Source organism: Pseudomonas sp. S31 (genome assembly GCF_016648105.1).
Lineage (GTDB): Bacteria > Pseudomonadota > Gammaproteobacteria > Pseudomonadales > Pseudomonadaceae > Aquipseudomonas.
In genome coordinates, this window is the sequence record NZ_JACVVE010000034.1 from 1 (window position 1) to 55,807 (window position 55,807).

General features: G+C 65.1%; 53 protein-coding genes (1 of these 53 cut by a window edge). 37 read left to right on the forward strand and 16 right to left on the reverse strand.

Annotated elements, in window-relative coordinates; all coding sequences use genetic code 11:
- Positions 1-45 precede the first annotated feature (45 nt).
- From IAE37_RS21710 to IAE37_RS21745, 8 genes are all read left to right on the forward strand, one after another.
- Positions 46-990 (forward strand): PDR/VanB family oxidoreductase, encoded by a 945-nt coding sequence (locus IAE37_RS21710; RefSeq protein ID WP_201176845.1) that lies wholly within the window; start codon positions 46-48, stop codon positions 988-990.
- Positions 991-1,007: 17 nt separating this feature from the next.
- On the forward strand, positions 1,008-2,351 hold the full coding sequence (locus IAE37_RS21715) for an aromatic ring-hydroxylating dioxygenase subunit alpha (protein WP_328822765.1): 1,344 nt from the start codon (positions 1,008-1,010) through the stop codon (positions 2,349-2,351).
- Positions 2,341-2,874: an aromatic-ring-hydroxylating dioxygenase subunit beta gene (locus IAE37_RS21720; protein ID WP_201176847.1), complete on the forward strand. Its 534-nt coding sequence runs from the start codon at positions 2,341-2,343 to the stop codon at positions 2,872-2,874. The genes IAE37_RS21715 and IAE37_RS21720 overlap by 11 nt, the downstream gene beginning before the upstream one ends.
- Positions 2,874-3,473 carry a cysteine hydrolase family protein gene (locus IAE37_RS21725; RefSeq protein ID WP_201176850.1) on the forward strand — a complete coding sequence of 200 codons (600 nt, stop codon included), beginning with the start codon at positions 2,874-2,876 and terminating at the stop codon, positions 3,471-3,473. Before IAE37_RS21720 ends, IAE37_RS21725 begins: the two co-directional genes overlap by 1 nt.
- A complete protein-coding gene (locus tag IAE37_RS21730) occupies positions 3,470-4,264 on the forward strand; it encodes an SDR family oxidoreductase (RefSeq protein ID WP_201176852.1) in 795 nt (264 codons plus the stop codon). The genes IAE37_RS21725 and IAE37_RS21730 overlap by 4 nt, the downstream gene beginning before the upstream one ends.
- 26 nt (positions 4,265-4,290) lie before the next feature.
- Positions 4,291-5,523, forward strand: a complete 1,233-nt coding sequence (locus IAE37_RS21735; RefSeq protein WP_201176854.1) for a dienelactone hydrolase family protein — start codon at positions 4,291-4,293, stop codon at positions 5,521-5,523.
- Positions 5,524-5,888: 365 nt separating this feature from the next.
- Positions 5,889-6,755, forward strand: a complete 867-nt coding sequence (gene dapA / locus IAE37_RS21740; protein ID WP_201176856.1) for a 4-hydroxy-tetrahydrodipicolinate synthase — start codon at positions 5,889-5,891, stop codon at positions 6,753-6,755.
- 99 nt (positions 6,756-6,854) lie between these two features.
- On the forward strand, positions 6,855-7,400 hold the full coding sequence (locus IAE37_RS21745) for a hypothetical protein (RefSeq protein ID WP_201176859.1): 546 nt from the start codon (positions 6,855-6,857) through the stop codon (positions 7,398-7,400).
- A 33-nt stretch (positions 7,401-7,433) separates the two neighbouring features.
- Here IAE37_RS21745 and IAE37_RS21750 read toward each other — a convergent pair whose 3' ends face one another.
- Positions 7,434-8,069: a hypothetical protein gene (locus tag IAE37_RS21750; RefSeq protein WP_201176861.1), complete on the reverse strand. Its 636-nt coding sequence runs from the start codon at positions 8,067-8,069 to the stop codon at positions 7,434-7,436.
- Positions 8,070-8,309: 240 nt separating this feature from the next.
- Between IAE37_RS21750 and IAE37_RS21755 the strand changes: the two genes are divergently transcribed.
- A complete protein-coding gene (locus tag IAE37_RS21755) occupies positions 8,310-8,489 on the forward strand; it encodes a hypothetical protein (RefSeq protein WP_201176863.1) in 180 nt (59 codons plus the stop codon).
- Here the strand turns inward: IAE37_RS21755 and IAE37_RS21760 are convergent.
- Complete coding sequence (locus tag IAE37_RS21760) at positions 8,486-10,531, reverse strand: hybrid sensor histidine kinase/response regulator (protein WP_201176872.1); 2,046 nt, start codon at positions 10,529-10,531, stop codon at positions 8,486-8,488. The two genes, IAE37_RS21755 and IAE37_RS21760, sit on opposite strands and share 4 nt — an antisense overlap.
- A gap of 48 nt (positions 10,532-10,579) precedes the next feature.
- Positions 10,580-12,460, reverse strand: coding sequence for a sigma 54-interacting transcriptional regulator (locus IAE37_RS21765; RefSeq protein WP_201176881.1), 1,881 nt, complete (start codon positions 12,458-12,460; stop codon positions 10,580-10,582).
- Positions 12,461-12,664: 204 nt separating this feature from the next.
- Here IAE37_RS21765 and cynS point away from each other — a divergent pair, with 204 nt between their 5' ends.
- From cynS to IAE37_RS21805, 8 genes are all read left to right on the forward strand, one after another.
- Positions 12,665-13,105, forward strand: coding sequence for a cyanase (cynS, locus tag IAE37_RS21770; RefSeq protein ID WP_201176884.1), 441 nt, complete (start codon positions 12,665-12,667; stop codon positions 13,103-13,105).
- A gap of 66 nt (positions 13,106-13,171) precedes the next feature.
- Positions 13,172-13,990 carry a formate/nitrite transporter family protein gene (locus IAE37_RS21775; RefSeq protein ID WP_201176886.1) on the forward strand — a complete coding sequence of 273 codons (819 nt, stop codon included), beginning with the start codon at positions 13,172-13,174 and terminating at the stop codon, positions 13,988-13,990.
- 251 nt (positions 13,991-14,241) lie between these two features.
- Positions 14,242-15,465, forward strand: coding sequence for an SfnB family sulfur acquisition oxidoreductase (locus IAE37_RS21780; protein WP_201176888.1), 1,224 nt, complete (start codon positions 14,242-14,244; stop codon positions 15,463-15,465).
- Positions 15,466-15,474: 9 nt separating this feature from the next.
- Positions 15,475-16,848, forward strand: coding sequence for an LLM class flavin-dependent oxidoreductase (locus IAE37_RS21785; RefSeq protein ID WP_201176890.1), 1,374 nt, complete (start codon positions 15,475-15,477; stop codon positions 16,846-16,848).
- Positions 16,845-17,510, forward strand: coding sequence for a methionine ABC transporter permease (locus IAE37_RS21790; protein WP_201176892.1), 666 nt, complete (start codon positions 16,845-16,847; stop codon positions 17,508-17,510). Before IAE37_RS21785 ends, IAE37_RS21790 begins: the two co-directional genes overlap by 4 nt.
- A 23-nt stretch (positions 17,511-17,533) precedes the next feature.
- The gene (locus tag IAE37_RS21795) at positions 17,534-18,313 is read left to right on the forward strand and encodes a MetQ/NlpA family ABC transporter substrate-binding protein (protein WP_201176894.1); all 780 of its coding nucleotides are present in this window, start codon (positions 17,534-17,536) and stop codon (positions 18,311-18,313) included.
- Between the two features lie 2 nt (positions 18,314-18,315).
- Positions 18,316-19,338 (forward strand): methionine ABC transporter ATP-binding protein, encoded by a 1,023-nt coding sequence (locus tag IAE37_RS21800; RefSeq protein WP_201176896.1) that lies wholly within the window; start codon positions 18,316-18,318, stop codon positions 19,336-19,338.
- Between the two features lie 93 nt (positions 19,339-19,431).
- Complete coding sequence (locus IAE37_RS21805) at positions 19,432-21,285, forward strand: ABC transporter ATP-binding protein (RefSeq protein WP_201176897.1); 1,854 nt, start codon at positions 19,432-19,434, stop codon at positions 21,283-21,285.
- A 107-nt stretch (positions 21,286-21,392) separates the two neighbouring features.
- On the opposite strand, the gene IAE37_RS21810 is transcribed toward IAE37_RS21805, so the two are convergent.
- Both IAE37_RS21810 and IAE37_RS21815 read right to left on the reverse strand, forming a co-directional pair.
- Positions 21,393-22,694 carry a cation:dicarboxylate symporter family transporter gene (locus IAE37_RS21810; protein WP_201176898.1) on the reverse strand — a complete coding sequence of 434 codons (1,302 nt, stop codon included), beginning with the start codon at positions 22,692-22,694 and terminating at the stop codon, positions 21,393-21,395.
- 69 nt (positions 22,695-22,763) lie between these two features.
- Entirely contained in the window at positions 22,764-24,119 is a 1,356-nt protein-coding gene (locus IAE37_RS21815; protein ID WP_201176899.1) for a class-II fumarase/aspartase family protein, read from the reverse strand.
- Between the two features lie 118 nt (positions 24,120-24,237).
- Here IAE37_RS21815 and IAE37_RS21820 point away from each other — a divergent pair, with 118 nt between their 5' ends.
- On the forward strand, positions 24,238-24,978 hold the full coding sequence (locus IAE37_RS21820) for a GntR family transcriptional regulator (RefSeq protein WP_201176900.1): 741 nt from the start codon (positions 24,238-24,240) through the stop codon (positions 24,976-24,978).
- Positions 24,979-24,998: 20 nt separating this feature from the next.
- Here IAE37_RS21820 and IAE37_RS21825 read toward each other — a convergent pair whose 3' ends face one another.
- A complete protein-coding gene (locus IAE37_RS21825) occupies positions 24,999-25,877 on the reverse strand; it encodes a LysR family transcriptional regulator (protein WP_201176901.1) in 879 nt (292 codons plus the stop codon).
- 131 nt (positions 25,878-26,008) lie between these two features.
- On the opposite strand from IAE37_RS21825, the gene IAE37_RS21830 reads away from it, so the two are divergent.
- Positions 26,009-26,746 carry an AzlC family ABC transporter permease gene (locus IAE37_RS21830; RefSeq protein WP_201176902.1) on the forward strand — a complete coding sequence of 246 codons (738 nt, stop codon included), beginning with the start codon at positions 26,009-26,011 and terminating at the stop codon, positions 26,744-26,746.
- A complete protein-coding gene (locus IAE37_RS21835) occupies positions 26,743-27,069 on the forward strand; it encodes an AzlD domain-containing protein (protein ID WP_201176903.1) in 327 nt (108 codons plus the stop codon). The genes IAE37_RS21830 and IAE37_RS21835 overlap by 4 nt, the downstream gene beginning before the upstream one ends.
- A gap of 36 nt (positions 27,070-27,105) precedes the next feature.
- Here the strand turns inward: IAE37_RS21835 and IAE37_RS21840 are convergent, their stop codons facing one another.
- Together IAE37_RS21840 and IAE37_RS21845 are read right to left on the reverse strand one after the other, a co-directional pair.
- A complete protein-coding gene (locus IAE37_RS21840) occupies positions 27,106-27,483 on the reverse strand; it encodes a VOC family protein (protein ID WP_201176905.1) in 378 nt (125 codons plus the stop codon).
- The gene (locus IAE37_RS21845; protein WP_201176907.1) at positions 27,480-28,454 is read right to left on the reverse strand and encodes a DNA-binding protein; all 975 of its coding nucleotides are present in this window, start codon (positions 28,452-28,454) and stop codon (positions 27,480-27,482) included. The genes IAE37_RS21840 and IAE37_RS21845 overlap by 4 nt, the downstream gene beginning before the upstream one ends.
- Before the next feature lie 180 nt (positions 28,455-28,634).
- On the opposite strand from IAE37_RS21845, the gene IAE37_RS21850 reads away from it, so the two are divergent.
- The 13 genes from IAE37_RS21850 to gspD all read left to right on the forward strand — a co-directional run bounded on the left by IAE37_RS21850 (position 28,635) and on the right by gspD (position 41,172).
- Positions 28,635-29,576 (forward strand): site-specific integrase, encoded by a 942-nt coding sequence (locus IAE37_RS21850; RefSeq protein ID WP_201176910.1) that lies wholly within the window; start codon positions 28,635-28,637, stop codon positions 29,574-29,576.
- A 178-nt stretch (positions 29,577-29,754) separates the two neighbouring features.
- Positions 29,755-30,942, forward strand: a complete 1,188-nt coding sequence (locus IAE37_RS21855) for an MFS transporter (RefSeq protein WP_201176912.1) — start codon at positions 29,755-29,757, stop codon at positions 30,940-30,942.
- Positions 30,943-31,398: 456 nt separating this feature from the next.
- Entirely contained in the window at positions 31,399-33,087 is a 1,689-nt protein-coding gene (gene gspE / locus IAE37_RS21860; RefSeq protein ID WP_236410089.1) for a type II secretion system ATPase GspE, read from the forward strand.
- A 1-nt stretch (position 33,088) separates the two neighbouring features.
- The gene (locus IAE37_RS21865; protein WP_201176914.1) at positions 33,089-34,288 is read left to right on the forward strand and encodes a type II secretion system F family protein; all 1,200 of its coding nucleotides are present in this window, start codon (positions 33,089-33,091) and stop codon (positions 34,286-34,288) included.
- A gap of 11 nt (positions 34,289-34,299) precedes the next feature.
- Entirely contained in the window at positions 34,300-34,722 is a 423-nt protein-coding gene (gene gspG, locus IAE37_RS21870; RefSeq protein ID WP_201176916.1) for a type II secretion system major pseudopilin GspG, read from the forward strand.
- A 2-nt stretch (positions 34,723-34,724) separates the two neighbouring features.
- Positions 34,725-35,159: a GspH/FimT family pseudopilin gene (locus IAE37_RS21875; RefSeq protein WP_201176918.1), complete on the forward strand. Its 435-nt coding sequence runs from the start codon at positions 34,725-34,727 to the stop codon at positions 35,157-35,159.
- The gene (locus tag IAE37_RS21880; RefSeq protein WP_201176920.1) at positions 35,156-35,518 is read left to right on the forward strand and encodes a prepilin-type N-terminal cleavage/methylation domain-containing protein; all 363 of its coding nucleotides are present in this window, start codon (positions 35,156-35,158) and stop codon (positions 35,516-35,518) included. Before IAE37_RS21875 ends, IAE37_RS21880 begins: the two co-directional genes overlap by 4 nt.
- Positions 35,515-36,120 (forward strand): prepilin-type N-terminal cleavage/methylation domain-containing protein, encoded by a 606-nt coding sequence (locus tag IAE37_RS21885; protein WP_201176922.1) that lies wholly within the window; start codon positions 35,515-35,517, stop codon positions 36,118-36,120. Before IAE37_RS21880 ends, IAE37_RS21885 begins: the two co-directional genes overlap by 4 nt.
- Complete coding sequence (locus IAE37_RS21890) at positions 36,117-36,833, forward strand: type II secretion system protein GspK (RefSeq protein WP_201176923.1); 717 nt, start codon at positions 36,117-36,119, stop codon at positions 36,831-36,833. The genes IAE37_RS21885 and IAE37_RS21890 overlap by 4 nt, the downstream gene beginning before the upstream one ends.
- Positions 36,830-37,870, forward strand: a complete 1,041-nt coding sequence (locus IAE37_RS21895; protein WP_201176924.1) for a PilN domain-containing protein — start codon at positions 36,830-36,832, stop codon at positions 37,868-37,870. Before IAE37_RS21890 ends, IAE37_RS21895 begins: the two co-directional genes overlap by 4 nt.
- Entirely contained in the window at positions 37,851-38,456 is a 606-nt protein-coding gene (gene gspM, locus IAE37_RS21900; RefSeq protein ID WP_201176925.1) for a type II secretion system protein GspM, read from the forward strand. The genes IAE37_RS21895 and gspM overlap by 20 nt, the downstream gene beginning before the upstream one ends.
- Complete coding sequence (locus IAE37_RS21905; RefSeq protein ID WP_201176926.1) at positions 38,453-38,965, forward strand: general secretion pathway protein GspN; 513 nt, start codon at positions 38,453-38,455, stop codon at positions 38,963-38,965. Before gspM ends, IAE37_RS21905 begins: the two co-directional genes overlap by 4 nt.
- Positions 38,962-41,172 (forward strand): type II secretion system secretin GspD, encoded by a 2,211-nt coding sequence (gspD, locus tag IAE37_RS21910; RefSeq protein WP_201176927.1) that lies wholly within the window; start codon positions 38,962-38,964, stop codon positions 41,170-41,172. Before IAE37_RS21905 ends, gspD begins: the two co-directional genes overlap by 4 nt.
- A 61-nt stretch (positions 41,173-41,233) precedes the next feature.
- Here gspD and IAE37_RS21915 read toward each other — a convergent pair whose 3' ends face one another.
- Entirely contained in the window at positions 41,234-41,962 is a 729-nt protein-coding gene (locus IAE37_RS21915) for an SDR family oxidoreductase (protein WP_201176929.1), read from the reverse strand.
- Positions 41,963-42,103: 141 nt separating this feature from the next.
- Positions 42,104-43,102 (reverse strand): LacI family DNA-binding transcriptional regulator, encoded by a 999-nt coding sequence (locus IAE37_RS21920; RefSeq protein WP_201176931.1) that lies wholly within the window; start codon positions 43,100-43,102, stop codon positions 42,104-42,106.
- A 271-nt stretch (positions 43,103-43,373) separates the two neighbouring features.
- On the opposite strand from IAE37_RS21920, the gene IAE37_RS21925 reads away from it, so the two are divergent.
- From IAE37_RS21925 to IAE37_RS21935, 3 genes are all read left to right on the forward strand, one after another.
- Positions 43,374-44,972: an FGGY-family carbohydrate kinase gene (locus IAE37_RS21925; RefSeq protein WP_201176933.1), complete on the forward strand. Its 1,599-nt coding sequence runs from the start codon at positions 43,374-43,376 to the stop codon at positions 44,970-44,972.
- A 67-nt stretch (positions 44,973-45,039) separates the two neighbouring features.
- Positions 45,040-45,891: a LysR family transcriptional regulator gene (locus IAE37_RS21930; RefSeq protein WP_201176935.1), complete on the forward strand. Its 852-nt coding sequence runs from the start codon at positions 45,040-45,042 to the stop codon at positions 45,889-45,891.
- A gap of 100 nt (positions 45,892-45,991) precedes the next feature.
- Complete coding sequence (locus tag IAE37_RS21935; RefSeq protein WP_201176937.1) at positions 45,992-46,987, forward strand: aldo/keto reductase; 996 nt, start codon at positions 45,992-45,994, stop codon at positions 46,985-46,987.
- A 24-nt stretch (positions 46,988-47,011) separates the two neighbouring features.
- Here the strand turns inward: IAE37_RS21935 and IAE37_RS21940 are convergent, their stop codons facing one another.
- The 4 genes from IAE37_RS21940 to IAE37_RS21955 form a co-directional block, all read right to left on the reverse strand.
- Positions 47,012-48,355, reverse strand: coding sequence for an MFS transporter (locus tag IAE37_RS21940; protein ID WP_201176939.1), 1,344 nt, complete (start codon positions 48,353-48,355; stop codon positions 47,012-47,014).
- A 135-nt stretch (positions 48,356-48,490) separates the two neighbouring features.
- Complete coding sequence (locus IAE37_RS21945; RefSeq protein ID WP_201176941.1) at positions 48,491-48,820, reverse strand: NIPSNAP family protein; 330 nt, start codon at positions 48,818-48,820, stop codon at positions 48,491-48,493.
- Positions 48,820-50,538, reverse strand: coding sequence for an FAD-dependent oxidoreductase (locus IAE37_RS21950; protein ID WP_201176942.1), 1,719 nt, complete (start codon positions 50,536-50,538; stop codon positions 48,820-48,822). Before IAE37_RS21950 ends, IAE37_RS21945 begins: the two co-directional genes overlap by 1 nt.
- Positions 50,535-51,362 carry an SDR family NAD(P)-dependent oxidoreductase gene (locus tag IAE37_RS21955; RefSeq protein WP_201176943.1) on the reverse strand — a complete coding sequence of 276 codons (828 nt, stop codon included), beginning with the start codon at positions 51,360-51,362 and terminating at the stop codon, positions 50,535-50,537. Before IAE37_RS21955 ends, IAE37_RS21950 begins: the two co-directional genes overlap by 4 nt.
- A gap of 177 nt (positions 51,363-51,539) precedes the next feature.
- Here IAE37_RS21955 and IAE37_RS21960 point away from each other — a divergent pair, with 177 nt between their 5' ends.
- Positions 51,540-52,418: a helix-turn-helix domain-containing protein gene (locus IAE37_RS21960; protein ID WP_201176954.1), complete on the forward strand. Its 879-nt coding sequence runs from the start codon at positions 51,540-51,542 to the stop codon at positions 52,416-52,418.
- A 24-nt stretch (positions 52,419-52,442) separates the two neighbouring features.
- Here the strand turns inward: IAE37_RS21960 and IAE37_RS21965 are convergent, their stop codons facing one another.
- Positions 52,443-53,507, reverse strand: a complete 1,065-nt coding sequence (locus tag IAE37_RS21965) for a lipocalin-like domain-containing protein (RefSeq protein ID WP_201176944.1) — start codon at positions 53,505-53,507, stop codon at positions 52,443-52,445.
- Positions 53,497-55,807, reverse strand: partial view of an FtsX-like permease family protein gene (locus IAE37_RS21970; protein ID WP_201176945.1) — the 3' portion only. 149 nt of this gene lie beyond the right edge of the window; the window shows 2,311 of its 2,460 coding nt (coding positions 150-2,460); its start codon lies beyond the right edge, outside the window — the gene reads right to left on this strand; it ends in the stop codon at positions 53,497-53,499. Before IAE37_RS21970 ends, IAE37_RS21965 begins: the two co-directional genes overlap by 11 nt.

A 55,807-nucleotide genomic window follows, 5' to 3' on the forward strand; every position in this document is an offset into this window, starting at 1 on the left:
GCCCCCCCTTCCTAAAGTGGCTACGTATCCAAACAGGAATCACGTATGCCCAGCCTCTCTCTCAAAGTGCACCAGGTCGAGACCTTGACCCCCAGGGTCCGCCGCCTGCTGCTGGTTGGCGAGCACGCTCAGCCGCTGCCGGCCTTCACCGCCGGCGCCCACCTGGAGCTCCACGTCCCCGGCGAACGCAGCCAGCGCCGCGCCTACTCCCTGGTCAACCTGCCGCACAGTGGGCACTACGAGATCGCCGTGCAACTCGAAGAAGCCGGCACCGGCGGTTCACGCTGGGTGCATTCGCTCAAGGCCGGCGATCCGGTCATCGCCGAGCCGCCGCGCAACCACTTCCCCTTGCGCGATGACGCCGACCACGTGCTGTTGATCGCCGGAGGCATCGGCATCACCCCGATGCTCGGCATGGCCCGCGCTCTGCAAGCCGAGGGCAAGCCGTTCACCCTGCACTACGCTGGCCGCGATGCCGCGCACATGGCCTACCTGGAAGAAGCCCGTCAGTGCGCTGACATGCACTGCTGGATCAGCGGTGGCGATCCCGCGCGTCGCTTCCCCTCTTCCGAGGTGCTGGCCAACCCCCGCCCCGGCTTGCACCTGTACATCTGCGGCCCGGCCTCGATGCTCAATGCCGTGCTGGCCTGTGCCCGGCAACAGGGCTGGGCCGAAGACCACCTGCACTTCGAGCTGTTCAGCGGCGCGCTGGAGGAAGCCGGCGACCAGGCCTTCGAGGTGCGCCTGCAAGCGAGCGAGCTGACCTTGCAGGTCGCCGCCGGGCAAACCGTGCTCGACGCCATGCTCGATGCCGGTCTCGACCCGATGTTCGATTGCCGCCGCGGTGACTGCGGCGTGTGCGTGGCCCAGGTGCTCGAAGGCGATGCCGACCACCGGGATATCTGCCTGTCGGCGCGTGATCGTGCCGACGGCAGCTTCTGTACCTGCGTTTCTCGCGCCAGCGGTCCGCTGCTGGTGCTCGACCTGTAAACCGCTGAGGAAAGCCCGTGATAACTAGCAAAGCGCCTACCAATGAGCAAATCGCTGCCTTGATCCGCGAGGACAGCGTGCACAAGAGCGTCTACACCGATCCGGTCCTGTTCAAGCTGGAGATGGAACGGATCTACGGCTATGCCTGGATCTACGTCGGCCATGAAAGCCAGGTCAAGAACCCTGGCGACTACCACACCACCCGCATCGGCGATCAGGACGTGGTGATGGTTCGCGGTGCCGATCGCCAGGTCAACGTGCTCTACAACCGCTGCCCGCACAAGGGCGCCAAGCTGGTCGCCGATGGCGATGGCAGCGTCGGCAAGTTCTTCCGCTGCCCGTACCATGCGTGGACCTTCAAGCTCGACGGCCAGCACCTGTCGGCGCCGCTCAAAAGCGGTTTCGAAGGCACCTGCTACGACCCCAAGCATGCCGATTTCTCGATGGTCAGCCTGGCGCGGGTGGAAACCTATCGCGGTTTCGTGTTCGCCAGCCAGGCTGCCCACGGCCCGGACCTTAAGAGCTTCCTGGGCGGTGTGATCACCTCCATCGACAACCTCTGCGACCGCTCGCCGGTGGGCGAAGTGGAAGTGGCCGGTGGCATCTTCCGGGTGCAGCAGCGCTCGAACTGGAAGGTGTTCTACGAAAACCTGCACGACACCATGCACGCCCGTGTCACCCACGAGTCGTCGGTGGACGCCGCCCGTGACGAAGCCCAGGCCATTGGCGAGATGCCATTCGAACTGCTGATCATGGACGGCAACGGCGAACCCTACGACTTCTGGGAAAAGCTCGAACTACGCGCCTATCACAACGGCCACGGCTACATGGAGGCGATCTTCGACCCTGCTGCGGCCGAACGCGATGAAGTGTCCCGCGCGCACTTCGAGTGCCTCAGCCAGGCCTACGGCGAAGGCCGAGCCCGCGAGATCCTCGGCATGAACCGCCATAACACGGTGATCTACGGCAGTGGCTCGCCGCACACGGTGTTCATGCAGTTCCGCGTGATCCGCCCAATCGCCGTCGACAAGACCCTGGTCGAGATCCAGACCTTCCGCTGCAAGGGCGCCCCTGACGCCGTGTTCGATCGCGCCCTGACCTACGCCAACGTGATCAACTCGCCGTCCTCCAACGTGATGCCCGACGACGTCGAAGTCTACGCCCGCTGCCAGGAGGGCAACATGACCCGCGGTGGCGACTGGATCAGCATGCACCGCTACGTCGGCACCGACCTCACCCTGGAAGATGGCGCCATCTCTACCAATGGCACCAGCGAACTGCCGATGCGCAACCAGTTCGCCGCCTGGAAGCACTTCATGACCGCCACCCTGATCGCCAAGGAGAGCACCCATGCTGCTTGACCGCAAAATCGACGTCGACACCCGTTCGCTCACCCCGGCCAAGGTGCCCGCCGAAACCTTGCGCGAGCTCGAGCAGTTCCTCTACCGCGAAGCGCGGCTGCTCGATGAGCGACGCTTCTGGGAGTGGGACAAGCTGTTCACCGACACCGGCATGTACTGGGTGCCGCAAAAGCACGACCAGGACAACCCGTTCGACCATATTTCGCTGTTCTGGGAAAACCGCATGCTCCGCGAGGTGCGTATCCGCCGGGTGGAGAACGCGCGCAACTGGTCGCAGCAACCCCAGACCCAGACTGCCCACCTGGTCGGCAACGTCATGGTCGAAGGCCTGGATGCCCAAGGCCTGTTGGTGGTCAGTGCAACCTTCCAGGCCAGCGAATGGCGCCTCGAGCAACGTCAGTTGGCCGGGCGCTACACCTACAAGCTGGCCGCGCAGGAGGCCGGCGGCTGGAAGATCCAGCTCAAGCGGGTCGACCTGATCAACTGCAACGACGTGTTCGCCAACCTGGAGGTGTTCGTCTGATGCCGGCGCCCGTGGTCATTGCCCTGCACTACCAGAACGATGTGCTGCACCCGGACGGCAAGATCCGCGTCGGCCTGGGCGCCGAGGACAGCGCGCGCAACGCGCTGCTGGACGCCGCAGGGCGACTGCTGGGCGGTGCCAGGGCGCGGCGTTGGCCGATCGTCCATGTGCGGGTGGCCTTTCGCTCCGACTACGCCGACCTGCTGCAGAACGCGCCGATCCTGCGCAACGTCGCGGCCATCGGTGCGGTGCAGGAAGGCAGTTGGGGCGCCGAGTTCTTCAGCGACCTGGCGCCGCTGGCGAGCAGCAACGAGTTCAGCGTCACCCACCAGCGCATCAATGCGTTCTACGGTTCGCCACTGGAACACCTGGTGCGCCAGTTCGACACCCGGCGCCTGCTGATCGCCGGTGTCGCCACCCATTCGGTGGTGGAAAGCACGGTGCGCCACGCGGTTGACTGCGGCTTCGAGGTCACCGTTGCCGCCGATGCCTGCGCCTGCGCAGATCCCGCCGCGCACAGCGCATCGCTGGCGAGCATGGCGCTGATCGCACGGGTCTGCGAGGTGAACCAGGCCCTGGAAGCGGAGGATGCAGCATGATACTCGAAGGAAAAGTCGCCATCGTCACCGGCAGTACCCAGGGCCTCGGCCTGGACATCGCGCGCCAGTTGCTGGCGGTGGGTGCCCGGGTGATGTTGGTGGGGCGCAACGCCGGCAATGGCCAGGCGCTGGCCGAGCAGTTGGGCGAGCACTGCGCCTTCAGCGCCTGCGACGTGGAGCGTGACGAGGACATCCAGCACTGCATCGAGACGACCCTGGAACGCTTCGGGCGCCTCGACATCCTGGTCAACAACGCCTGCCTGTACGCCGACCAGGGCCTGGCATCCAGCCGCGCGCAGTGGTTGCAGACGCTGAACGTGAACCTGGTGTCGGCGGCCATCTTCACCCAACAGGCGGCGCAACACTTGCCGACTGACGGCGTGGTGATCAACATCGGCAGCACCGGTGGCAAGTTTGGCGCCGCCGGGCGTGCCCTGTACCCTGCGTCCAAGGCCGGCATCCTGCAGCTCACCAAGAACCTCGCGGTGAGCCTGGCGCCACAGGGCATTCGCGTGCTCAGCGTGTCGCCGGCCTGGACCTGGTCGCCCAGCGTGGCCGAGTTCAGCGGCAACGATCGCGACCTTGCCGACCGCGTCGGCGCGCCCTTCCACCCGTTGGGCCGGGTCGGCCGTGGCGAGGAAGTCGGCAATGTGGTGGCATTCCTCTGCTCTGCGGGGGCCAGCTGGATGACCGGCATCGACGTGCCGGTGGACGGTGGTTTCTCTATCCTTGGGCCCGACCGGGGTGTCTCGCCCCGGGTGTGGTTCCAGCAATACCGCGACAGCCAATAATTCCTACAATCGATGAGGTAGCAGCAATGGGCAGGACGATTCAGATACAGGCACTGGACAGCAGCGCGACCTTCAGCGGTTACCTCGCGGTACCCGCCAGCGGCAAGGGCCCTGGCGTGGTCATCGGCCAGGAGATCTTCGGCGTCAATGCCAACATGCGTGCCGTGGCCGATTTCTATGCCGAGGAAGGCTACGTGGCGTTGGTGCCCGACCTGTTCTGGCGCCTGCAACCGGGCCTCGAACTGGGCTACACCGAGGCCGACTTCAAGGTAGCCATCGACCTGTTCCAGCGTCTGGACGTCGACCTCGCCGTGCAGGACATCGACGCCAGCTTGGCTGCCCTGCGGGCGCTGCCCGAGGTACAAGGCGAGCGCCAGGGCTACGTCGGCTTCTGCATGGGCGGCAAGCTCGCCTGGCTGACCGCCACCCGCACCCAGGCTGCCTGCTCGGTGGGCTACTACGGCATGGGTATCGAGCACCTGCTGCACGAATCGGAGAACCTCAAGGGGCGCTTCGTGCTGCACATGGCCGAGAACGACGCGTACTGCGACGCAGCGGCGCGCGCGCAACTGACCCAGCACCTGGACGGCAACGACAAGGTCGAGCTGTACCTGTACCCCGGCGCCGACCACGCTTTCGCACGCGCCGGCAGCGAGCATTTCGACAAGTCCGCGTCGCTGATGGCCCACGAGCGCAGCATCGCCGCGCTCAAGCGTGAAATCGGCCCGCACTTCAACCTGTCGGCGCTCTGGGAAGAACACATCAAGCACGAGTTCGACACCCGCGACGTGCCGGCGACCATGGCGACGATGGTCGCGCAGCCCTACGTCAACCACATCCCGACCATGACCGGTGGCGTCGGCGCCGAAGAGTTGAGCCGCTTCTACCAGCACCATTTCGTCCACGGCAACCCGCCGGACATGAAACTGATCCCGATCTCCCGCACCATTGGCGCACTGCAGATCGTCGACGAGTTCATCCTGTGCTTCACCCACACGACCGAGATCGACTGGCTGCTGCCCAACGTCGCGCCGACCGGCAAAGCCGTGGAAATTCCGATGATCGGGGTGGTCAAGTTCCGCGGCGACAAGCTTTACCACGAGCATATCTACTGGGACCAAGCCAGCGTGCTGGTGCAGATCGGCCTGCTCGACCCCGAAGGGTTGCCGGTCGCGGGTGTGGAGACGGCACGCAAGCTGCTGGATGAAGGCCTGCCTTCCAATAGCCTGATGCAACGCTGGAGCGATAGCGCCCGCTGACGGGCCAGTCGTCCTGATACCGAGTACGCTATCTCTGTGTCTGTGCCTACCTCTTCGCGGGCTTGTCCCGCGAAGAGGCAGGCACAGGTTGACGAACCGCTCGCATCCTGCGCATTATCCGGTGACAGATTTTTAACGGATCCACCATGATTCTTCTTGCCGACACCACGCTGACTGCCCCGGGCCTCCCTGCCCCGGCATGTGCATGCGTGTCCGTTGCCAAGAAATCCAAGAAACAGTCGCTCATTTGACCGGGGCGCTGTCCCGTCAGATGAGCTGACAGGACAAGATAGCGCCAGGTCTCCCCCGCTCGCTTCCCTTCTCTCCTCTGACGTCGACCAATCGGTCTGCCTGAGGAGTAATGCATGTCTGATTTTCGCGGTATCTGGGTTGCACTGGCCACGCCATTTCGTTCGGCACGCGTCGATTTCCAAGCCCTGCAGAGCCTGGTTAAAAAGCTTCTGGACGACGGTGTGAAGGGCCTTGTCGTGTGCGGCACGACAGGCGAAGCCGCTGCAATGAGCAAGGACGAGCAGCTCCAGGTTCTGGATGCCGTGTTGGCGTGGGTGCGGCCGGATCAGGTGATCATGGGCGTTGCGGGCAACAACCTGGCCGAGTTGCTGGCCTTCCAGCAGAAGGTCCAGAGCCGCGACATCGCTGGCGTGCTGGTGCCTGCACCCTACTACATCCGGCCATCGCAGGCGGGCCTGGAAGCGTTCTTCCAGGCAGTCGCCGATGCCTCGTCGGTGCCGGTGGTGCTCTACGACATCCCGTATCGCACCGGCGTGCGCATCGAGCGGGAAACCCTGCGACGTATCGTGCGCCACCCGAACATCGCTGCGGTGAAGGACTGCAGCGGCGATGTCGAGACGACCCTGGCGCTGATCAATGACGGGCAGGTCGAGGTGCTGACCGGTGAAGACATCAATATCCTCACCCACCTGGCCCTGGGCGGCGCCGGTGCGATCTCTGCCTCGGCCCATGTGCGTGCGGATCTCTACGTGCAGTTGATGAAAGCGATGGACGACGGTGATCTCGCCGCTGGGCGTGCTGCGTTCAATCGACTGCTGCCGTGGATCCAGATCGCGTTCGCCGAGCCCAATCCGGCTGTGGTGAAGGCTGCGCTTGGGGAAATGGGGCTGATGGCCGACGAGCTGCGTGAGCCGATGCAAGCGTGTACGGCGACGACGTTGGCGCGGCTGCGTGGGGTGCTGGAGGGGGTGCTGGCTTAGGCGCCAGCGCTTCGGGGCGCCTGGGCCGGCCGTTGCGCTTGATGGCGACGGCCGATCTGCCGATAATCCCGCTCCCTTTATCTCACGCAAGGATTCGCCGTGAAGAAGCTTTACCTGGCCCTGCCATTCTGCGCGCTGCTGTTGCAAGGCTGTGGCGTGACCATGGCCCGCTACGAGCCCAACTACCAGAACGTCCAGCAACTCAAGCAAAATGCGCCGCTGCAGCCTGTGCGCGACACTCAGGTAACTGCAGACCCTGGACAGGGCTCGCTGATGGTGCGCCTGAACCCGATTTCCTCACCCGAGGGCAGTGTCCCCCTGCACATCCAGGCGGCGATCAACGATGAACTGCGCCATGCCGGGTTGCTTGACCCGGGTGCCGACCGCCAGTTGCAGATCCAACTGGTGAAGAGCCAGCTCAACACTGGTGTGATCAATGGCCATGGCGAGCTGGCGGCGCGTTTCATCCTGCGCAAGGGTGACCAGGTCGTTTACGAGACCACGAAGAATGTGGAGCGTGACTGGGATAGCAGTTTCTTTGGCCCGATCGCGATTCCTGCAGCCGCCAACAACTACAACCCCATGCTGCAGGCTTTGCTGAAGAGCCTGTACAGCGACCCGCAATTCGTTCAAGCCTTGAAGTAAAAGTAGAGCCGCGAATGCGGCTCTTTTTACACGTCAGCCCCGAGGCATCAGGGCGTCGACAGCGGAGTACTTCATGCGGTTGCTGTCCACCCAGTTCTTGAGCAGCGCATTGACCTGGCGGCTGAAGGTGTCGGTGACCGCTTCCTTGGGTGTATTGCCCACCATCGGCAGGAACCAGATACCCATCCAGGTATTGATCGCGTCATGGTTGCTGGTCTTGCCCAGCGACTGTCCACGCTCGTCCAGGGTTTCCAGGCTCATGGTGTACTGGTCCGTGGCCACCGACGGGATGATGGTCAAGGTCAGGCCGCTGATGAAGGCCAGTGCCATTTGCCCGCCGCCTGGGGCATGGTTGTACACCTTCAAGCGAAGGTTGTAGTCCCCTGGTTGCTTTTCGAACTCGTCGAAGGTCACTCGACCGAACAGGCCTGACTCGTTGAACGCACGCTTGAGTTCAGGTTTGAGCATGTCGCGAGCCTGGGGGACTTCATTGGCCGAGGCATTGTCAGGGTTGCCCTGGTAGAAGTCGAAGTCCACGTAGACGTTCGGTTTATTCTGGTAGTTCGCCATCGATGGCAGGTCTACCGGCGCCACTTCATCCTTGGTGAAGCTGGCGCATCCACCGAGACTCAAGGCCAACACCAGGCCTAAAGTTTTTCCCAATTGCATATCGACTTCCTTGCTGATTCCAGAATGCGCTCGCTTGAGCGCGAGGCGCATTCTAGAGGGTTGCCGACGTGAGCAAAAGATACCGCATTGACCTGGGCGGGCCTCTTCGCGGGTGAACCCGCTCCTACAGGGATGTGCGGTGCTGGGTAGGAGCGGGTTTACCCGCGAAGAGGCCAGCCCGGACAACAACAAACCCAGGTATCATTCCACCTGTTTTGTCGACCGCGCCAGGAACCCGTAATGAACAATCTCGTATTACCCGCCGCCATTTTCATCAGCGTGATGGCCGTGGGCACCGTGCTCGAACACTTCGCGGTGCAAGGCAGCGTAAAGGTCGGCGCGCTGTGCGTGGTGGCGGCCGTTGCCCACGTTGCGGTGAATCGCTTCCAGCGCAGTCGTCGGCAAGACCCCAGGGGTTAAGCCACCCCAGACTTGCGCAACAACCCTTCGATATTCAGCGTCAACGCCTCCAGGGCAAAGGGCTTGGTCATCACCGCCGTCAGTGGATCGCTCGGGGTGTCTTCCAGCACATGCGGCTGTGCATAGCCGGACATGAACAGCACCGGCAGCCCCGGCCTGGTGCCACGGCCAGCCTCGGCCATTTGCCGCCCATCGATGCCTCCCGGCAGGCCGATGTCCGTCACCAGCAGGTCGATCCGGGTATCCGAGCGCAGCAGTTGCAGCCCTGCGAGGCTGTCCGCTGCTTCGATCACCACATAGCCGTAGCTGCCCAGCACCTCACTCACGAACAAACGCACCGACGGCTCATCGTCGACCACCAGCACTGTCTCGCCAGGTGCCGCCAAAGGCGCCTCACTGGCCGCCCGCGCCGGGTATCGCGCTTCGGCCTGGGCAGCATGGGCGGGCAATTGCAGGTAGACGCGGGTGCCTTTGCCTTCGCGCGATTCGATCCGCACCTGGCCGCCAGACTGCTTGGCGAAGCCATAGATCATCGATAGCCCCAGGCCTGTACCGGCACCCACTGGCTTGGTGGTGAAGAATGGCTCGAAGGCCTTGCCCAGGGTTTCGGCGTTCATGCCGATGCCATCGTCGGCCACGCAGATGGTCAGGTAAGTTCCGGGCAGCAGTTCCGGGTCGAGCTGCGGGCCCTCCTCCAGCCCCTGATTGTAGGTGCAGATGGCGATCGAGCCGCCGCTTGGCAGGGCGTCACGCGCATTGATGCACAGGTTCAACAGGGCATTTTCGACCTGCGCGGGGTCGACCAGGCAGGTGCTCGCAGTCGCCTCCAGTGCGACATTGAGGCTGATCGAGGGGCCCACGGTACGGCTGATCAGCTCTTCCATGTCGCGAACCAGGGTATTCACGTCGGTGGCCACCGGCTGCAGCGTCTGTCGCCTGGAGAACGCCAGCAGGCGGTGGGTCAACGATGCCGCACGTTGCGCCGCGCCATGCGCCACCGTCAGGTAGCGTTCGACGTCGACGATACGACCTTGGCCCAGTCGCAGCTTGATCAGGTCGAGGCTGCCGGTGATACCCGCCAGCAGGTTGTTGAAGTCGTGGGCAATGCCACCGGTGAGCTGGCCGACCGCTTCCATCTTCTGCGACTGGCGCAGCGCCGCCTGGGCGGCCTCGCGCTCGGCCACGGCTTCGCTGACCCGGGCTTCCAGCGTGCGATTGAGCTCCAGCAGCTGCGACTCGGCCTCGCGGCGGGCCGTCACATCGATCGACGAGCCGATCAGGCCAGTGACCTCGCCAGCGTCGTTGACCAAGGGCGCCTTGATCGACAGCCAGTAGGTGGCAGAGCCGTCTGGCATGTCGACCCGCTCCTCGACCTGCACGGTCTTGCCACCGTGCATGATGCGCTGGTCGGTCTCCATCACTTGGCGCGCCTGGGCCTTGTCTTCGAGCACCTCCAGGTCGGTCTTGCCCAGGTAGAATGTCGGCGGCTTGCCGAACACCTGGGTGGCGCCGTGGTTGGCCACCAGCAGCCGGCCTGCCAGGTCCTTGGCATAGACCACACCCGGCACGGCAGCGGTGAAGGTGCGCAGCAGGGCCGACATGCGGTCGCGCTCGGCCTCCGCGGCCCGGCGCGACTCGATGTCCATCAACACCCCCGGGAAGCGTACCGCCAGCCCGTTTGCGTCCAGCTCGGCACGCCCATTGGCCTCGACCCAGCGGTAACTGCCGTCCTGTTGGCGAACGCGATATTCGCAGCGGTAGGCACCACCCCGGGCCATGGTTTCCTGGATGTCGGCCGACACCCGCTCGCGGTCGTCGGGGTGGATCGAGGCGAAAGCCTCCTCGATCGGGATGCCGGCCAGGCACTTGTCGGCAGGCAGGTCGAAGGATCGCGAGAATCGCTCGTCGGCGGTCACGCGATTGCTGGGAATGTCCCAGACCCAGGTGCCGATGATCGCGCCGGCGTCGAGTGCCAACTGCAAGCGCTCGGCGGCGGTGGTCGGGAAAGCCTGATCCGGTATTGCGAGAGGATCGCGATCCATGGGGTGTCTGTTCCTTGCGCCAGCGGGAGATGATCGACCGGGTGAATTCTACTTCAGCTTGTACTGCCGTGGATCGATGCCCCACTTACGAAGCCGTGACGCCAGCGTGGTGGGTTTCAGGCCAAGCAACTGGGCCGCACCGCCATCGCCTGAAACCTTGCCCGCCGTGCGTTGGAGCACCCCGATGACATTACGTTTCATCTGCCGCTGCCATTCTTCGTCCGCCGTGGGCTCCACATCCGGCAGCCCCTGGACCGCCCTCACTTGTGTTGGCACCCCGGCCCCGGCCAATACCTCCTCGAAGCTGATCCGCCCTTCGCGCGCCACTATCGTCTGGCGCTCGATCACATTCTGCAGCTCGCGGATGTTGCCCGGCCAGGTGTATTGCTTGAGCAGCTCGATCTGCGCCATCGGCATGCGCACATCCGGCTTGTTGAACGCTTGGCTGGCACGTTTGAGAAAATGGCTGGCCAGCAGCGGAATGTCATCCAGCCGTTCACGTAGCGGCACCGAGCGAATCGGAAACACGTTCAAGCGGAAATACAGGTCCTCGCGGAAGGTGCCCTGCTCGACCATGGCCCGCAGGTCGCGATTGGTGGCGGCGATCACGCGCACATCCACCGCCTTGGTGCGGTTGTCGCCCACCGCTTCGAACTGCCGGTCCTGCAGCACTCGCAGCAGTTTGCTCTGCAGCTCCAGCGGGATCTCGCCCACCTCGTCGAGGAACAACGTACCGCCGTCCGCCAGTTCGAAGCGCCCCACCCGATTGCTGACGGCACCGGTGAAGGCACCCTTGAGGTGCCCGAAGAACTCGCTTTCGAACAGCTCGCGCGGCACAGCCGCACAGTTGACCCGGATCAACGGCCGGTCGGCACGGCGGCTGCTGGCATGAATGGCGCGGGCGATCAGTTCCTTGCCCGTGCCGGACTCGCCAATGACCAGCACGTTGGCATCGGTGGCCGCCACCAGCTCGATCTGCTGGATCAGGTGGTGCACCGCCGGGCTCTGGCCGACGATCTCGTGGTGGTTGGCGTGGGCGTTGATTTCCTCCTGCAGGTACTGGTTCTCCATCTCCAGCCGGCGCTGCAATTGCTCCACCTCGCTCAATGCCTCGCGCAGGCGCGCCTCGGTGCGCTGTCGCTCACGGATGTCACGAAACAGCACCACGGCGCCAACCAGACGGCCCATCTCGAAGATCGGTGTACTGGTGTATTCCACCGCAATCGGATCGCCGTTCTTGTGCCAGAACACCTCCTGGTCCACGCGGTGCACCTGGCCATCGGTGAACGAAGCATGGATCGGACACTGGTCGACCTCGAAGGCACTGCCGTCGCTATGACTATGGTGGAACAGCAAGTGTGCATCCTGGCCGATCATGTCGGCGGCGCTCCAGCCAAGGATGCGTTCTGCCGCGGGGTTGATGAAGGTGGTCTGGCCACGAGTGTCGAGGCCATAGATGCCCTCGCCGACCGCGCCAAGGATCAGCCGGTTCTGTTGCTGGATACGCTCGAACACCTGGCCGATACGTTCCCAGCCGACGTGCCCGAGGCGATGCTGGCGGCGTGCCTCGGCGCGGTTGCGGCGCTGCTCCAGCAGGTCGCGGCGCTGGATCATCATCAGGATGCGTTGGCCGCTGCTGGCGCGGGCGATGAGCTCGACGGCGTGCTGGCGGTTGTCCAAATCCACCAGAGCCAGGTCGTCCGACCAGGCCTCGCCCTGGGTCAGCACCTCGTCGGTGAAGCTGACCCACGACGAAATGGCGCCGCGCACGAAGCGGCTGAAGGTCAGGTGATCCGGCGCTGGAGACGAGCAACCGAGCAACTCAAGGGCGGCTGAATTGGCTTGCACGATACGGTCTTGCAACGGGTCGACCAGCATCAGGGCGAAGGGCGCTTCAGCGCAAACGTCTGTAGCCAAGGGGGCTGGCATGGGCGGTATCCGAGCGGCGTGAATCAACGAAAGTTCGTAACTCGAATGCTGATATTTCGTCATTAACGAAATATCGTCAAACGCTAAATCAGTGATAAAGCTAAATATCCTTTGAAAACAGTTAGTTAAAATTCGAGCCGATTTGGCACATCTCTCGCTATGGAGGATTCATACCCAATCGCAACTCCTTGAGAGACAAAGAAAATGACCAAACTCGAAATGCACCACCTGATCATGGCGGCCAAGGCGCGCAAGGGCCTGTCGTGGGACGACCTCAGCGAGGCCGTGGGCAAGGCTCCGGTGTGGCTGGCCTCGGTCTGCTACGGCATGAACAGTGCCCCGCACGATGTCGCCGCGCACTTGTGCGAAGTACTCGAACTGGACGACACCGTCGCCCAGGCCCTGACCGTCTACCCGGTCAAGGGCTGGGACCAGGCCATCCCGCAGGACCCGCTGATCTACCGCCTGTACGAAGTGGTCGGAGTATACGGCCCGACCCTCAAGGACGTGATCCAGGAGAAGTTCGGCGACGGGATCATGAGCGCGATCGATTTCTCCATGCACGTCGAGAAGATCGAAGACCCCAAGGGCGACCGCGTGCTGCTCACGCTCAATGGCAAGTTCCTGCCGTACCGCTCCTGGTAATCGCTCCCGACTCGCGGCATCTCCACAGGGACATGCCGCCCACCGCTTCGTGCCGAGGAATCCCCCATGTCCTACCTGTTACCCAGCGAATTCGTGACCAAGATGGTCGATGCCGGCGCATCGAAAATCCACATGTCAACGCGCGACACCCTGATCCGTGGCTACATGGCCGGCGCCATCCTGGCTCTGGCAGCTGCATTCGCTGTCACCATCGCCGTGCAGACGGGCTCGCCGTTGCTGGGCGCGGTGTTGTTCCCAGTGGGCTTCTCGATGCTCTACCTGATGGGCTTCGACCTACTCACTGGAGTCTTCATGCTTACCCCGCTGGCGCTGCTCGACAAGCGCCCGGGCGTGACGGTGCGCGGCATCCTGCGCAACTGGGGGCTGGTGTTCGTCGGCAATTTCGCCGGGGCGTTGACCGTTGCACTGATGATGGCCTTCGTCTTTACCTACGGCTTCAACGCTTCCCCCGGTGCGGTCGGTGAAAAGATCGCCAGCATTGGCGAGGCCCGCACACTAGGGTACGAGCAATATGGCGTCGCCGGTTGGGCGACCATATTCCTGCGCGGCGTGCTGTGCAATTGGATGGTGTCGATGGGCGTGGTCGGCGCGATGATCTCGACCTCGGTGAGCGGCAAGGTCATCGCCATGTGGATGCCGATCATGCTGTTCTTCTACATGGGCTTCGAGCATTCGGTGGTGAACATGTTCCTGTTCCCCTCGGCCATGATCATGGGCGGCGGGTTCTCGATCATGGATTATCTGGTGTGGAACGAGATTCCCACAGTGTTGGGCAACCTGCTCGGTGGACTGGCGTTCACCGGTCTGACCCTCTACGGCACCCATGTCCGGACAGTTCGGGCCAAGGGCGCCGCGCAGGCCTGAATGACTGCGCAAATCATCTGCAGGAGCGGCGGCGGACCGCCGCTCCTGCGGACGCCAACCTCACCGGCGTGGCGGCTGTGGCGAATGTTCGGATCGGTACTGTTCACCTTCCAACACCTTTCCAACAGTTGATGCTGCTTTCGAACATGGATGTGTCGAGAAATATGTCACAAGCACTTGATTTTATTGGCTTTTAGTATTGGCACGCCGTCTGCAACGGGTGGTTATCCGTTTCACACACGAGCAGCCCCATGACCCGCGAAAACCCCTCCGCCCACTACGATATCCGTCACCCCGACGCGCACATCATCCGCGACGACGCCGAGGCGATCAGCATCGCCCACTCGGTGGCCAGCCTGCTGCGCGAGGGTGCGGCCGAGCGCGACCGCCTGCGCCAGGTCCCTGTCGATATCGTCGACGCCTTCTCCAACAGTGGCCTGTGGGGCATCACCGTGCCCCGCGAATATGGCGGTGCCGAAGTGTCCTTTGCCACCCTGGCCAAGGTCATCGCCATCGTTTCGGCCGCGGACCCATCGCTTGGCCAGATCCCGCAAAACCACTACTGCCTGCTGGAGGACATCCGCCTGCAAGGCACCCCCGAGCAGAAACGCCAGTTCTTCAAGCAAGCCCTGCAAGGCCACCGCTTCGCCAATGCCCTGTCCGAAACCGGTGGCAAGACCGTGCAGGACATCCGCACTCGCCTGGTCCGCGAGGGCGACGGCTACCGTATCGATGGCCGCAAGGGCTACTGCACCGGTTCGCTCTACGCCCACTGGATCGGTGTGCTGGCCCTGGATGAGCAGGATCGGGCGCAGCTGGCGTTCGTGCCACGCGACACGCCCGGCCTGGTCATCGTCGATGACTGGAGCAGCATGGGCCAGCGCACCACCTCCAGCGGCACCGTGCTGCTCGAAGGCCTGGGTGTGCCGGCGTTCAACCTGTTCCCTTCCTACCGTTCCTACGAGCAGCCGACCCTGGCCGGCCCGTTCGCCCAGCTGACCACCGCTGCCATCGACGCAGGCATCGGCCGCGCGGCCCTGGACGACACCATCGCCTTCGTTCGCGAGCAGGCCCGCCCATGGATCGACGCCAAGGTCGAAAACGCCAGCGACGATCCGCTGACCATCATCCAGGTCGGCAACCTGGAAATTCGCCAGGAAGCCGCCGACGCCCTGCTCGAACGTGCCGGCTGGGCACTGGATGCCGCCAAGCCGGCGCCGGACGAGGACAACGTGGCAGCCGCCTCGGTCGCCGTGGCCAAGGCCAAGGTGTTCACCACCGAGGTGGCCATCGAAGCCAGCAATCGCCTGTTCGAGCTTGGCGGAACGCGCTCGTCGTTGCTCAAGCACAACTACGACCGCCACTGGCGCAATGCCCGCGTGCATACCCTGCACGATCCGGTGCGCTGGAAATATCACCTGGTCGGCAACTGGGCGCTGAACGGCATCAAGCCGACCCGTCACGACTGGAACTGAGGCCGCCCCATGACCAAGCAGATTCACCTCAACGCCTTCGCCATGAACACCGTCGGCCACCTCGCGCCCGGCCTGTGGCGTCACCCGCGCGACCAAGCCACGCACTACACCGACATCCACTACTGGATCGAGCTCGCCAGGACCCTGGAACGCGGCTGCATCGACGGCCTGTTCATCGCTGACGTGCTCGGTGTGTACGACATTTATGGCGCCAGTGCCGACGCGGCCTTGACCAGCGGCGCCCAGGTGCCGGTCAACGACCCGCTGCAACTGGTGCCGGCGATGGCGGCGGCCACCCATCACCTGGGTTTCGGCGTCACCGCCTCGGTGTCGTTCGAACATCCCTTCCCGTTTGCCCGACGCATGAGCACCCTCGATCACCTGACCCAGGGTCGGGCTGGCTGGAACGTGGTGACCTCCTACCTCGCCAGTGGCGCACGCAACCTCGGCCAACGTGACCAACTGAGCCACGACCAGCGCTATGCCCTGGCCGAGGAATACCTGCAGGTTTGCTACAAGCTGTGGGAAACCAGCTGGGAAGACGACGCCGTGCGTGCCGACCGCGCCAGCGGCGTGTATGCCGATCCGGCCAAGGTGCATGGCATTGCCCACGAAGGCACCTACTTCAAGGTCCCGGGCTTCCACCTCTGCGAGCCTTCGCCGCAGCGCACACCGGTGATCTACCAGGCCGGCGCCTCCAGCCGCGGTCGGGCCTTCGCCGCAAGCAATGCCGAATGCGTGTTCGTCGCCGCACCGAGCAAGACCGTACTGAAGAAACAGGTCGCCGAATTGCGCGCCGCCGCCGTGGCTGCGGGCCGGGCTGCGGACGACATCCTGGTCTTCGAGCAATTGACCGTAATCGTTGCCGAGACCGATGCCGACGCCCTGGCCCTGCTGCGCGAGTACCGTGAGTACGCCAGCACCACCGGCGCATTGACCCTGATGTCCGGCTGGACCGGCATCGATTTCGCCGAGTACGCGCCAGACCAGGTCCTGCGCGAAGTGCCCAGCGAAGCGATACAGTCCGCCGTCGAGGCCTTCACCCGCGCCGACCCCAGCCGCACCTGGACCACCGCCGAGATCGCCGACTACTGCGCCATCGGCGGCGATGGCCCGGTACTGGTCGGCTCCGCGCACACTGTCGCGGACCAGTTGCAGGCCTGGGTCGAGGAAACCGACGTGGATGGCTTCAACCTGGCCAGCGTGGTTGCCCCGGAAACCTTCGTCGCCGTGGTCGACCTACTGGTTCCGGAGCTTCAGTCACGCGGCCTGTTCAAGCGCGAATACACATCAGGAACATTGCGTAACAAGCTGTTTGATAAGGGAAACCATCTAGAGTCTCCACATCCGGTTGGCGCCCTGCGCCGTGAGACAGGCCGATGAACGAGCTGCTCGCCAACCTCGATTGGGTGGAGATCGCCCAGGCCTGCCTCGACACCTTGAGCATGCTCGGTGCCGCGCTGGGCTTCACCGTGCTGTTCGGCCTGCCGCTCGGCGTGCTGCTGTACCTCACCGGCCAACGTCAACTGCTCGCCAACGGCCCGCTGTACCGCAGCCTGTCAGTGGTGGTGAACGTGCTGCGTTCGCTGCCCTTCATCATCCTGCTGATCGTGCTGATCCCCCTCACCACCCTGCTCACCGGCACTTCGCTGGGCGTGCGGGGCACCATTCCACCGCTGGTGGTCGGTTGCACGCCATTCTTCGCGCGGTTGGTCGAGACCGCCCTGCGCGAGGTCGACCGCGGCCTGGTCGAAGCCAGCCAGGCCATGGGCGGCAGCATCGGCCAGATCATCTGGTACACGCTGCTGCCCGAAGCCCGTACCGGCCTGATTGCCGCAGTCACCGTCACGGCCATCGTGCTGGTCGACTACACGGCCATGGCCGGGGTGATCGGTGGCGGCGGCCTGGGCGACCTGGCCATCCGCTTTGGCTACCAACGTTTCCAGACCGACGTGATGGTGGTCACCGTGCTGTTGCTGATCCTGCTGGTGCAGGCGCTGCAAATGAGCGGCGACCGCCTGGTCAAGCATTTCACCCGACGCTGACTCCCAACTCTCAGGTATCGATCATGAAAAAGACCCTCACCGCCCTCGCCACCTTCCTCGCTCTCAACACGCTTGCCGCCCAGGCCGCGGAGCACCTGGTAGTGGGCGCCACGCCAGTGCCGCACGCGGAGATCCTCGAGTTCGTCAAGCCGGCCCTGACCAAGCAAGGCGTCGATCTCGACATCAAGGTCTTCAACGACTTCATCCAGCCCAACCTGCAACTGGCGCAGAAACACCTGGACGCCAACTACTATCAGTACCGGCCGTTCCTGGACGACTTCAACAAGACCCGCCACACCGACCTGGTGCCCGTGGTTGGCGTCCATATCGAACCTTTCGGTGCGTACTCGGTGAAGTACAAGAGCCTCGCCGAGCTGCCCGAAGGTGCCAGCGTGGCCGTCCCCAACGACCCGGTGAACACCGGTCGAGCGCTGGTATTGCTGGCCGAAGCCGGGCTAATCAAGCTCAAGGATCCGGCCAACCCGCAATCGACCCAGCGCGACATCACCGACAACCCGCACCACCTGAAGATTCGCGAACTCGAAGGCGCCATGCTGGCCCGTTCGGTGAAGCAGGTCGACCTCGCCTTCGTCTTCGCCAACTATGCCCTGGAAGCCGGCATCGACACCAACAGCGCGCTCATCGTCGAGAAGGGCAAGGACCTCTATGTCGAGTTCCTGGTCGCCCGCCCGGACAACCTGCAGGATCCCGGTATCCAGAAGCTCGCCAAGGCGCTCAACTCCCCCGAAGTGCGTGACTTCATCCTGACCCGCTACAAGGGCCAGATCGCCCCGGGGTTCTGAGTATGAGCCGCTTCGAACCACACATCGAAGATCAGACGTTGCAGTTGCAGCTGCGCGGCGTTCAAAAGCGCTATGGCCGCGTGGCCGCGCTGGAGGAAGTGGACCTGCAGGTGCGCCAGGGCGAGGTGTTCGGCATCATCGGCCGCAGCGGTGCCGGCAAGTCGTCCCTGCTGCGCCTGTTGAACCGGCTGGAGGCGCCAAGCGAAGGCCAGGTGCTGGTCGACGGCGAAGACATCGCGGGCCTTCAGGGCGTGCAACTGCGTGCATTTCGGCGCAAGGTGGCGATGATCTTCCAGCACTTCAACCTGCTGTCCAGTGCCACGGTGGCCGAGAATGTCGAGCTGCCGCTGCGCATGGCCGGGATAGCCAAGGCCCAGCGTCGGCAGCGGGTGGTAGAGCTGCTCGAGCTGGTGGGCCTGGCCGACCGTGCGGGCGCCTACCCCGCGCAGTTGTCGGGCGGGCAGAAACAGCGCGTCGGCATCGCCCGGGCGCTGGTGCTGCAGCCACAGATCCTGCTGTGCGACGAAGCGACCTCGGCGCTCGACCCACAAAGCACCCAGGCGATTCTTACGCTGCTGCGCGATATCAACCGCCGCCTGGGCCTGACCATCGTGCTGATCACCCATGAAATGGAAGTGATCCGCGACCTGTGCGATCGGGTGGCGGTGCTGGAGCATGGCCGTATCGTCGAGTCGGGGGAAGTCTGGCGTGTCTTCGGCGCACCTCGGCATGCCGTGAGCCAACTGCTGCTCAGTCCACCGGCACAGCCCGAGACGGCGGCTTGCGGCGGGCGCTACCTGGACCTGCACTTCACCGGCGACAACGGCCTCGAACCGGACCTGGCGGCATTGGCCCAGGTGCTCGGTGCTGACGTGCGCCTGCACCAGGGCAGCATCGAACGCATCCAGGGCCGGGCGCTGGGGCGCTTGAGATTGCTGGTCTCGCCCAAAGCGTCGGCCGAGGACGTCATGCGCCGCGCGGCGTCGATCGCCGATCGGGCCAACTGGCACAATGCTTTGGAATGAAAGGCATGCGGGCGCGAACCTTTTGCGCCCCGTTTCCCCTCAAACCTCCGTTAGATGGCAGAATCGTGCCCATTGCCCTTTCGGAGATCCCCCATGCTTGGTGCATTCGAGCGCAGGCTAGACCCTTTCCCACCCGATGAGCTGCCACCTCCCCCGGTTGGCTTGATGCGCTTCCTTTGGGCCTGCACCCGCGGCGCACGCGGCTACATCGTCGCCTTCGCGCTCCTGAGCGCTGCGGTGTCGATCTACGAGGCCTGGCTGTTTGCCTTCCTCGGCCAGGTCGTCGACCTGCTCACGGCGTGGAAGGCCGGCACCGCCGTCGACGGCGAGGAGGCCCGGGTACTGTGGGGTATCGGCGTCGTCCTGGTGGTCAGCATCGGCCTGGTGGCGCTGCGCACCATGGTCCAGCACCAGGTCCTGGCGATCAACCTGCCCCTGCGCCTGCGTTGGGACTTCCACCGCCTGATGCTGCGCCAGAGCCTGTCGTTCTTCTCCGATGAGTTCTCGGGTCGGGTCACCACCAAGGTGATGCAGACAGCCCTTGCCGTGCGTGAAGTGCTGTTCACCTTGATCGAGATCCTGCCGGGGATCGGCGTGTACTTCATCGCCATCATCGCCCTGGCCGGCGGTTTCGCCCTCAAGCTGATGCTGCCCTTCATCGCCTGGGTCGCCTTGTTCGGCCTGGCCATGGCCTACTTCGTGCCGCGCCTGGGCAAGGTCGGCCAGGAGCAGGCCCATGCGCGCTCGTCGATGACCGGACGCGTTTCCGACGCCTACACCAACATCACCACGGTCAAACTGTTCTCCCACTCCAAGCGCGAGGCGCACTTCGCCCGGGCGGCGATGGAAGACTTCAAGCAGACCGGTTTTCGCCAGATGCGCCTGGTCAGCCAGTTCGAGATCGTCAACCAGGCCCTGGTGGTGGCGCTGATCGTGGCCGCAGGTGGCTACGCCCTGTGGCTGTGGCACCAGGACGAGGTGGGTACCGGCGCCGTGGCGGCGATCACCGCCATGGCCTTGCGCATCAACGGCATGTCGCACTGGATCATGTGGCAGATGACCTCGCTGTTCGAGAACATCGGCACCGTACAGGACGGCATGGGCACCCTCACCCGCGGCCCCAAGGTGCAGGACGCACCGAATGCCGCCACGCTGGTGACCAAGGGCGGTGCGGTGAGCTTCGACGATGTCAGCTTCAACTATAACGGCGAGCGCCAGGTGCTCGATAACCTCAGCCTGAGCATTCGCGCGGGTGAAAAGGTCGGTTTGGTCGGCCGTTCCGGTGCCGGCAAGTCCACCCTGATCAACCTGCTGCTGCGCTTCTACGACGTCGACGACGGCGTGATTCGCATCGATGGCCAGGACATCGCCAAAGTCACCCAGGACAGCCTGCGCAGTGCCATCGGCATGGTCACCCAGGACACCTCGTTGCTGCACCGTTCGATCCGCGACAACATCGCCTATGGCCGGCCTGACGCGACCGATGCGCAGATCCGCGCGGCGGCGGCCAATGCCCAGGCTGCCGATTTCATCGAGCAGTTGAGCGACCGCCAAGGCAACAGCGGCTACGACACCCTGGTCGGCGAGCGTGGCATCAAGCTGTCCGGTGGCCAGCGGCAACGTATCGCCATTGCCCGGGTGATGCTCAAGAACGCGCCGATCCTGCTGCTCGACGAAGCTACCAGTGCGCTCGATTCGGAAGTCGAAGTGGCCATCCAGGAGAGCCTGGATGAAATGATGCAGGGCAAGACGGTGATCGCCATCGCCCACCGCCTGTCGACCATCGCCGCCATGGACCGGCTCATCGTCATGGACGAAGGCCGTATCATCGAGCAAGGCACCCACGCCGAACTGCTGGCCAGGAACGGGACCTATGCGCGCTTGTGGCAGCACCAGAGCGGCGGTTTCCTGGGCGAAGACCAGGGCCTGGCCGAAGCCATCGAATAGCCCAACCGAAAAAGCCCCGGCACATGCGCCTAATGCTGTTCACTTGAGATCGCCGGGGCTGCATCACGGCTCATGCGCCAAGGCGTTGCAGGGTGCCGCAAGCAGGTCTAGAGCACACTACCCGGCGCGCGCCCCAAGGTTTGTGTATACGCCTCGCGGGCCTTCTCCTCGGTAAACTCCCCGGCCCACTTCGCGACCACCACGGTAGCCACGCTGTTGCCGATGGTGTTGCAGGCGGCCATGGCCATGGACATGAAACGGTATACACCGAACAACAGCGCCAGGCCCTCCACCGGCAGTACGCCAATGGCCGTGACGGTAGCAGCGAATACCACGAAGCTGCCACCGGACACCGCCGCCGCGCCTTTGGACGTCACCAGCATGATCGCCAGGATGCCCAGTTGTTGCTCCCAGCCCAGCGGCACGCCGTAGGCATTGGCAATGAACAGCACGCACATCGACATGTAGATGGAGGTACCGTCAAGGTTGAAGGCATAGCCGGTCGGCAGCACCAACCCTACGCTCTGCTTCGAACAACCGAACCGCTCGAGCTTTTGCAGCAGCCGCGGCAAGGCGCTCTCCGAAGACGCGGTGCCGAGCACGATGAAGATCTCGTCCTTTATGTAGGCCAGGAACCGCCAAAGGCTGAAGCCCGAGAGCCGGCACACCGCGCCCAGCACCACGAACAGGAAGAATGCCACTGCCAGGTAGAACATCAGCACCAGGTTGGCCAGCGACATCAGCACCGCCGAGCCATTGCTGCCCACGGCATAGGCCACCGAGCCGAACGCGCCAAGCGGCGCGAACTTCATGATCAGGTTGATGAACTCGAAGAAGCATTCCGAGACGCGGTTGAGGCCGTCTTCGACCACCGCCCGGCGCTCATGCTTGAGGGCCAGCAGCGCAAAGCCGAACAGCACGGCGATCACCAGCACCTGCAACAACTGGCCGCCGGCGAAGGCACCGACGAAGTTGTCGGGGAAGATGTTGTAGATGAACTCCAGGGTCGTGGTCGGCGCATGCCCCTTGGCCACTGCCGCGCTGGCCGCCGCCGAAGCCGCATTACTGGCGTGGGCGCCATGCATGCCCGAGCCGATGCCGATCAGGTTGCCCCACAGCAGGCCCAATGCCAGGGCCAGGGTGGACAGCAGCTCGAAGTACACCAGCGCGCGCCAGCCGACCTTGCCGACCCGCTTGATGTCACCTGCCGAAGCGATGCCATGGACCACGGTGAAGAACACCAGCGGTGCCACGGCGGTCTTGATCAGCTTGAGAAAGATGTCCCCGAGGATCTTGAAACTGGCAGCAAGTTCGGGGGCGATGAAACCAAAGGCAATGCCCAGCAGCATCGCCGCCAGTACCTGGAACGTCAGGTCCTTGTACAGCGGCGTTTTGGTAGTGGAAGCCATGATAGCGTTCTCATTGTTCTTGTCGAAAAGCGGAAGCCGTGGCCCAGTGGAACCGGGCCACGGGGCGTATCAGCGGGCGACGGCACCCGGGCGTGCCAGCGCCTGGTCGACCATCTGTGGCGCCAGGCCCAGGTAATTGGTCGGGTCGCAAAGTTGCTCCAGGGTCGCCAGGTCCAGCCGAGCGGTAGCTTCACCCTGCGCCTTCAGCGCTTCGAGCAGGCTGATGCCCTGGTCGTTGGCCATGCGGCAGGCGGCATAGACCACGTCGTGCGCCACCTGGCGACCGAGCGCCGGGGCCAGGCCCATCATCACCGCCTCGGCGACGATCAGGCCCTGGGTCATGTCGAGGTTCTTGCGCATACGCTCGGTGCGCACATCCAGGCCGGCCAACATGAAGCGCGCCTGGCCCAACGAGGCGCCGGTCAGGGCGAATGCCTCCGGGATGGCGATCCATTCGGCCTGCCACGGGCCGGTGGAGCGCTCGAAGTCCTGGATCATTGCATCGAGCATCAACCCGGCCTGCTGGCGAACGCCCTTGGCGGCGGCGTACATCAGCTCACAGGAAATCGGGTTGCGCTTCTGCGGCATGGTGCTGCTGGCACCACGGCCCTTGACGAAAGGCTCGTAGGCCTCGCCCAGCTCGCTGGTCATCATCATCATGATGTCCAGGGCCACCTTGCCCAGCGACGCGGTCAGCAAACCGAGGAAATTCAGGGTTTCCGCCAGGCCATCACGGGCGACGTGCCAGGTGGCCTGCGGCACGCCCAGGCCCAGCTCCTGCATCAGCGCGGCCTGCACTTCCAGGCCCTTGTCACCCAGCGAGGCCAGGGTCCCGGCGGCACCGGCGAACTGCCCGACTTCCACCCGTGGACGCAGCTCCACCAGGCGCTCGGCGTGGCGATCGAACATGCTCAGCCATACCGCGCACTTGTAGCCGAAGGTGATCGGCAAGGCGTGCTGCAGATGGGTGCGACCCGCCATCGGGGTGTCGCGGTAGCGCTGCGCCAGTTCGGCAAGCAGGCCACGCACCGCCTGGATGTCGCGCTCGACGATGGCCAGGGCCGCACGCACTTGCAGGACCACGGCCGTGTCCATGATGTCCTGGGTGGTCGCGCCCCAGTGCACGTAGCGGCCTGCTTCACCACACAGTTTCGACAGTTGCTCCACCAACGGCAGGATCGGATAGCCGACGATTTCGGTTTCGTGTTGCATCAGCGCGAGGTCGAGGGACGCGTAGCGCGACAGTTCGGCAATCTGCGCAGCGGCTTCCTGGGGAATGACGCCGCAACGCGCCTCGGCCTTGGCCAGGGCCACTTCCACTTCGATGTAGCGCTCGATGAGCGCCTGGTCGGAAAACACCGCGCGCATCTCGGCGGTGCCGAACATGTCGCGGAACAGGGTGGAGTCGAAAACGGTGGTAGACATGGGCAGGAGATCCTGAAATGTTGTTTTTGGACGTACATATTATTTATGTCCGTACATAATTCTTGCCCTGCCGCTGATACACTGTCAACCGGAGTAATTGACGGGACTGACCGAAGGTATGAACGAAACGCGCTACGCCGTGGTGGCCAAGGACCTGATGGAAGGCATTGCCAGTGGCCGTTACCCGGTCGGCAGCCTGCTACCGACCGAGTTCGAGTTGTGCGACCTGTACGAGGTGAGCCGGCACACCGTTCGCGCGGCGATCAACCAGCTGCTCAACCAGGGGCTGGTGTCGCGGCGCAAGCGCGTCGGTACCCGGGTCGAGGCCAGCAGCCCGCGTGGTGGCTACTCGCAGTCGCTGGCCACGGTCGCCGACTTGGCGCACCTGGCTGAAACCCAACAGCGCGAGATCCAGGACGTGCGCCACTTCGTCGCCGACCTGAGCGAGGCGGCACGGCTGGGCTTGGTACCTGGAGAGCACTATTTCTGCGTGTCGAGCATCCGCGTCGATCGCCAGCACCATGCAGCGCCGTTGTGCTGGACCGATGTGTATGCCCAGCGTGACTACGCCGAGGTCATCGACTTGGCCCGCGAACACCCCGACCAGTTGATCGCCAGCCTGATAGAACAACGCTTCGGTCGGGCCATCGACGTGGTCGACCAGCAGGTGCGTGCGGTATTGATCGCGCCGGAAATGGCCCGTTCGCTCAAGGCCGAGCCAGGCTCGCCAGGGTTGAAGATCCTGCGCCATTACCGGGATGACCAAGGGGCGCTGATGGCGGTATCGGAGACCGTGCACCCGGATGATCGGTTTACCCTGGTGACGCAGATGCGCCGGGAACGCGCGTCGGTGTTATGAGAGCGGGCTTGTCCCGCGACTCAAGCCAACTGCCCCAGCGCCTCCTCCACCGCCGCCACGCTCTGGTTGCCGACCGCACCAGACAGCCGCCAAGCGGCGATGCTCATCCCCAGCGGCACGGCCTGATCGAGTGGCGCGACCAGCTCCCCACTGTCGAGGTGGGGCTGCACCAGGCTGCGTCGCCCGATCAATACCCCGGCGCCGAGCAGCGCCTGCTGCAAGGCGATGGCGTACAGGGAAAACCCGGGGCCTTGGGCAACCAGGCCGGTTTCCGGCATCACCATGGCAGACCAGATTTCCCAGTCATTCCAGCCCACCGACTTGATACAGCGTGCCTTGGCCAGGTCGTGCGCCGTGCCGATCTGCCGGGCCAGGGCGGGCACGCACACCGGCAATAACTCTTCCCTGGCCAGCAGACGCTGACCGCGCTCCAGGCGCTCGGTATAGAACACGCACAAGTCGAACGGGCTGCGCTTGAGGTTGGGCGCCTCGTCCACTGCAGTTACCGAGATCTCGATGGGCGCAAGCATGTCGGTCAGGCGCGGCAAGCGCGGGCCGATCCACAGTTGCGCCAGCGCAGGCGAAGTGACGATGTGCACGCGCTGGGGGGCAGCCAGGCGCCGTAGGGTGCGGGCGGCCTCCTCCACGGCATCGAACGCCGCGGTGAACTGGCTTTTCAAGCTCTCGCCCAAGGCGGTCAACCGCACACCTTTGGCATGGCGCTCGAACAGCGCGGCACCGTATTGGCTCTCCAAGGTCTTGATCAACGCGGCTATGGCCCCGGGCGTCACTTTCAATTCGTGGGCCGCGCGGGCGAAACCGCCTAGGCGCGCCGAGGCTTCGAAAGCCCGCAGGGCATTGAGCTGCAGGGTATGGCGGGTAGGTGCATCGAGCGACATGGGGCGAGCCTCAGTTTTTCTAGGCCTAATATTCCAGAAAAATGTGTTGTTACCAAGTGGTGGCGCTCTTACCTTGATCTTGCCAGCAGGCGACGTCCGCCGCCTCAGCCTCAAACTGCCAAGGAATCCACATGCACTATCGAAGTGGGAAGCACGCGTTCGTCCACGGCGTGCACAGCTGTCTCCCATTGACCACCGGCGTCGTGCCGTTTGGCCTGATCACGGGCGTGACCGCCATCGAGATGGGCATGTCGCCCTTCGATGCCCTGGGCATGACATTTCTGTTCTATTCCGGCTCGGCGCAAATGGTGGTGATGCAATTGATGCAGAACGGTGCGCTGCCGGTGACCATGGTGGTCACAGCACTGGTGGTCAACCTGCGCTTTCTGATGTACAGCGCCACGTTGGCGCCTACGCTGAGCAACCAGCCACGCCGGCGCACCTGGTCGATGGCCTACCTGCTGTCAGACCAGTCGTTCGCCTTGTGCAGCCTGAAAATGGGCTCGGGGGAACTGGGGCAGCATGCCGTGCCGTACTACACCGGCACGGCGATCACCCTGTGGCTTGGCTGGAACCTCTCGGTGGTGGCCGGGGTGTTGCTCGGCACCGGCATTCCCGACTCCTGGTCGCTGGGCTTCGCCATTCCGTTGTCGTTCCTGGCATTGCTCGTACCCAGCATCCGCAACCGTGCCATGCTCGGCGCTGCCGTGGCCGGTGGCGTACTGGCGGTATTGGCCATCGACCTGCCCTACAACCTCGGCCTGCTGGTGGCCTCGCTGGGTGGTGTGCTGTGCGGCCTGGCACTGGAGCGCCTGGACAAGGCCCAGACGGTGACTGCAAGCGATGACGTCGAGGCGGAGGCACCATGAGCGAGTTGACCCAATGGATCACCTTTGCCCTGATCGGCTTGGGCACCTTTGCCTTCCGCCTGTCGTTCATCGAGTTCCATGGCGCCTTGCGCCTGCCGCCATGGTTTCGCCGAGCGCTGGCCTATGTACCTGCCAGCGTGCTGGCGGCGCTGGTGCTGCCAGCCGTGATGTATGAACACCGGGAGGCCGGGCTGGACTGGAGCAACCCACAGATTCCTGCGGCGATCGTCGCGGCGCTGGTGGCCTGGCGCACACGCAGCACGCTGCTGACCCTGGTGGTGGGCATGGGCGTGTTGTGGGCGCTGCATCGCTGGGGAATCTAAGGCTGGAGCACATTTGTACTCCAGCCGCGATTGCGCTCACAACGGCTCGGATATCTCGATCAGATTGAGGTCCGGGTCGCGCACGTACACCGAGCGGATCGGCCCAGTGGCGCCGGTACGCTCGATCGGGCCTTCGATGATGGGCCAGCATTGCGCCTGCAAATGTTCGATGACCTGTTCCAGGCCAACGCTGGCGATGAAGCACAGATCCAGCGCGCCGGGTACCGGCAGGTGCGCCTTGGGCTCGAACTCGCGCCCCCGCTCATGTACGTTGATTTTCTGGTTGCCGAAACGAAATGCCAGGCGCCCGGCGCCGAAGGTCTCGGGCTGCATGCCCAGCACACGCACGTAGAAGTCCTTGCAGGCTTGCAGGTCGATGGTGGTGAGAACCAGGTGGTCCAGGTGATCAATCATCTTGCACTCTCCGTTATGGGCTGAGGCATCGCCCGCAAGACGTCCAGCTCGGCCGTCAGCCTCGCCTCGCGCGCCTGCCCGGCGCTGAGCGCGGCACGCCCCACGCCGACTTCGGCCTTCAGCTCTTCCAGTTGTTGTTGAAGCAGCTCCTTGGCCCCCTCGGCGCGTGACGTGGCAGCGTTGGCCACACCCACGTCGCCTCGCAGGTGCTCAAGCGCATCACGCTGCTGCGCCAGCTCCCTGGCCTGCTGCCGGTTCTCGCCGAGCAGGCGCTCGTTGTCACGGATCAACCGGGTGATCTCGTCCTGCTTCACGATCAGCGTCTGCTGCAGGATCGTCTGCTCCTGCTGGACCTGCTGGACCTGCGCCTCGTGGCGGCGCAGGTCCTGGTCACGCTGCTCCTTGGCGGCGGCGCGGTAGTGCTCAAGGGCATCTCGCGCATGCTGGTGCTTGTCTTCGAGCGAGCGGATCTGCTCGTCCCTCTCCCGCAGACGGACCTCAAGATCGCTGCAGCTCTGGCTGATGCGTGCGTTGCGGGTGATTTCGGTCTGCAGGCTAGATTGCGTGGTTTTCAGCTCCTCGACCTGGGCCTGCAGGGCCGTCTGCAGTCGCGCGACCTCCTGCTGGGAGGCCCCGAACTTTGCCTCCAGTACCGCTGCGCCCTCTTCCAGGCTGCCACGTTCCTGTGCGAACGCTGCACGCTCCTCGACCAGCGCCTGGTTGCCTTCTTCCAGCAGACGCTCCAGCAGCTTGCCGACCAGCCCGTTCAATTCGTCGCTCAGGCGCGAGGGCGACGCCGCCGGGCGTGGATCGAACGCGCCGATTTCCTTCAGGTAACGCTGAATCGTGGTTTTCGAACCGGTATTTCCAAGCTCGATGCGGATCGCGTCGATGCTGGGATTTTGGCCGCGCGCCAACAGCGCTTCCCGCGCCTTGCGCACCAATGCCAGGTTGATACCGCCTCTTGCCATGATTGCTCCTACGATTTCGTACTGTGTTACGGTGTATGTAATTACATGGCATCTTACCTTGTTCAATGACCAAATACTCACCAATTTTCAACAAGCGATAATCGAGCATTATCGCTTGTCATAAGCCAAAACAGTTACAATGCGAGCCCGGTGTGATGTGGCCACGGTGAGGCAGGTTAAATGGACAAGGCAGACAGGTACCTGGCGGCAAGCGTTCGGCAGAACACCACTAGAAGCTACGCCACCGCCATCGCCCATTTCGAGGTGACATGGGGTGGCTTCCTGCCCGCCACCAGCGAGGCCGTGGTGCGCTACCTCGCCGAGTACGCCGACCAGCTGGCCATCAGCACCCTCAAGCAGCGCCTCGCCGCTCTGGCCAATTGGCACCAGAGCCATGGCTTTCCCGACCCGACCAAGACACCCAGGGTCAGGCAAATGCTCAAGGGCATCCGCGTGCTGCATCCGGTGCAGCAGAAGCAGGCCGCTCCCCTGCCCCTTCTGCAGCTGGAGAAGTCGGTGCAGCATTTGCAATTCGAAGCCGAACAGGCTCGGTTACAGGGCGATAAGCAGGGCCTGCTCAAGGCGACCCGCGACATCGCCCTGCTGACCATTGGCTTCTGGCGCGGCTTTCGCGGCGACGAGTTGGCGCGCTTGACAGTGGAGAACACTCAGGCCGAACGCGGCGTGGGCATCCGTTTCTATCTGGCGCACAGCAAAGGTGACCGCCAGCATGTGGGGCGCGAGTACCGCACGCCTTCCCTGACCAAGCTCTGCCCGGTCGAGGCTTACCTGAACTGGTTGGAAGTGGCAGGTATCGCCCACGGCCCGGTGTTCCGGGCGATCGATCGCTGGGGCAACGTCAGTGACCGCGCGCTGGCGGCGCACAGCCTGATTCCGCTGTTGCGCGGCACCCTGGAGCGCTGCGGGTTGCCGTCGCGCCACTACAGCGCGCACTCGATGCGCCGTGGCTTCGCGACCTGGGCGGCGAGCTCGGGCTGGGACCTCAAGACGTTGATGGAGTACGTAGGCTGGCAGGATTTGAAGTCGGCCTTGCGCTACGTGGAGCCGGCCCAGCAATTCGGCGGCCTTGCGCGTAGCCTGGATAGCCAGCGCCTGACATGAGCACCATCGGCACCCGCGCCTGCAGCATCATCGCTTCTGCAGGGGCGGGTTTACCCGCGAACACGGGCGCAGCCCGTGCCAGCCAACACCATCCCCCGCCTCGACGAGCAAGCTGCCAAGCGTCTAGAATCCCTGCTTTATTGTTTCAGCGTATTTCCGTCTTTCTATAGGGATCCAGATGTCAGTTCACCAAGCACCACCCCTCGCGCCGTCCAAAAGCACGGTGGTCAAGATGGAAGCCGCGATGGCCCTGGGCAGCTTCGCCATCGGCACCGGGGAATTTTCCATCATGGGGCTGATGCCCGATATCGCCCACAACCTCAACCTGAGCGAGCCCCAGGTCGGTCACGCCATCAGCGGCTATGCCCTGGGCGTGATGGTCGGTGCGCCGACCCTGGCGATCCTCGGTGCCAAGCTGCTGCGCAAGCACATGCTGTTGCTGCTCATGGCCCTCTATGCCATCGGCAACCTGGCCACGGCATTCGCGCCTTCCTACTTTGGCCTGGTGGCCTTCCGCTTCATCAGCGGCCTGCCCCACGGGGCCTATTTCGGTATCGCCGCCGTGGTGGCATCGAGCATGGTGCCCACCGATCAACGGGCCGGCGCAGTGGCCCGGGTGATGATGGGCCTGACCCTGGCGATGCTGCTGGGCAACCCGATCGCCACCTTCCTCGGGCAGTACCTGGGTTGGCGTTCGGCCTTCGTCCTGGTCGGGCTGATCGCGCTGTGCACCATGGCCAGCGTGTGGCGCTACGTGCCGCAACCCCGCGACGAGGCGCGCAGTGACCCGCGCAAGGAACTGCAGGCCTTCCGCCTGCCGCAGGTATGGATGGCGCTGGCCATCGCCTCGATCGGTTTCGCCGGCATGTTCTGCGTGTTCAGCTACCTGGCCCCGACCATGCTGGAAGTCACCCAGGTCGCGCCGCAGTGGATCCCGTTTGGCCTGGCCGCGTTCGGCCTTGGCGGCATCATCGGCAACATCGCCGGCGGCAAGCTGTTCGACACCCTGCAGTTCCGCGCCGTGGGCGTGGTGCTGCTGTGGTCGACTGCGGTGCTGCTGTTCTTCACCTTCGCTGCCCACGCCCTGTGGTCGCTGCTGCTGGGCATCGCCCTGGTGGGCACCATGATCGCCCTGGCCGCACCGCTGCAGATCCGCCTCATGGACATCGCCCATGAAGCGCCAAGCCTGGCGGCCGCTTCCAACCATGCTGCCTTCAACCTGGCTAACGCACTCGGTCCGTGGTTCGGCGGCATGGCCATCAGCGCCGGCCTGGGCTGGACCAGTACCGGCTACATCGGCGCCGCCACAGCGTTGGCGGGCCTGGCGCTGTACCTGATTGCCCGGCGCATGAAGGGCGGCGCCTGAGCCCTCGCTATTGCATTGCCGGCGCATAGGGCTGCGCCGGCAAATGACAACCTTAGTTTATTTATCGAATAGTTCTCGACTGGAGACATAGGCCGTCACGGGTCCTCACTGGGCCACTTGTAATCGGGGGATACGCCTGAACACCGGCCTAAAAAGTTGCAACCCGAAGAGTATCGCTTTGTGCCAACGCACTATCGGAAAGATAGCGGCCAGAGCACGATATTGTTATTGCACCTATTGTGATATCAATGCCATTTGCAACCAAAGCCAAACACACTACCCGCCAGACTGAGCAGCTCTGCCAAGCTGCAAAAGCTCATTAATTACCCGTTGAAATTAGCCGGCTTACGGGAAAACCCCCTCTATTGCGCTAGATAAGACAACGACGTATTCTCCAGCCATTCTTTAATTCAAGAATACGCCGCCATATAGCCATTAGTTGCAATAAGCCACCACATGAATATACAACTTCCCAGCACTGAAGATATATGTGAGTGGCTGTTGAACGCGGGTGCGTTACAGCTTGCGGATATCCAGCGAGCCACTCGTTTGGGGCTGGCCCAGGGCATGGCGGAGAACGAAAAACTTCGTACGCTGCTACGCCTGGGCGCCGTCAAGGATGAGCAAATGGCGGCCGCCTACGCACAATTGCTGGCCGCGCCACGCCTGACGGATGAGCCCGTGCAAGCGAGCGCGAGCACGCCCGAACGGTTTGCCCGTCACTATGGTGTGATCGCCCTGGACGCGCCTGCCGGGCCATTGCGGGTAGCGGCCGCAGTGCCACTTTCCGGCTACGCCATCGACGCCCTCGCCTACCAGGCGGGCCAGCCGGTGCAAGTCGTGGTAGCGACCGCCGACCAGGTCACCACCCTGATCGAGCAGGCCCATGGCGATGGCCGCAGCGCGATGGGGGCGCTGATCGAGGCCCTGGATGACGACGCCATCGCTGAAGGCGATATCGAACACCTCAAGGACCTGGCCTCGGAAGCGCCGGTCATTCGCCTGGTCAACCTGCTGTTGCAACGAGCGGTGGAGTTGCGTGCCTCGGACGTCCATGTCGAGCCGTTCGAAAACCAGCTGAAGGTGCGCTACCGCGTCGACGGCATGCTGCTCGAGGGCGAGGCGCCCCCCAGTGGTTATGCGGCGGCGGTCATCTCGCGGCTGAAGATCATGGCCCGGCTGGATATCGCCGAGCGTCGGCTGCCCCAGGACGGGCGGATCATGCTGCGTGTCCAGGGCCATGAACTGGACCTGCGGGTATCCACCGTGCCCACCAGCTTCGGCGAGTCGGTGGTGATGCGCCTGCTCGATCGGCAGAACGTCAGCTTCGACTTCGCCACCCTCGGCATCGACGGCGCCACACTGCAGGGCATTCGCCAGATGCTGGCACGGCCCCATGGCATCTTCCTGGTCACCGGCCCGACCGGCTCGGGCAAGACCACCACCCTGTACACCGCGCTCGCCGGCCTGAATACCGCCGAACGCAAGATCATCACGGTCGAGGACCCGGTCGAGTACCAACTGGCCGGTATCAACCAGATCCAGGTCAAGCCGGCAATCGGCCTGGGCTTCGCCACGGCGTTGCGCTCGATCGTGCGCCAGGACCCGGACGTGATCATGATCGGCGAGATGCGCGATCTGGAGACCTGCCGTATCGCCATCCAGTCCTCGCTCACCGGCCACCTGGTGCTGTCCTCACTGCATACCAACAGTGCGGCGGCCAGCATCACCCGCCTGCTGGACATGGGCGTGGAAAGCTACCTGCTGGCCTCGACCCTGCAGGGCGTGTTGGCCCAACGCCTGGTGCGACGCCTGGACCCAGCCACGCGCATCGCCTTCGAGGCGCCGGCCGAACTGGTACAGCGCCATCAGTTGGCGCGCTTTACCCAGCAGCGGCCCATCATGCTCTACCGCGCCGACGAGCACGCCGCAGGCGGCGGTTACCACGGGCGCAGCGCCATCACCGAACTGCTGGTGATGGACGACGACCTGCGCAACCTGCTGATGCGCCAGGCGGATGCCGCCAGCCTCGAAACCGCGGCGCGCGCCAAGGGCCTGGTCACCTTGCGTGAAGAAGGTCTGCGCCAGGCGTTGGCCGGCATCACCTCGCTGGAAGAAGTGCTACGCGTCACAGGGAGTGAATGACTTGCCGATCTTTACCTACCGAGCGCTGGACACCGAGCGACGTGAGCAACGCGGTGAGCTGGAGGCCGTCGACCACACCGATGCCGCGCGCCTGCTGCAGCAACGCGGCCTGCTGGTCTTGCAGCTGCGGCGTGGGCGGCCTCTGCTGCGTTGGCAGTACGGGCACGGGCAGCTCACGCCTGCCAAGCTGATCACCTTCACGCAACAATTGGGCACGTTGGTCGGCGCCGGCCAGACCCTCGACAAAGCCTTGACGACACTGCTCAAGCACGTGCGCAGGCCAGCCGCGAAGCATCTGCTCGAACGGGTCCGCGACGACGTCAAGAGTGGCCAGTCGCTGTCCCAGGCCCTGGAACGGCACCCCGGCAGCTTCCCGGCGTTTTTCACCAGCCTGGTGCGTGCCGGCGAAGCCGCCGGGGCGCTCGAAGACACCTTGGCGCAACTGGCCGGTTACCTGGAGCGCAGCCACAAACTGCGCGGCGAAGTGATCAATGCGCTGATCTACCCCGCGTTCCTCGTCACAGGCGTGATCGGTTCGCTGGCCCTGCTGCTGGGCTATGTGGTGCCGCAGTTCGTGCCCATCTTCCAGGACCTTGGGGTGCCGATCCCGTGGGTGACCCAGGCGGTGCTGGCACTTGGCGCATTCACCGCCAACTGGGGCCTGGCCTGCCTGGCCGCGCTGATCGCCGCGCCATGGCTGTGGCTAGCCGCGCGCCGCGATCCACAGCGGCGCATCAGCCAGGACCTGCGCCTGTGGCGCAGCCGCCTGGTCGGGCCGTTGTTGCAGCGGCTGGAAACCGCCCGGCTGGCGCGCACCCTCGGCACCTTGCTGAGCCACAGCGTCTCGCTGCTCTCGGCGCTGACCATCAGCCGCGACGTGGGTGCCAACCACGCACTGCGCGCCCATGTCGAGCAGGTCACCCAGCAGGTCAAGCAGGGCGCCAGCCTTGCCGATGCCCTGGCCTGCGAACCCCTGCTGCCGGCGCTGGCCATCCAGATGATCGAGGTGGGTGAGCACTCCTCCAGCCTCGGCCCGATGCTGCTCAAGGTCGCCGACATGTTCGACCTCGAGGCGCAACGCCTGATCGAGCGCCTGCTCGCTGCCCTGGTGCCGACCCTGACCATCGTCATGGCGGTGATGGTGGCAGCGATCATGCTGGCCATCATGCTGCCGCTCATGAGCCTTACAAGTACCCTCTAGGAAACCTCCCCATGCGTTCGACCCCTATCCCGCGCGCCCGCCAGGCGGGCTTCACCCTGCTCGAGATGCTGGCCGTCATCGTGCTGCTGGGCATTGTCGCGACCATCGTGGTGCGCCAGGTTGGCGGCAATGTCGACAAGGGCAAGTACGGCGCGGGCAAAGCCCAGCTGGCCAGCCTCAGCATGAAGGTCGACAGCTATGCGCTGGATGTCGGCGCGCCGCCAGGCAGCCTCGAGCAACTGCTGCACAAACCCGCGTCGGCGGGTGCCTGGGCCGGCCCCTATGCCAAGCCGTCCGACCTGCTCGATCCGTTCGGCCACCCCTTCGAGTACCAGGCTCCTGGCAAGCACGGCCCGTTCGACCTGGTGTTCCTTGGCCAGGACGGCACGCCGGGTGGCGAAGGCTACAACGCCGACGTGGGTAGCTGGCAGTAATCATGGCCCGGCCTTGCCAGCGTGGCTTCACCTTGTTCGAGCTGCTGGTCGTCATTGCCCTGCTGGCGGTAGCCCTGCCACTGATGGCGGTGGGTATCGGCCGTGGCCTGCAGGACGCGAGCGAGCGTGGCGCCCTGACCGAAATGGTGGCCACCCTGCGCAGTGCCCGGGCCCAGGCCATCGCCAGCGGCGAGCCAGTACGCGCCAGCTTCGACCTGGCACGGCGCCGCGCCAAGGTGCCGGGGCGTAAACCTGCGCAATGGCCAGATACCTTCACCCTACGCCTGACCACCGCCCAGGCCCTGGGCGCGGCGTTCGAGTTCTACCCCGATGGCGCGGCCAGCGGCGGCAACATCCAGATCAGCCGAGGTGCCGCGCATTGGCGAATCGACGTCAGCTGGCTCACCGGCAACGTCACCCTGCAGGTACTGCCATGAACACCCAGCGTGGCTTCACCCTGCTGGAAATGCTCGCGGCCATCGCCCTGCTGGTCGTGGCCGCGTCGATCCTGCTGGGGGCGTTCGCCCAAAGCAACCGTAGCCTGCGCCAGGTCGAGCGCAACGACAGGCATGCGGCGGTAGCGCGTTCGCTGATGGACGATTTCGACCTGGGTCCGCTGCAACCCGGGCATAGCCGTGGCAACTGGCAGGGCCTGGAATGGACCCTGGAGGTTTCCTCCGACCAGGCCCTGCCTGGCCGGGTCGCGCTGTATCGGCTGGACCTGACGCTGGTCGAAGGGCGCCAGACCTCGCACTACAGCACCTTGCGGGCCCGCACCGAAGATGACGGCCGATGAGGCGTCAGGCCGGCTTCACCTTGTTCGAGGTGCTGGTGGTGATCAGCTTGCTGGGCCTGCTGCTGGGCTTGGTCGGTAGTGCCCTGGTGGGAGCCAACCGCGCGGTGGTCAAGGCCGAGCGCTACAGCGCCAGCCTGGACCAACGCCGGGCCACCCAGCGCTTCCTGCGCCAGGCCGTGAGCCAGATGCTGCCGCTGAGCGGTGTGCGCGAGAACGGCGAACACACCGCCACGTTCGTAGGCCATGCCGATGGCATGACGTTCTACGCCCCATTGCCCAGCTCGGTGGGTGGCGGCCTACACCGCCAGCGCCTGCGCCTACACGGCGAGCAACTCCAGTTGCAGCTGGCTGCGCTGGACGGCCAACGCCTGCAGCCCTGGGGTGAGCCCCAGCGTCTGCTCGACGGTGTGCGCACCCTGCGCTTGCATTACCGCGGTTATTCACCGCTGGGCAAGGCCACCGATTGGTTGAGCGAGTGGCCATGGCCGGAACGCCTGCCGCGCGCGGTGCGTATCGACCTCGGCCAAGCCGGCGCCACGCCCTGGCCAACGCTACAAGTCAACCTGCAGCTCGACCTCAGCGGCGATGGTGGCCGCCCATGAACCCGAGGCAACGCGGTGCCGCCCTGTTGTTGGTGTTGTGGGTGATCGGCCTGCTCAGCGTGCTGCTGGGTGGCTTGGCGATGGCGGTGCAACTGCAGCAGCGCCAGGCACTCTGGCGCAGTCACCAGACTCAGGCGGCGCTGGCCGCGCAGGCTGGCATGGAGCTGGCCGTGGTCAACCTGATGCGCGTTGGCCCGTCACGCTGGCTGGCCGACGGTCGCGCCCATGCCTTGCAGTTCGAAGGCAGCGCGCTGCAGGTCCGGGTGGTCAGCGAGCGCGGCAAGTTCGACCTCAATACCGGTGCCCTGCACCCCCTCGAAAAACTGCTGCGCGCAGGTGGCGCCAGCAGCGAAGACGCGAAACGCGTAACCCAGGCTTTAAGGACGAGGCGTAACAAGGTACCTCTGCGAATGCTCGAAGAATATCGCCAGTTGCCCGGCATGACCTATGCCGTGTACGAGCGCACCCTGCCGTGGGTCACGGTCTGGTCAGGCAACGCCGAACCAGACCCGGCCCTGGCCGCGCCAGAGCTGGCCCGAGTGCTTGGCCTGCCCGGCCGGACCAGGCCAGGTGCCGACGCTGGCAAGCGGGTCACCATCAGCAGTATCGCCACCCTGGCCGACGGCTTCAGCGCACACTTGCAGGCCACCGTGGTCCTGCTGCCCGGTTATGCCGGCGGCAAACCCTACCGTGTGCTCAGGTGGCGCGAATGAAGGCCGTGCTCAAGGGCTACGGCGCGGTTCTCGGCAGGCATCGCCTGCACTGGCGGGCACGCTGGCGGCACAGCCTGGCGCGGCGCTGGTTGCATGCCTGGTGCAAGGAGCTGCTCGGCATGCTTCCCCCTGCGCTGGCCGGGCGTGGCACCCGGCGTGGCGCGACCCAACTGCTGGACTGGCCATTGCCCGAACACGCCCAGGACACTCGCCCGGCGGTCCTGCTTCTGGCCGAGCACCAGGTCATGTTGCAACACATCGCCCTGCCCCTGGCCGCAGCGCGCAACCTCAACGAGGTGCTGATCTACGAGATCGACAAATACACGCCCTACCCGCCGGGCCAGGTGCACTTCGTGGCCCGGGTGCTGCAACGGCACGCGACCCATGCCGACATCGAACTGGTGGCCATCGCCCGCACGGCTCTGGACGCGATGCTCCAGGCGTGCCGGGCACGCGACCTGCAATTGCTTGCCATCGATGTGGTCACGCGTGATGCCCAGCGCCTGGGTATCGACCTGCTGCCGGCGGGCAGTGAGGCCAGGCGTTCATCCCCTGGGCAGCTCAATCGCTGGCTAGGACTGGGCTGCTTACTCAGCGTTGTGGCGCTGGGTGCCGCCTACCTGGACCGACGCCAGGCCACCGTCGTCGCCATGCAGCAAGCGGTGAACGAACAAAGGCAGGCCGTGCGCACGGTGCAGCGACTGCGCCAGTCCCTGGACAGCACCGTGGGCGCCGCGCATTACCTGGGCAGGCTCAAGGCGCAGCAGCCGACGCTGACGGCGGTGCTGGCCGACCTCAGCGCTTGCCTGGGCAACGACACCTGGGTCGAGCGTTTGCAACTGGAAGACAGGGTGCACGTGACCGTGGCGGGCCAGAGCACTCATGCCAGTGACCTGCTCAATGCCGTGAAGGGCTGCAATACCCTCGAAGACGCACGTTTCCAGGGTGTGATCCTGGCAGACAAGGCCAGCGGGCGTGATCGCTTTGCCATCTCCGCGCAACTCAAGGAGGCCGACCATGCGCCCACTCACCCCTAGAGAACGTCGTATCGCGGCGTTGGGCGTGCTCGGCCTGCTGCTGTGGGCGGCCTGGTACCTGCTGGTGGAAAGCCTGTTGCTCACCCCCTTGCGCGAGCTCGACGACCAGATCGAAACCCTGCGCGAACAACAACGCCACTACGCCAGCCTGCTTGCCCAACAACCACTGCTCGAAGCCCAACTGCAACGCAGCAAGGCCAGTGCCGCCAAGGCCAACAGCCTGCTGCCGGGCAACGACCCCAACGCAGCCGCAGCCGAGCTGATGCAGTACGCCACCCGGCAAGTCGCCCGGCAGGCGGCTCAGGGCCTGGGTTGCGAAGTGACCCAGCGCATGCCGGTGACGCCTGCCGAGCACACCACGGTCGAGCCCGAACCGTACCGCCAGGTGAAAGTCAGCCTGACCCTCAGTTGCGCCATCGAGCCGCTCGCTGGACTGCTGCATACCCTGGAGTACGGCCAACCGGCGTTGTTCATCGACCAGTTGAGCGTGCGCCGCAGCGCCTCGGCACCCGCCCATGGCGGCGCCGGGCGCCTGGATGTGCAGGTACTGATCCGTGGCTACCTGCGTGGGCGAGGTGCAGAATGAAGCTGAACACTTCCAGCCAGGCCATGCTGGCGTTCAACCTCGCTGCACTCGCGGCGCTGGCCTGGGTTGCCCTCAGCCCCGTCGCCCCACACTGGCTGCCTCCCGCCGACGTGCCCCGATCCGCAGACCTGGCACCCAGTGTCGCCTTGCCCGAACCACCCCAGGCACAGCTCGCCAAGACCTGGACACAGCCGCTGTTCAGCCCTGACCGCCAGCCTGACCCACAGCGCCCCGAAACCCATGTGCCCGCGCTTTCCGACCTGGCCCTGACCGGGGTGATGATGGGCAACGGTGTGCATTTCATCTACCTGCGCGAAGCTGGCAAACCGGTCAGCAAGCTCGCCCTCGGCCAGCCCCTTGACAACGGCTGGACCCTCACCGACCTCGACCCCACCAGCGCCACCTTCACCCGCGACGGCAAGGCCTACACCCTGAACCTGCCGCGGCTGCGCCTGGCGCCGCCGTCCAAGCCCCCCGTTCTCACTCTTCCGCGTACGACGACTCCATGATCAAGCATGTTCCTGTTCCTTCCTCCCTGTTGCCCTTGCGCGTGCCCCTGCTCGGCCTCGGGGTCGCCATAGCCCTTGCCGGCTGCGCCATGTCCGAGCGACCCATGCGCACCGACCCTGGCCTGATGCAGGAGGCCTTGGCCGGGGCAGGCGCCCCGTTGCCGGGCACTGACACTCGCCCGCCAGCTTCGGCGGCCGTGCCCACAGCGTCAACGCGGGCCATTCGCCAAGGCAACCAGCACTTCGTTCGCCCTGCTCGCGCCCGCACGCCTGTGCAGGACAGCGAACGAGGCGACATCGTCTTCAATTTCACCGACCAGCCGATCGAGGCGGTGATCAACAGCGTGATGGGCGATCTGCTGCACGAAAACTACAGCATCAGCCAAGGTGTGAAAGGCAGCGTCAGCTTCTCCACGTCCAAACCGGTCAACACGCAACAAGCCTTGTCGATCCTGGAAACCCTGCTGTCCTGGACCGACAACGCGATGATCCGCCAGGGCGAGCGCTACGTCATCCTGCCCGCCAGCCAGGCCGTCGCCGGCAAGCTGGTGCCGGACACCGCCGTGCAGCAACCGCCCTCGGGCCTGTCGGCCAGGCTGTTCCCGCTGCGCTACATCGGTGCCAACGAAATGCGCAAGCTGCTGCAACCCTTCGTGCGCGAAAACGCCTTCCTGCTGGTGGACCCGGCGCGCAACGTGATCAGCCTGGCCGGTACGCCGCAGGAGCTGGCCAACTACCAGGACACGATCGACACCTTCGATGTCGACTGGCTCAAAGGGATGTCCATCGGCGTCTATGGGTTGCAACGGGCGTCGGTGGCCGAGTTGATGCCGCAGTTGCAGAAGTTGTTCGGCCCCGACAGCGGTATGCCACTGGCCGATATGGTCAGGTTCATGCCCAACGACCGCACCAATTCGATCGTGGCGATCTCCGCGCAACCCGAGTACCTGCAGGAAGTCGGCGACTGGATCCGCACCATCGACGAAGGCGGTGGTAACCAGCCGCAGCTCTATGTCTACGATGTGCGCAACATGAAGGCCGCCGACCTGGCCCGTTACCTGCGGCAGATCTATGGCTCGGGCAAGGTCGCAGACGACACCCCGGCCAAGGTCGCCCCCGGCTTGAAGACCACCAGCCTGACCTCGCTCAACGGCACCGGCAGCCAGTCACTGGCCACCTCTGGCATCCAGGAACAACACAGCGAAGCGTTCGACGAGCCGTCGGAACAGGACAGCGAAGAGCCCGCCCAGGAAACCACAGGTGAAACCGAAAGCGCCTCGGGCACGAGCCTGGAAGCGACCGTGCGGATCACCGCGCAAAAAGGCAGCAACCAGTTGCTGGTGCGAGCCCGCCCGGCGCAGTGGAAGGAGATCGAGTCGGCGGTCAAGCGCCTGGACACGCCACCGTTGCAGGTGCAGATCGAAACCCGGATCCTGGAGGTCCAGCTCACCGGCGACCTGGACCTTGGCGTGCAGTGGTACCTGGGGCGGCTGGCCGGTAACTCGACCAGCGACACCGTCGCCAACGAAAGAGGCAGCCAGGGTGCCCTCGGTGCTGGCGGCGTGGCGCTGGGCAGCAGTTCGTTGTTCTATTCGTTCGTCAGCGACAACCTGCAGGTGGCGTTGCGCGCCTTGGAAACACGGGGCCTGACCCAGGTGCTGTCGGCGCCCTCGCTGGTGGTGCTGAACAATCAGCAGGCGCAGATCCAGGTCGGCGACAACGTGCCGATCAACCAGACCACGGTGAACACCAGCACCTCCGACACCACGCTGAGCAGTGTCGAATACGTGCAGACCGGGGTCATCCTCGATGTGGTGCCACGGATCAACCCCGGTGGCCTGGTGTACATGGATATCCAGCAGCAGGTCAGCGATGCCGACGACAGCGCGGTGACCGACACCCAGCCCAACCCGCGCATCTCCAGCCGGGCGGTGTCGACCCAGGTGGCGGTGCAGAGCGGGCAGACGGTGCTGTTGGGCGGCTTGATCAAGCAGGACAACAGCAGTTCGGAAACCCGCGTGCCCTGGCTGTCGAGCATTCCCGGCCTGGGCTGGTTGTTTGGCAGCAACGCCAAGGGTCGCGATCGTACCGAACTGATCGTGCTGATTACCCCCAAGGTGGTGAACAACCCCGAGCAGGCGCGACAGGTCACGGCGGAATATCGACAGCAGATGCAGTTGTTGAAGGCCCAGGGGGTTGGCGGTTAGGGTCATCCCAGGTGTTGGATCGCAGTGCCCCTTCGCGGGCAAGCCCGCGAAGGGAGCGCCGCTACATGTCGAACGCCGAAGGCAGCACGACCATGTCGCGAATGGTGACATTGCGTGGGCGGGTCAGCATGTACATCACCGCATCGGCCACCACCTCCGGCTCGATCAAGGTGCCATTGGCCTTCGCCTTGGCCAGGTTCTCCGCTGGCCAGTCGGCCAGCAACGGGCTCACCACCGGGCCCGGCGATACCGCCCCGATCCTGACACCCTTGGTGTTCACCTGCCGGCGCGTGGTCTGTACGAAGCAGTTCACCGCCCACTTGGACGCCGAGTACACCGGCTCCCAGGCCACCGGGAAATGCCCCGCCACCGACCCGGTCACGACGATATCGCCGGTGCCGCGCTCGAGCATGTGCGGCAAGACATCGCGCACGTTCTTGATCACCGCGTTGACGTTCAGGTTGAGCATGCGGTCGATGGCGGCCGGGTCGGCGTCGACCACTTCGCCACCGAGGTAGCAGCCGGCATTGGCATAGAGAATGTCGAGCTTGCCGGCCAGTTCCAGTACCTTGCGCAGCAAGGTCGAGCAGCTGTCTGGGTCGAGCAGGTCGATGTGCAGCGGCACGGCCGCCTCACCCAGTCGTTCACAGGCCCGGCCAAGTGCGTCCTGGTCGCGGTCCACCAAGACCACAAAGGCACCGGCCGCGAGCATCGCTTCGGTTGTCGCCAGGCCGATGCCCGATGCCGCGCCGGTTACCGCTGCCACCTTGCCTTCGAGTTCGTTAGCCATTGGGTGTCTCCTCGTCCCCTCGAGCGGGACTTTGATCATCTTGTAAGGCCAATGTAGACGTTTACATTTGCCAGGTAAATGCATCCGAGCGACCGCGACTTTAGGGCCGCCTCGCCGGCTATGTCAACGTTAACATTTGCCTCAGATTTCGAGCTGGCCCTTCACCACCTGGTCGGCCAGGAGCGCATCGGGGTCGTCGATCTTGCGCAGCAGCAGGTTGATCGCCTCGAGCCCAAGTTGCGCGCTGTCGTGGCTGACGCAAGGAATCGGGTCGCCATGGATCTCGGCGTAATGTACGTGGTCGATGCTGAACAGCGCGATGTCCGCCCTGCCCAGGCCCTGCTCGCGCATCGCCTGCAATGCGCCCAGGGTGATCAGCACATTGAGCCCATAGATCGCGTCGGGGCGCTTGCCCTGGCGCAGATACTCGCCGACCGCCTGGCAGGCCGGCGCCAGGGTGTAGTCGCCATACAGCACCTCCAGCGTCACCGCTTCGTCGCACGCCTCGGTCGCGCGCCGGATGCCGTGCAACCTGCTCAAGGTGATATGCGAATGTTCCGGGCCGGCCACCACCAGCAAATGCCGATGCCCCTGCGCCAGCAACGCCTGGGCGCCCTGGTAGCCGCTCTGCTCGTTGTCCAGGTACACCCCGGCGAACGGCGCGCCGGCCAGCTTGCGGTCGATCTGCACCACCGGAATACCGGCCATCTCCAGCTTGCCCAGATAGTCCGGCTGGTACTGCGCGTCATCCGACACCGCCGACAGCAGGATGCCCGCCACCTGGTAGCTGAGCAGCGTGTCCACGGCGCGCGCCTCGAGGTCGGCCGAGCCATCGGTGTCGAACAGCATCAGCGTGTAGTCGCGCTTCTTCGCCTCGCGGGTGATTGCCTTGATGATTTCGCCATAGAACGGGTTGTCCAGGCTTGCCGTCACCAGCCCGAACAACCGGCTTTCGCGGTTTTTCAGGTTACGGGCGAAGGCATTGGGCACGTAGTTGAGTTCACGAGCCACCTTGAGGATCAGCGCCAGGGTTTCTTTCTTCACCTTTTCCGGCTGGTTGAGCGCGCGAGACACCGTGACCGTGGTCATGTTGACCCGTCGGGCGATGTCGGTGATGGTGGCTTTGCCTGCTGGCTTCATGGCGGCTCCTTCTCGCGCTGGCCTGGTCTGGCCCCGATTTCCGCGGCCTGGAAGGCCTACCGCTGGGTCGAGGATGGCGTATTGTAATGCCAAATACCCTGTGCTAGCTTGCCCCAATGTTGACGTCGACAATCTGGACCGATATCCGCCTGCGAGCCCTCGAAGAGCCGCCCCAGGCGTTTTTTTGAAACTCATAATGTTAACGTCTACATTCCTCCCGCCAACCGGGATTCCGACAACAACAAACAAGGCTAGAGCGAGGAACGAACGCATGACCTACGTGATCGGCGTCGATATCGGTACGCAAAGTACCAAGGCCCTGCTGACCTCGACCCAGGGTGCCATCCTGGCCCAGGCGTCGGTTGCCTACCAGGTCGAACAACCCTACCCGCTGTGGGCCGAGCAATGGCCGGACGTATGGCTCGACGCCGTCCAGGCGACCATTGCCGAAGTGGTCGCGCAGAGCCACGTGCCGGCCAGCGAGATCAAGGCAATCTGTGTCAGCAGCCTGTATGGCGGCTCGGGCATTGCGGTGGACGCCGACATCCGCCCGCTGCACCCCTGCCTGATCTGGATGGACCGCCGCGCCACCGCCGAGACCGAGTGGGTGCGCCAGCACCTGGACATGGAGCAGCTGCAGACCATCAGCGGCAACGGCGTCGACAGCTACCACGGCTTCACCAAGATGCTCTGGATCAAGCGCAATCAGCCCGAGGTCTGGGCGCGCACCCGCTACCTGCTACCGCCCAACAGCTATGTGCAGTACCACCTGACCGGCGAATTGGCGGTGGACCACAGCTCGGCGGGCAACATCGGCGGCGTCTACGACATTCGCACGCGCACTTGGTCGACCCCACTGATGGAGGCATTGGGCATCGACCCAGCGCTGATGCCGCAGCGGCTGGTCGAGTCCAGCGAGATCGTCGGCGGCCTCACCGCCGAAGCCGCCGCGCGGCTGGGCCTGGCACCCGGTACGGCAGTGGTGGCCGGCGGTGTCGATGCCGCCATGGCCACCCTGGCGGCCGGTGTGGTCGAACCGGGCAACCACGTGGCGATGATGGGCACCAGCATGTGCTGGGGCTTCATCAACCAGCAGACCGATGCCAGGCTCGGCCTGGTCAGTTTCCCCTATGTGCACGACCCCGCCGAGAACATCTACATGTTTGGCGGAGCCATCGCCACGGGCGCCTCGGTCAGTTGGTTCCGCGACCAGTTCTGCACCCAGGAAAAGCAAGCTGCGGCCTTGTCATCCGGCGTCGAGGTGCATCAGTTGATGGAGCGCCAGGCCGCCGATACCCCGGCCGGCGCCGATGGCCTGGTGTTTCTGCCGTACCTGATGGGTGAGCGCAGCCCGGTGTGGGACGCCCAGGCATCCGGGGCCTATGTCGGGCTGTCGTTGTTCCACACCAAGGCCCACCTGTATCGCGCGGTGCTCGAAGGCCTGGCGTTCGCCTTGCGCCACAACATGGAGCGCGGGCAACAGGCCGCAGTGCGCCTCGACCCTGAGCTGATCGTGGTCGGTGGCGCTGCGGCCTCGGACCTGTGGATGCAGATCATCGCCGATATCACCGGCTACCCGGTGCTGACCATCGAGCAAGCCGTGGAGGCGCCCTTGGGCGGTGCCATGCTGGCCGCCCTGGCCATCGGCGAAATCACCGACCTGGCGCAGGTGCGCGACTGGCGAACCCTGTGCCCGCGCGCCCAGCCCAACCCGGTCAACCGGGCTACCTACGACCGGCTGTTCGAAATTTACTGCAACCTCTACCCAGCGCTGAAACCGAGCATGCATGGCCTGGCCGCACTGCGCCAGGCGCCTCGCCAGCACCTTGCGCCCGCCTCGGCCGAGGCGCCCGCCCCGCTCCACGCGTGACTTCGCCATTCGGCTGGCCGCTAAGCGCGCCAGCCAGTACCATGCCTGCGCACACCAGAGGCCAGCCATGTTCGATTGGGAAGATCTTCGCCACTTCAGCGCATTCACCCGCAGCGGTTCATTGTCCGCAGCCGCCAAGCTGCTGGGGGTCGACCACGCCACCGTCGCCCGGCGCATCGCCGCGCTGGAAGCGGCGCTCAACCTCAAGCTGGTCGACCGTCGCCCCAGGGCCTACGAGCTGACCGAGCACGGGCGCCGGATCGCCGAGTTGGCCGAGCACATGGCCCAGGGCTCGTTCGCCGTGGAGCATTTCGCCAGCGCCGGGCAACAAGCGGTCGAAGGCGAGGTGGTGCTGTCCGCGCCTCCGGCGCTGCTCGGCAGCATCATCGCCCGGCGCCTGGGCGAGTTGTACCGGCGCTACCCGCGGCTGCAGTTGCAGCTGGTCGGCAGCAAGTCGCGTGCCTCGTTGGCACGCCGCGAAGCGGACATCAGCGTGGCCCTGGCCAGGCCCAGCGAACCGACCTTGGTGGCCAGCCTGCTCGGCCACCTGGACTACCGCCTGTATGCTGCCCCCGAATACCTACGCTGCGCCTGCGCACCACGCTACATCGGCTACGACGCCTCGCAGGCAAAAACAGCGCAACAGCAATGGTTGCTCGAACAGACCGACAACGCCCCGTTCGCCCTGCAAAGCAACGACTTGCGCATCCAGGCCCAGGCCGCCGCCGGCGGGATCGGCATCGCCTGCCTGCCGGCCTTCATGGCCGAGGAACATGGCCTGGAAAGCATCGGGCCGGCGGAGCAGACCATGAGCATCGAGATCTGGCTGGCGGTCCACGAAGACGTACGCAACACGCCGCGGATCAAGGCCGTCACGGACTTCCTCGGGCAACACGTCAGGCCGTTGCTGCGCTTGTGAATTTTTGCAGGTGCCCCCTGCATCTATACGGAATGTCCATACAGAGGCCTTGCGGCTACGCTTTACCGATTGCTGAAACAGCCACTGAAAGGAGACACCGATGCAGTACGTCAAGCTGGGCAACACTGGCCTGGACATCTCGAAACTGTGCCTGGGCTGCATGACATTCGGTGAGCCGGACGCCGGCACCCACCCCTGGACCCTCGGCGAGGCGGACAGCCGGCCGATCATTCGGCATGCCGTCGAGCAAGGCATCAACTTCTTCGACACCGCCAACAGCTACTCGGCCGGGACGTCGGAAATCATCCTCGGCAAGTTGCTCAAAGAATTCACGCGCCGCGACGAGACGGTGATCGCAACCAAGGTGTTCTACCCCGCCAACATGTGGGAAGGCAGCAACCGCCCCAACGAACAGGGGCTGTCGCGCAAGGCCATCATGACGGCCATCGACGCCAGCCTCAGCCGGCTGGGCACCGACTACGTCGACCTGTACCAGATCCATCGCTGGGACTACCACACGCCCATCGAGGAAACCATGGAAGCCCTGCACGACGTGGTCAAGGCCGGCAAGGCCCGCTACATCGGCGCTTCGTCGATGTACGCCTGGCAGTTCGCCAAGGCTCAACAAGTAGCAGCCAGCAACGGTTGGAGCCGCTTCGTGTCGATGCAGAACTACCTCAACCTGCTGTACCGCGAGGAAGAGCGCGAGATGATCCCGCTGTGCCTCGACCAAGGTGTCGGCCTGATGCCCTGGAGCCCGATGGCCCGTGGCCGGCTGACCCGCCCGCACGGCCAGCAGACCGAGCGCACCCGCACCGACATCTCCGGCCGCTCGTTCTACGAGAAGACCGAAACCGAGGATGGCCGGGTGATCGACGGCGTCGAGCAACTGGCCAAGGAACGTGGCGTGCCGATGGCCCAGGTAGCCTTGGCCTGGGTCCTGGCCAAGCGCGGCGTGTCGGCCCCGATCGTCGGCGCCTCCAAGGCCACCCAGCTCGACGATGCGATCGCCGCGCTGGACCTGCGACTGAGCAGCGAGGATATCGCCCGCCTCGAAGCCCCGTATGTGCCCCATGCGGTGACTGGCTTCAAGTGAAACCCGCCGCCTGCTAGCGCCCACTCACGCCGGCTGCGCGGCCCCGCGCCGCGCAGCCTGGGCGTGCCAGCCCTGCAACAGCACCGCCAGGGCAGCCAACCCGGCCGGCACCAGCAAGGCGGCGAAGACCTGGTCGAAACGCCAACCCATCGCCAGCATCTGCGCCCCGGCAAAGGCGCTGAGAATCGCCCCGAAGCGTCCGATCCCACTCATCCAACTGGCCCCCGTGGCCCGCGCCTCGGTTGGGTAGAACCCTGCAGCCAGCGCATTCATGCCCACACTGCCACCATTCAGGCCAAAGCCCACGGCCCAGGCGATGGCACACAGCCAGGTGAAATCACCGGCCACCTGGCCGATGGCGAACACCACCACGCCACTGAACAGGAACGTCAGCATCAGCACCCGCTGTGGGTGCCAGCGATCCATCGCCCAGCCCACCGCAATCGCCCCCACCGGCCCGCCAATCTGGAAGCAGGCAGTGACGATGGCCGCCTCGGACACCGAGAAACCGCCGCCCTCCTTCACCAGGGTCGGCAACCAGCCACTGAACAGGTAGACCAGGAACAGCGCCAGGACATAGCCGCACCACAGCATCAGCGTGCCGAAACGGTAGCGTGGCGACAGAATGGTGCCGATGGCTCCGCCCTGGCTCGGCGCATCCGCCGCCAGCGCGAAGTGCGTGGACGGCGTGCTGACACCTGGGGCCAGGCGCTCGACGATGGCGCGGATGCGCTGCGGCTCGGCGCCCTTGCTGACCAGGAAGGTGACCGATTCAGGCAGGCGCCAGTACAGCAGTGGCAGCACCAGTAACGGCAGCACGCCGCCCAAGGCCAGCACGCTGCGCCAGCCCAGATTGGGAATCATCCAGGCGCTGACGAAGCCCCCGGCCGCAGCACCCAGGGAAAATCCGCAGAACGCCAGAGTGATCAACAACGAACGGCTGCGCGCCGGGGCGTATTCGCTGACCAACGTGCTGGCATTGGGCATGGCGGCGCCCAAACCCAGGCCGGTGAGAAAGCGCAACGCCACCAAGGTTTCCAGGTTCGGCGCGAACGCCGAGGCCAGGGTCCACAGGCCGAACAGCAGCACACTGCCGAGCAGCACCGCCTTGCGCCCATGACGGTCGGCCAGCGGGCCGGCGACCAGTGCCCCCAGGGCCAGCCCTATCAGTGCGGCACTGAGCACCGGCCCCAGGCTTTGCGGGCCGAGGCCCCATTCGCTTTTCAGTTGTGGCGCGATGAAACCGATGATGGCCACGTCCAGGCCATCCAGGGCGATGATCAGGAAGCCGAGGAAAACGACCCATTTCTGGAAATGGCCGATTGGCCGCTGGTCGATCAGCTGGCGCACGTCGAGGGTATGGTTCATTGCCTGAGTCTCTTGTTGTTTTTATCGTGTAGGAGCGGGTTTACCCGCGAACACCGGCGGAGCCGGTGCCATTCACCGCGTGGCCTGCTTCGCGGGTAAACCCGCTCCTACGGGGATTGCACCCGCGCTTGGAAATTAGGCAGTGGCGAGGCTGCGCAGCGGCACCGGCTTGATGATCCGCGTCTCCTGGGCCACCACCAGGTCACGGGTAGCGTGCAGGTAGGCAGCGAAGTCGGGGTCGGCATCGCGCGCGGCGCTACGCTTCTCGAAATCGTCCAGGCTGTCGTAGCCCCACAGGTGCACCACCTGGTTCAGTGGGCCGATGCTGCTGACGTAGAACGCCAGCGGTGGGCCCAGGTGGCGCAGCAGGATCGGCATCGCCAGCTGGTCGAACGCTTCGAGGAAGGCCGCCATGCAGCGCGGGCGGATGGTATAGACGCGGTGGTCGACGATGGGCTTGTGCATCACGCCACCTCCCGCGCCTGGGCGGCACTGGCCAGGCCCTGGTCGACGCCCGCCAGATGGCGGCCGGTGATGTAGCCGAAGGTCATGATCGGCCCCAGGGTGATGCCGGCGCCGGGGTAGTTGCCGCCCATGATGCTGGCGCGGTCGTTGCCCACGGCATATAGCCCATCGATGGCCTGCTGTTCGCCATCGAGCACTTCGCCGACCACGCTGGTGCGCAGGCCGTCGAACGTGCCGAGATCGCCCATCACCACCTTGACCGCGAAGTACGGCCCCTCGCCCACTGGCGCCACGCAGGGGTTGGGTTGCTGCTGCGGGTCGGCCAGGTAGCGATTGAAGCTGGTCGAACCACGGCCGAACTGCAGGTCCTGCCCCTGGCGCGCCCCAAGGTTGTACTCACGCACCGTCTGCTCCAGGCCCTGGGCATCGATGCCGGCATTACGTGCCAGCTCCACCAGGCTGTCGCCCTTGACCAGATAGCCATTGCGCAGCAACGGCGACAACGGCATCGGCGCCGGCTTGGCATAGCCCAGCCCGTACTTGGCCAAGGTGCGACGGTCGCAGACCAGCCACATGGCGGTTTCCTTGGCATCGGCGCAGGCCTCGATCAAAGCGGCACCGACGTCGTGGTAGGAGTTGGACTCGTTGGTGAAGCGCCTGCCGCTGCGCAGCACGCCGATCACCCCGGGCTTGTAGCGGTCGAGCAGGTGCGGGAAGGCTACCTGCCCACCACCGCGCATCGGCACCTTGGACACCGGCATCCATGCGGCGGCGGCCTGCAGGCGGATGTCGACCGTGGCGCCCAGGGCCTCGGCCATGCGCGCAGCATCTCCGGTGTTGCCTGCAGGTACCGGCGAAAAGTGCTCGCCACCGCGGCGCAGGTGCGGGTATGCCTGGCGGATGCGTTGCAAGTCGTGGGAAAAACCGCCACATGCCAACACCACGCCGCGCCGTGCTTCGATCCGCAGCGCCTGACCCGCCTGGTTGGCCAGTGCGCCGCGGACCCGCCCGCCCTCGTGCAGCAACTGCTTGGCTGGCGTACCGGTGAGGATCGGAATACCCAGGTCCTGCGCCGACTTCACCAGGCGCGCGGCCAGGGCATTGCCGCTGGTGACCTGGGTACCGCGGCGATACAACGCCAGCTCCTTGAGGTGGGTCAGCAGGCGCTTGGCCACGTACACGAACGACGTCAACGACCGGGTGACATTGAAGAAGTGCTTGAGGTCGGCGTTCGAGGAATTGAACATCATGCCGATGAAGGTGATGGTCTTCAGCGGTGGGCGCAGCCGCGCCATGTCAGCGCCCAGTTCGCGGATGTCGAAGGGCGCGGCCAGGATCGAGCGCCCGACATCGACGCCCCCTTCGACTTGCGGGTGATAATCCGGGTACAGGGTGGGCACGAAGCGCACGGCGGTCTCGCGCTGGAAGAACTCGACCATGTCCGGAGCGTGGCGCAGGAACGCCTCGACACCTGCTTCATCGAAACAGGCCCCGGCTTCGTTGCGCAGATAGGTCAGTGCGGCCTCCTTGCTGTCGTTGCTGCCGAGCCGGTTGCCCGGGACCCACAGCACGCCACCGGAAAACGCCGTGGTGCCACCGAAGCAGTCGTCCTTCTCGATGACGAGCACATCCAGGCCATGCTTCTTCGCCGTGATCGCCGTGGACAGCCCACCGGCACCCGCGCCGATCACCAGCACATCGCAGGTTCGCGTGGTCATGGTCGTACCCCCTCGAAGCCTGGGCGTGGAATCAACGCCATGGGCATGCTTTCCAGCCCGCCATCGACGGTCAGTTCGGCGCCATTGATGTAGTCGGCACGCGGGCTGGCCAGGAACAACACGGCTTCGGCGATATCCTGCGGTTCGCCGATGCGCCCGTTGGCGGTCATGGCGCTGCGCTGGCGTTCGATGTTCGGGTCGGTATAGAACGCCGCCGACAGCGGCGTGCGAATCAGCCCCGGGCACACGGTATTGCTGCGCACCCCGCGAGGCCCCCATTCGACGGCAAGTTGGCGCGACAGCATGCTGACCCCGGCCTTGGCTGCGCTGTAGGCGCCACTGTTGGGCTGTGGGTAGTGCGCGGCGATGGAAGCGACATGCACCATGCGGCCCTGACCCCGCTGGAGCATGCCACGGCCGAACGCCTGGGCGCACAACAGGTAGCCGCTGAGGTTGACCGCCAACACCTGGTTCCACTGCTCCAGGCCGATCTCGTCGAGCGAACCCGGGCGCAGCACGCTGGCGTTGTTGACCAGCACGTCACAGCGGCCGTGCAGGGCCTGCACCTGCGCCGCGGCCTGTTCGACGCTGGCAGGGTCGGCGATGTCGCAGGCCAGCGCACTGACTTCGCCGACGCTGTGCTCGGCCAGGGTGGCCGCCAGCTCCCGGCACTTGTCGATATCCCGGTCGAGCAACAGCACATGGGCCTGTTGCTCGACCAGCGCGCGGGCCAGAGCCGCACCGATGCCACCGGCGGCGCCGGTGACCACGCAGACAGCCGAGTCCAGGCCCAGCCAATGGGAATTGCTGTTGTTGTTCTGCATACCGCTCTCCAGAGTGTCGCTTCATCTGGCGAACAGCCTAGGGCCGGCGGCAGGCTTTGCAGAATGGACAAAACCTGCAAGCGCGGCCACATTCCCGGCAATTTCGTCCCTGCCCCCTGGACCTCGCGCCCGCCTGTGGCACAGTGGGCGGGTAGCGTCCAGAACAATTACAACGACATGAACAAGATCCCCAACTACGCCCTGTACGGCGAGACCGCGCAGCCGGTGTGGCACGAATCGCTGCATGTGGAGCAGATCTCCAAGCGCTCCGGCGCGCACAACTGGGAAATCGCCGCGCACCGCCACGAGGGCCTGTTGCAGTGGCTGTACTTGCAGAGCGGCGCCGGTGAGGTGCTGTTCGACAGCGAGCGCCTGCAGGTGCGGGCACCGTGCGTGGTGTACGTGCCGGCGCAGGTGGTGCATGGCTTCAACTGGGCCGGCCAGGTCGAAGGCCAGGTCGTCACCGCCGCGCAACCACCGCTGGAAAGCATCGCCCAGGTGCTGGCGCCGCACCTGCTGGCACAGATCCGCAAGCCCCAGGTCATCGCCCTGCCCCATTGGCCCGCCGACGAAGACCCCTTGCTGCCGTTGTGCCGCGCCTTGCGCGAGGAGTACCACAACCGCGCCCGCGAACATGTGGCCAGCAGCATGTCGCTGCTCCTGGCCCTACTGATCCAGTCGCTGCGTCACGAGCCCGACGCCCCCGGCGCAGCGCCCCGCCAGCCCTCGCGGCGCAGCCAGCAGTTGACCGGCTTTCGCGAACTGGTGGACCAGCACTACCGCGAACACCTGCCGCTGGGGTTCTACGCCAGTGAGCTGGGCATGACCCTGACTACCTTGGGAAGGCTGTGCCAGGAGCATCTGGGCATGACGCCGATGAGCGTGATCAATGCCCGGCTGGTGCTGGAGGCCAAGCGGACCCTGGGGCATTCGACCTCCAGCGTGAAGGAGATCGCCCATGAGCTGGGGTTTGTCGACGTGGGCTATTTCAGCCGGTTCTTCCGCAAGCAGTGTGGGGTGAGTCCGAGTGATTTTCGGGGGGCGAGACAGGGTTGATCGCGTTACGCAATGAAAGGCCGTTCAATACCCCGTCATCTCCAGATACCCCCGCCCCTGCCCATCCCCGCTGATGCGCACCGGCCCTTCCCAATACGGGAACCGTGTCCCCATCCAGGCCTTGGGCTCGATGGCCTCGACCTGCACGTCCAGCTGCACCGCAGGCACCGCGACCCGCCAGTGGGTCGGTATCTGCTTGCCATTTTCCTGCCGGGTCCAGGCCAGCGGTGTGAGTTCGATCTCGCCGCCTTGCAACGCTCGGGTCCGCCCTTGGGAATCGACCCAGGTACCGGCGCGGTATGGCGCCCTTTGGTCCTCACGCACCTGGAACACCATCACCTTGGCCCCACTGGCCAGGTGCAGCGAGAACCAGTCCCAACCGCTCTGCCCAGCCGCCAGTGGCTGGCTGCTCCACTCGCGGTCGAGCCAGGCCTGCCCGGTCACCGGGATACGCTGCCCGTCGCGCTGCACCTGGCCCTTCACCCGATAGAACGGCTGGCTGTAGTAATACGACGCCTGACCCTTGCCGGACTTTTCGCTGTAGCCCTGGTTGCCATGCAGCACCAGCGGTCGGTCGCTAGCCAGGCTCAGGTCGTAGCTGAATCCAGGCCCATTGGCGCGCATGCGTAGCTGGTCTATCCCAGGTCCCCCCTGCAACGACCAGTCGTTGATCCATGCATGGAACGGCTCGGCTACGGCGCCGGCCTGGCCAATGCCGCCACGGGCCAGGGTCTCGCCGACCTGGTGACCGCCAGGCCCAGTCAGCGCCGCATGGCCCAGCCACAGGTTCGGGCTGTTCCACCCCGTCGTTTCCGCGCCGGGGCGCAAGGCCGAGCGGAACAATGTCCACTGCACGCCCCAGTCACGACCCTCGGCGTCGTTGAGGTTGGCGGTGACGTACCACCACTCGATGCGAAAACCGTCATGGGCACCGTGATCGCGAGGGAATACCAGCGGTACATTGGCCGCCACCGGTTGGAATCCGCCAGCGTCGGCGCCCAGGCCGGCGTAACCCTTCGGCGCAGGCGCGGGTGGCTCGCAGCCGGCGAGCAGCAGGCACGCCAGCAGGGCCCAGGTTTCAACCTTCATCGCTGAACCGCCGCAACAAGTCGCTGGGCTGGCGGCGCGCCAGTTGCCAAAGCGGCCAGGCGCTCGCCAGCAGGCTGGTCAGCAGGCCCAGCACGGCCAGTTGCGCCAGTTGCCCGGGGAACACGTGCCAAGGCAGGCGCCAACCGAAGGCCTGCACGTTCACCACCGCCACCAGGCACCAAGCCAGGAGCAGGCCGAGAGGGATCGCCAGCAGCACGGTGAAGCCACTGAGCAGCAGCATCTGGCCCAGGCTCAGCCAGGCCAACCAACGGCGCGGAACACCCAATGCCCACAGCGGCGCCAACTGCCCCAGGCGGCGTTGGCCCAGGGTCAGCTGGCTGATCAACAGCGCCACCCCGGCCACGCCAAGGGTCAGGCTGTTCAAGGCTGCCGTCACCGTGAACGTGCGGTTGAACACCTGGGTCGACCAGGCTTTGAGGCTGGCCTGCTCGACCAGCCGATCATCATCCAGGGCGAAGCGCTGCTGCAGTTCAAGCTTCAGCGATTGCACCGCGTCCGGGCGAGCCAGCACGCTCAATCCCGCCAGCCGGGCCGCAGGCGCATGGCGGCGCAGCCAGTCGGCGTTGACCAGGACATGGCCCTTGGGGTTGCCGTAATCGGCGTAGATGCCGACCACGCTCAGCGCCTGGGCCGGCTCGCTCGGCAAGGGCACGCTATCTCCGAGCCAGACCCCGAGGCGGCGTGCCAGTTGCTCGCTGAGCATGGCGCCATGCCCCGCTGCCAACCGTTCCCAGGCCTGGGGCGCCTGTTCCAGCAATGGCCAGTGATCGCGGTAGAAGGCATCATCGACCACACCTTGCACCTGCACTGGCCAGTGCTCGAGACGCCACTCCACCCGCCAACTGGGCAGCACGCTGCCGACACCCGGTGCGTGCATCAGCTGAGCCTCTATCTGCCGAGCCTGGGCGTCGTTGCGCGGGCTGATGTACAGATCCGCCGCCAGGCGCTGGTCCAGCCAGCCGGTGAAGGTACGCCGAAAACCTTCGGTCATGCCACCTACGCCAACGCTGGCGGCCAATGCCAGCAACAGCGCCATCAACGCCAGGCTCAGTGCTGGCAGTTGCTCGCGGCTATCGGCGACGAACCATTGCGCCAACGGGCGCCGGCAGCGACGCGCCAGGCCGCCAAGCAGTGCCGCCAGCACACCGGGCAGGAGCAACGCCGCGGCCAGCAACAACGCCGCGAGCATCGCGAAGGCGCTAGGCAAGCCGTTACCCAGATAACCCAAGCCCAGTGCGGCCACCAGCAACAGGCTGCCTGCCAGGGCCTGGCGTTTCAGCCAGGGTACCTGGGCCAGGCGCCAGGCCTGCGGCTGCGCCAACGCCAGCAAGGGCAGGCGCGCGGCACGCAACAGGCTATCGCAGCCCGCCAGCAGGGCGCCCAGCAGTGCCACGGCAATGCCTGCCAACCACCACCACAATGGCAGTTGCAACTGCCCCGCCAGCCGCGCGCCGTACAGCCCTTGCAGGCTCGAAGCCACGTCTGGCAAGAGCAGTGCAGCCAGCAGGTATCCACTCAGCACCCCGGCCACCCCGCCCGCCAACGCGAACAGGCCGAGTTCCATGGCCAGCGCGCCCAGCAAGGTTTTCAAGCTTACCCCGCATGCACGCAACGTGCGGATCAGCCCTCGCCGCTGCTCCAGGGCCAGGCCGATGGCCGCGTGGGCAATGAACAGCCCGACCACGAAGGCCAGCAGGCCCAAGGCGGTGAGGTTCAGGTGAAAGCTTGCGGTCAGCCGCTCCAGGTCACCCTCGTCGCTGCCAGGCACCACCTTCAGGCGCGCCGCGACATCAGCCGGCAATGGCCGGTTGGCACCGGCGATCACCCGCGAGAGCTGCCCGGGCGCATCGAGCAAGGTCTGCGCCTGACCGATGTCGACCACGATCACGCCGGGTGCCAACTGTGCGCTGAGGGTCAGTGGCGGCAACGTATGTCCGTCGATGGTTTTCGGTCGGTCGCCGACCTTACTCCCGAGTTGCCGCAAGGTGTCAGGCCCGACCCAGGCCTGCCCCGGCGAACCCACGAACGCTTGCAGGTCGAAGCCTTGGGTGTCTGCTCCCGCCACCGACATCCCCGGCAACAGGCTGAGCGGCTCGATGCCGATCAGTTGCAGGCTGACCTCCGGCTCCCCGGCCAGGCGCATGCGCCCTTCCAGCAGCGGGGTTGCCTGCCACCCTTGCTTGCGCAGCTGTACATAGAGCGCCTGATCGAAGCGCTGGCCGTCGCGGGCCACGACTTGTGGCCTTTGCGGGCCGGCCAAGAGCGCCCGGGCCTGGGCA

What these genes read in the sequence shown, in the direction of transcription:
- IAE37_RS21805 (WP_201176897.1), top strand. Translation starts at nt 19,432, where the DNA reads ATGCTTGGTGCATTCGAGCGCAGGCTAGACCCTTTCCCACCCGATGAG.
- IAE37_RS21830 (WP_201176902.1), top strand. Translation starts at nt 26,009, where the DNA reads ATGCACTATCGAAGTGGGAAGCACGCGTTCGTCCACGGCGTGCACAGC.
- IAE37_RS21920 (WP_201176931.1), bottom strand. Translation starts at nt 43,102, where the DNA reads ATGAAGCCAGCAGGCAAAGCCACCATCACCGACATCGCCCGACGGGTC.
- IAE37_RS21955 (WP_201176943.1), bottom strand. Translation starts at nt 51,362, where the DNA reads ATGCAGAACAACAACAGCAATTCCCATTGGCTGGGCCTGGACTCGGCT.
- IAE37_RS21785 (WP_201176890.1), top strand. Translation starts at nt 15,475, where the DNA reads ATGACCAAGCAGATTCACCTCAACGCCTTCGCCATGAACACCGTCGGC.
- IAE37_RS21800 (WP_201176896.1), top strand. Translation starts at nt 18,316, where the DNA reads ATGAGCCGCTTCGAACCACACATCGAAGATCAGACGTTGCAGTTGCAG.
- IAE37_RS21905 (WP_201176926.1), top strand. Translation starts at nt 38,453, where the DNA reads ATGAAGCTGAACACTTCCAGCCAGGCCATGCTGGCGTTCAACCTCGCT.
- IAE37_RS21960 (WP_201176954.1), top strand. Translation starts at nt 51,540, where the DNA reads ATGAACAAGATCCCCAACTACGCCCTGTACGGCGAGACCGCGCAGCCG.
- IAE37_RS21850 (WP_201176910.1), top strand. Translation starts at nt 28,635, where the DNA reads ATGGACAAGGCAGACAGGTACCTGGCGGCAAGCGTTCGGCAGAACACC.
- IAE37_RS21895 (WP_201176924.1), top strand. Translation starts at nt 36,830, where the DNA reads ATGAAGGCCGTGCTCAAGGGCTACGGCGCGGTTCTCGGCAGGCATCGC.
- IAE37_RS21790 (WP_201176892.1), top strand. Translation starts at nt 16,845, where the DNA reads ATGAACGAGCTGCTCGCCAACCTCGATTGGGTGGAGATCGCCCAGGCC.
- IAE37_RS21890 (WP_201176923.1), top strand. Translation starts at nt 36,117, where the DNA reads ATGAACCCGAGGCAACGCGGTGCCGCCCTGTTGTTGGTGTTGTGGGTG.
- gspE (WP_236410089.1), top strand. Translation starts at nt 31,399, where the DNA reads ATGAATATACAACTTCCCAGCACTGAAGATATATGTGAGTGGCTGTTG.
- IAE37_RS21725 (WP_201176850.1), top strand. Translation starts at nt 2,874, where the DNA reads ATGCCGGCGCCCGTGGTCATTGCCCTGCACTACCAGAACGATGTGCTG.
- IAE37_RS21760 (WP_201176872.1), bottom strand. Translation starts at nt 10,531, where the DNA reads ATGGATCGCGATCCTCTCGCAATACCGGATCAGGCTTTCCCGACCACC.
- IAE37_RS21750 (WP_201176861.1), bottom strand. Translation starts at nt 8,069, where the DNA reads ATGCAATTGGGAAAAACTTTAGGCCTGGTGTTGGCCTTGAGTCTCGGT.
- IAE37_RS21855 (WP_201176912.1), top strand. Translation starts at nt 29,755, where the DNA reads ATGTCAGTTCACCAAGCACCACCCCTCGCGCCGTCCAAAAGCACGGTG.
- IAE37_RS21885 (WP_201176922.1), top strand. Translation starts at nt 35,515, where the DNA reads ATGAGGCGTCAGGCCGGCTTCACCTTGTTCGAGGTGCTGGTGGTGATC.
- IAE37_RS21935 (WP_201176937.1), top strand. Translation starts at nt 45,992, where the DNA reads ATGCAGTACGTCAAGCTGGGCAACACTGGCCTGGACATCTCGAAACTG.
- IAE37_RS21825 (WP_201176901.1), bottom strand. Translation starts at nt 25,877, where the DNA reads ATGTCGCTCGATGCACCTACCCGCCATACCCTGCAGCTCAATGCCCTG.
- IAE37_RS21755 (WP_201176863.1), top strand. Translation starts at nt 8,310, where the DNA reads ATGAACAATCTCGTATTACCCGCCGCCATTTTCATCAGCGTGATGGCC.
- IAE37_RS21945 (WP_201176941.1), bottom strand. Translation starts at nt 48,820, where the DNA reads ATGCACAAGCCCATCGTCGACCACCGCGTCTATACCATCCGCCCGCGC.
- IAE37_RS21840 (WP_201176905.1), bottom strand. Translation starts at nt 27,483, where the DNA reads ATGATTGATCACCTGGACCACCTGGTTCTCACCACCATCGACCTGCAA.
- IAE37_RS21810 (WP_201176898.1), bottom strand. Translation starts at nt 22,694, where the DNA reads ATGGCTTCCACTACCAAAACGCCGCTGTACAAGGACCTGACGTTCCAG.
- IAE37_RS21795 (WP_201176894.1), top strand. Translation starts at nt 17,534, where the DNA reads ATGAAAAAGACCCTCACCGCCCTCGCCACCTTCCTCGCTCTCAACACG.
- IAE37_RS21915 (WP_201176929.1), bottom strand. Translation starts at nt 41,962, where the DNA reads ATGGCTAACGAACTCGAAGGCAAGGTGGCAGCGGTAACCGGCGCGGCA.
- IAE37_RS21835 (WP_201176903.1), top strand. Translation starts at nt 26,743, where the DNA reads ATGAGCGAGTTGACCCAATGGATCACCTTTGCCCTGATCGGCTTGGGC.
- IAE37_RS21965 (WP_201176944.1), bottom strand. Translation starts at nt 53,507, where the DNA reads ATGAAGGTTGAAACCTGGGCCCTGCTGGCGTGCCTGCTGCTCGCCGGC.
- IAE37_RS21820 (WP_201176900.1), top strand. Translation starts at nt 24,238, where the DNA reads ATGAACGAAACGCGCTACGCCGTGGTGGCCAAGGACCTGATGGAAGGC.
- IAE37_RS21845 (WP_201176907.1), bottom strand. Translation starts at nt 28,454, where the DNA reads ATGGCAAGAGGCGGTATCAACCTGGCATTGGTGCGCAAGGCGCGGGAA.
- gspD (WP_201176927.1), top strand. Translation starts at nt 38,962, where the DNA reads ATGATCAAGCATGTTCCTGTTCCTTCCTCCCTGTTGCCCTTGCGCGTG.
- IAE37_RS21930 (WP_201176935.1), top strand. Translation starts at nt 45,040, where the DNA reads ATGTTCGATTGGGAAGATCTTCGCCACTTCAGCGCATTCACCCGCAGC.
- gspM (WP_201176925.1), top strand. Translation starts at nt 37,851, where the DNA reads ATGCGCCCACTCACCCCTAGAGAACGTCGTATCGCGGCGTTGGGCGTG.
- IAE37_RS21940 (WP_201176939.1), bottom strand. Translation starts at nt 48,355, where the DNA reads ATGAACCATACCCTCGACGTGCGCCAGCTGATCGACCAGCGGCCAATC.
- IAE37_RS21925 (WP_201176933.1), top strand. Translation starts at nt 43,374, where the DNA reads ATGACCTACGTGATCGGCGTCGATATCGGTACGCAAAGTACCAAGGCC.
- IAE37_RS21720 (WP_201176847.1), top strand. Translation starts at nt 2,341, where the DNA reads ATGCTGCTTGACCGCAAAATCGACGTCGACACCCGTTCGCTCACCCCG.
- IAE37_RS21775 (WP_201176886.1), top strand. Translation starts at nt 13,172, where the DNA reads ATGTCCTACCTGTTACCCAGCGAATTCGTGACCAAGATGGTCGATGCC.
- cynS (WP_201176884.1), top strand. Translation starts at nt 12,665, where the DNA reads ATGACCAAACTCGAAATGCACCACCTGATCATGGCGGCCAAGGCGCGC.
- IAE37_RS21735 (WP_201176854.1), top strand. Translation starts at nt 4,291, where the DNA reads ATGGGCAGGACGATTCAGATACAGGCACTGGACAGCAGCGCGACCTTC.
- IAE37_RS21875 (WP_201176918.1), top strand. Translation starts at nt 34,725, where the DNA reads ATGGCCCGGCCTTGCCAGCGTGGCTTCACCTTGTTCGAGCTGCTGGTC.
- IAE37_RS21730 (WP_201176852.1), top strand. Translation starts at nt 3,470, where the DNA reads ATGATACTCGAAGGAAAAGTCGCCATCGTCACCGGCAGTACCCAGGGC.
- IAE37_RS21880 (WP_201176920.1), top strand. Translation starts at nt 35,156, where the DNA reads ATGAACACCCAGCGTGGCTTCACCCTGCTGGAAATGCTCGCGGCCATC.
- IAE37_RS21815 (WP_201176899.1), bottom strand. Translation starts at nt 24,119, where the DNA reads ATGTCTACCACCGTTTTCGACTCCACCCTGTTCCGCGACATGTTCGGC.
- IAE37_RS21950 (WP_201176942.1), bottom strand. Translation starts at nt 50,538, where the DNA reads ATGACCACGCGAACCTGCGATGTGCTGGTGATCGGCGCGGGTGCCGGT.
- gspG (WP_201176916.1), top strand. Translation starts at nt 34,300, where the DNA reads ATGCGTTCGACCCCTATCCCGCGCGCCCGCCAGGCGGGCTTCACCCTG.
- IAE37_RS21710 (WP_201176845.1), top strand. Translation starts at nt 46, where the DNA reads ATGCCCAGCCTCTCTCTCAAAGTGCACCAGGTCGAGACCTTGACCCCC.
- IAE37_RS21765 (WP_201176881.1), bottom strand. Translation starts at nt 12,460, where the DNA reads ATGCCAGCCCCCTTGGCTACAGACGTTTGCGCTGAAGCGCCCTTCGCC.
- dapA (WP_201176856.1), top strand. Translation starts at nt 5,889, where the DNA reads ATGTCTGATTTTCGCGGTATCTGGGTTGCACTGGCCACGCCATTTCGT.
- IAE37_RS21780 (WP_201176888.1), top strand. Translation starts at nt 14,242, where the DNA reads ATGACCCGCGAAAACCCCTCCGCCCACTACGATATCCGTCACCCCGAC.